53 protein-coding genes and 1 tRNA gene (2 of these 54 running past the window's edge) are annotated in these 57,671 nt (G+C 57.5%); 31 read left to right on the forward strand and 23 right to left on the reverse strand.

The annotated features are described in order from the left end of the window. The 20 genes from ccmI to KI787_02690 form a co-directional block, all read left to right on the forward strand. Positions 1 to 663 carry the 3' portion of a c-type cytochrome biogenesis protein CcmI gene (ccmI, locus tag KI787_02595; protein MBV6628819.1) on the forward strand. 534 nt of this gene lie to the left of the window's left edge, so 663 of the gene's 1,197 nt are visible here — the last part of the coding sequence; its start codon lies off the left edge, out of view; the stop codon is at positions 661 to 663. A gap of 39 nt (positions 664 to 702) precedes the next feature. Then, positions 703 to 1,563 carry a hypothetical protein gene (locus tag KI787_02600; protein MBV6628820.1) on the forward strand — a complete coding sequence of 287 codons (861 nt, stop codon included), beginning with the start codon at positions 703 to 705 and terminating at the stop codon, positions 1,561 to 1,563. A 35-nt stretch (positions 1,564 to 1,598) separates the two neighbouring features. Continuing rightward, complete coding sequence (galU, locus tag KI787_02605) at positions 1,599 to 2,477, forward strand: UTP--glucose-1-phosphate uridylyltransferase GalU (protein MBV6628821.1); 879 nt, start codon at positions 1,599 to 1,601, stop codon at positions 2,475 to 2,477. 71 nt (positions 2,478 to 2,548) lie between these two features. Beyond that, on the forward strand, positions 2,549 to 5,446 hold the full coding sequence (locus KI787_02610; GenBank protein MBV6628822.1) for a 2-oxoglutarate dehydrogenase E1 component: 2,898 nt from the start codon (positions 2,549 to 2,551) through the stop codon (positions 5,444 to 5,446). A gap of 39 nt (positions 5,447 to 5,485) precedes the next feature. Beyond that, positions 5,486 to 6,718, forward strand: coding sequence for a 2-oxoglutarate dehydrogenase complex dihydrolipoyllysine-residue succinyltransferase (odhB, locus tag KI787_02615; protein MBV6628823.1), 1,233 nt, complete (start codon positions 5,486 to 5,488; stop codon positions 6,716 to 6,718). A gap of 39 nt (positions 6,719 to 6,757) precedes the next feature. Further along, entirely contained in the window at positions 6,758 to 8,197 is a 1,440-nt protein-coding gene (gene lpdA, locus KI787_02620) for a dihydrolipoyl dehydrogenase (protein ID MBV6628824.1), read from the forward strand. A gap of 5 nt (positions 8,198 to 8,202) precedes the next feature. Beyond that, a complete protein-coding gene (locus KI787_02625; protein ID MBV6628825.1) occupies positions 8,203 to 8,787 on the forward strand; it encodes a hypothetical protein in 585 nt (194 codons plus the stop codon). A 21-nt stretch (positions 8,788 to 8,808) separates the two neighbouring features. Then, positions 8,809 to 9,537: a YebC/PmpR family DNA-binding transcriptional regulator gene (locus KI787_02630; protein MBV6628826.1), complete on the forward strand. Its 729-nt coding sequence runs from the start codon at positions 8,809 to 8,811 to the stop codon at positions 9,535 to 9,537. Positions 9,538 to 9,777: 240 nt separating this feature from the next. Continuing rightward, positions 9,778 to 10,275 carry a crossover junction endodeoxyribonuclease RuvC gene (ruvC, locus tag KI787_02635; GenBank protein ID MBV6628827.1) on the forward strand — a complete coding sequence of 166 codons (498 nt, stop codon included), beginning with the start codon at positions 9,778 to 9,780 and terminating at the stop codon, positions 10,273 to 10,275. Beyond that, positions 10,272 to 10,871, forward strand: a complete 600-nt coding sequence (gene ruvA / locus KI787_02640; protein ID MBV6628828.1) for a Holliday junction branch migration protein RuvA — start codon at positions 10,272 to 10,274, stop codon at positions 10,869 to 10,871. Before ruvC ends, ruvA begins: the two co-directional genes overlap by 4 nt. A gap of 3 nt (positions 10,872 to 10,874) precedes the next feature. Next, positions 10,875 to 11,927 carry a Holliday junction branch migration DNA helicase RuvB gene (gene ruvB, locus KI787_02645; GenBank protein ID MBV6628829.1) on the forward strand — a complete coding sequence of 351 codons (1,053 nt, stop codon included), beginning with the start codon at positions 10,875 to 10,877 and terminating at the stop codon, positions 11,925 to 11,927. Continuing rightward, entirely contained in the window at positions 11,917 to 12,333 is a 417-nt protein-coding gene (locus KI787_02650; GenBank protein MBV6628830.1) for a YbgC/FadM family acyl-CoA thioesterase, read from the forward strand. The genes ruvB and KI787_02650 overlap by 11 nt, the downstream gene beginning before the upstream one ends. Further along, a complete protein-coding gene (tolQ, locus tag KI787_02655; protein ID MBV6628831.1) occupies positions 12,330 to 13,001 on the forward strand; it encodes a protein TolQ in 672 nt (223 codons plus the stop codon). Before KI787_02650 ends, tolQ begins: the two co-directional genes overlap by 4 nt. Positions 13,002 to 13,060: 59 nt before the next feature. Further along, on the forward strand, positions 13,061 to 13,417 hold the full coding sequence (locus tag KI787_02660) for an ExbD/TolR family protein (protein ID MBV6628832.1): 357 nt from the start codon (positions 13,061 to 13,063) through the stop codon (positions 13,415 to 13,417). A gap of 6 nt (positions 13,418 to 13,423) precedes the next feature. After that, positions 13,424 to 14,341, forward strand: a complete 918-nt coding sequence (gene tolA / locus KI787_02665; protein ID MBV6628833.1) for a cell envelope integrity protein TolA — start codon at positions 13,424 to 13,426, stop codon at positions 14,339 to 14,341. Beyond that, positions 14,341 to 15,639 (forward strand): Tol-Pal system beta propeller repeat protein TolB, encoded by a 1,299-nt coding sequence (tolB, locus tag KI787_02670; protein ID MBV6628834.1) that lies wholly within the window; start codon positions 14,341 to 14,343, stop codon positions 15,637 to 15,639. Before tolA ends, tolB begins: the two co-directional genes overlap by 1 nt. Beyond that, positions 15,618 to 16,214, forward strand: a complete 597-nt coding sequence (pal, locus tag KI787_02675) for a peptidoglycan-associated lipoprotein Pal (protein MBV6628835.1) — start codon at positions 15,618 to 15,620, stop codon at positions 16,212 to 16,214. The genes tolB and pal overlap by 22 nt, the downstream gene beginning before the upstream one ends. A gap of 22 nt (positions 16,215 to 16,236) precedes the next feature. Further along, entirely contained in the window at positions 16,237 to 16,971 is a 735-nt protein-coding gene (ybgF, locus tag KI787_02680; GenBank protein ID MBV6628836.1) for a tol-pal system protein YbgF, read from the forward strand. Between the two features lie 142 nt (positions 16,972 to 17,113). Continuing rightward, positions 17,114 to 17,189 (forward strand) — tRNA-Lys (locus KI787_02685). 521 nt (positions 17,190 to 17,710) lie between these two features. Further along, positions 17,711 to 19,276: a hypothetical protein gene (locus KI787_02690; GenBank protein ID MBV6628837.1), complete on the forward strand. Its 1,566-nt coding sequence runs from the start codon at positions 17,711 to 17,713 to the stop codon at positions 19,274 to 19,276. A gap of 80 nt (positions 19,277 to 19,356) precedes the next feature. Here KI787_02690 and dinB read toward each other — a convergent pair whose 3' ends face one another. The 10 genes from dinB to KI787_02740 all read right to left on the reverse strand — a co-directional run bounded on the left by dinB (position 19,357) and on the right by KI787_02740 (position 37,161). After that, entirely contained in the window at positions 19,357 to 20,397 is a 1,041-nt protein-coding gene (dinB, locus tag KI787_02695; protein MBV6628838.1) for a DNA polymerase IV, read from the reverse strand. A gap of 104 nt (positions 20,398 to 20,501) precedes the next feature. Then, positions 20,502 to 22,253 carry a hypothetical protein gene (locus KI787_02700; GenBank protein MBV6628839.1) on the reverse strand — a complete coding sequence of 584 codons (1,752 nt, stop codon included), beginning with the start codon at positions 22,251 to 22,253 and terminating at the stop codon, positions 20,502 to 20,504. A 298-nt stretch (positions 22,254 to 22,551) separates the two neighbouring features. Beyond that, on the reverse strand, positions 22,552 to 23,004 hold the full coding sequence (locus KI787_02705) for a hypothetical protein (protein MBV6628840.1): 453 nt from the start codon (positions 23,002 to 23,004) through the stop codon (positions 22,552 to 22,554). Between the two features lie 39 nt (positions 23,005 to 23,043). Beyond that, entirely contained in the window at positions 23,044 to 24,882 is a 1,839-nt protein-coding gene (locus KI787_02710) for a CocE/NonD family hydrolase (protein ID MBV6628841.1), read from the reverse strand. Positions 24,883 to 24,999: 117 nt separating this feature from the next. Then, the gene (locus KI787_02715; protein ID MBV6628842.1) at positions 25,000 to 25,842 is read right to left on the reverse strand and encodes an alpha/beta hydrolase; all 843 of its coding nucleotides are present in this window, start codon (positions 25,840 to 25,842) and stop codon (positions 25,000 to 25,002) included. Between the two features lie 273 nt (positions 25,843 to 26,115). Further along, positions 26,116 to 26,856 carry a hypothetical protein gene (locus KI787_02720; GenBank protein ID MBV6628843.1) on the reverse strand — a complete coding sequence of 247 codons (741 nt, stop codon included), beginning with the start codon at positions 26,854 to 26,856 and terminating at the stop codon, positions 26,116 to 26,118. A gap of 278 nt (positions 26,857 to 27,134) precedes the next feature. Continuing rightward, positions 27,135 to 30,143, reverse strand: coding sequence for a right-handed parallel beta-helix repeat-containing protein (locus KI787_02725; GenBank protein MBV6628844.1), 3,009 nt, complete (start codon positions 30,141 to 30,143; stop codon positions 27,135 to 27,137). Positions 30,144 to 30,271: 128 nt separating this feature from the next. Further along, positions 30,272 to 33,004, reverse strand: a complete 2,733-nt coding sequence (locus KI787_02730) for a thrombospondin type 3 repeat-containing protein (protein ID MBV6628845.1) — start codon at positions 33,002 to 33,004, stop codon at positions 30,272 to 30,274. 409 nt (positions 33,005 to 33,413) lie between these two features. Further along, the gene (locus KI787_02735; protein MBV6628846.1) at positions 33,414 to 34,235 is read right to left on the reverse strand and encodes an SDR family NAD(P)-dependent oxidoreductase; all 822 of its coding nucleotides are present in this window, start codon (positions 34,233 to 34,235) and stop codon (positions 33,414 to 33,416) included. A 160-nt stretch (positions 34,236 to 34,395) separates the two neighbouring features. Then, a complete protein-coding gene (locus KI787_02740) occupies positions 34,396 to 37,161 on the reverse strand; it encodes a bifunctional aconitate hydratase 2/2-methylisocitrate dehydratase (protein ID MBV6628847.1) in 2,766 nt (921 codons plus the stop codon). A gap of 363 nt (positions 37,162 to 37,524) precedes the next feature. On the opposite strand from KI787_02740, the gene KI787_02745 reads away from it, so the two are divergent. Beyond that, positions 37,525 to 39,048: a hypothetical protein gene (locus KI787_02745; protein ID MBV6628848.1), complete on the forward strand. Its 1,524-nt coding sequence runs from the start codon at positions 37,525 to 37,527 to the stop codon at positions 39,046 to 39,048. Between the two features lie 34 nt (positions 39,049 to 39,082). Here KI787_02745 and KI787_02750 read toward each other — a convergent pair whose 3' ends face one another. Both KI787_02750 and KI787_02755 read right to left on the reverse strand, forming a co-directional pair. Then, positions 39,083 to 39,766, reverse strand: a complete 684-nt coding sequence (locus tag KI787_02750) for a cupin domain-containing protein (GenBank protein MBV6628849.1) — start codon at positions 39,764 to 39,766, stop codon at positions 39,083 to 39,085. A gap of 6 nt (positions 39,767 to 39,772) precedes the next feature. After that, the gene (locus KI787_02755) at positions 39,773 to 40,390 is read right to left on the reverse strand and encodes a trimeric intracellular cation channel family protein (GenBank protein MBV6628850.1); all 618 of its coding nucleotides are present in this window, start codon (positions 40,388 to 40,390) and stop codon (positions 39,773 to 39,775) included. An 87-nt stretch (positions 40,391 to 40,477) separates the two neighbouring features. On the opposite strand from KI787_02755, the gene KI787_02760 reads away from it, so the two are divergent. After that, positions 40,478 to 42,118 carry an NAD(P)/FAD-dependent oxidoreductase gene (locus KI787_02760; GenBank protein ID MBV6628851.1) on the forward strand — a complete coding sequence of 547 codons (1,641 nt, stop codon included), beginning with the start codon at positions 40,478 to 40,480 and terminating at the stop codon, positions 42,116 to 42,118. A gap of 11 nt (positions 42,119 to 42,129) precedes the next feature. Here KI787_02760 and KI787_02765 read toward each other — a convergent pair whose 3' ends face one another. The 11 genes from KI787_02765 to rrtA all read right to left on the reverse strand — a co-directional run bounded on the left by KI787_02765 (position 42,130) and on the right by rrtA (position 51,213). Next, positions 42,130 to 42,468, reverse strand: coding sequence for a PilZ domain-containing protein (locus KI787_02765; GenBank protein ID MBV6628852.1), 339 nt, complete (start codon positions 42,466 to 42,468; stop codon positions 42,130 to 42,132). Beyond that, complete coding sequence (locus tag KI787_02770) at positions 42,465 to 43,394, reverse strand: hypothetical protein (GenBank protein ID MBV6628853.1); 930 nt, start codon at positions 43,392 to 43,394, stop codon at positions 42,465 to 42,467. The genes KI787_02765 and KI787_02770 overlap by 4 nt, the downstream gene beginning before the upstream one ends. After that, entirely contained in the window at positions 43,387 to 44,007 is a 621-nt protein-coding gene (tmk, locus tag KI787_02775; protein MBV6628854.1) for a dTMP kinase, read from the reverse strand. The genes KI787_02770 and tmk overlap by 8 nt, the downstream gene beginning before the upstream one ends. A 5-nt stretch (positions 44,008 to 44,012) precedes the next feature. Continuing rightward, positions 44,013 to 45,038 carry an endolytic transglycosylase MltG gene (gene mltG, locus KI787_02780; protein ID MBV6628855.1) on the reverse strand — a complete coding sequence of 342 codons (1,026 nt, stop codon included), beginning with the start codon at positions 45,036 to 45,038 and terminating at the stop codon, positions 44,013 to 44,015. Further along, the gene (locus KI787_02785) at positions 45,035 to 45,874 is read right to left on the reverse strand and encodes an aminotransferase class IV (protein MBV6628856.1); all 840 of its coding nucleotides are present in this window, start codon (positions 45,872 to 45,874) and stop codon (positions 45,035 to 45,037) included. Before KI787_02785 ends, mltG begins: the two co-directional genes overlap by 4 nt. Further along, positions 45,871 to 47,094: a chorismate-binding protein gene (locus KI787_02790; GenBank protein MBV6628857.1), complete on the reverse strand. Its 1,224-nt coding sequence runs from the start codon at positions 47,092 to 47,094 to the stop codon at positions 45,871 to 45,873. Before KI787_02790 ends, KI787_02785 begins: the two co-directional genes overlap by 4 nt. A gap of 162 nt (positions 47,095 to 47,256) precedes the next feature. Then, complete coding sequence (fabF, locus tag KI787_02795; protein MBV6628858.1) at positions 47,257 to 48,507, reverse strand: beta-ketoacyl-ACP synthase II; 1,251 nt, start codon at positions 48,505 to 48,507, stop codon at positions 47,257 to 47,259. Between the two features lie 35 nt (positions 48,508 to 48,542). Further along, a complete protein-coding gene (gene acpP / locus KI787_02800) occupies positions 48,543 to 48,788 on the reverse strand; it encodes an acyl carrier protein (protein MBV6628859.1) in 246 nt (81 codons plus the stop codon). Positions 48,789 to 48,910: 122 nt separating this feature from the next. Next, complete coding sequence (fabG, locus tag KI787_02805) at positions 48,911 to 49,621, reverse strand: 3-oxoacyl-ACP reductase FabG (protein MBV6628860.1); 711 nt, start codon at positions 49,619 to 49,621, stop codon at positions 48,911 to 48,913. Positions 49,622 to 49,666: 45 nt separating this feature from the next. After that, positions 49,667 to 50,608, reverse strand: a complete 942-nt coding sequence (gene fabD, locus KI787_02810) for an ACP S-malonyltransferase (GenBank protein MBV6628861.1) — start codon at positions 50,606 to 50,608, stop codon at positions 49,667 to 49,669. Further along, entirely contained in the window at positions 50,605 to 51,213 is a 609-nt protein-coding gene (gene rrtA, locus KI787_02815; protein MBV6628862.1) for a rhombosortase, read from the reverse strand. Before rrtA ends, fabD begins: the two co-directional genes overlap by 4 nt. A gap of 22 nt (positions 51,214 to 51,235) precedes the next feature. On the opposite strand from rrtA, the gene gspG reads away from it, so the two are divergent. From gspG to mnmA, 9 genes are all read left to right on the forward strand, one after another. Then, positions 51,236 to 51,679, forward strand: a complete 444-nt coding sequence (gene gspG / locus KI787_02820; GenBank protein MBV6628863.1) for a type II secretion system major pseudopilin GspG — start codon at positions 51,236 to 51,238, stop codon at positions 51,677 to 51,679. Further along, positions 51,679 to 52,206, forward strand: a complete 528-nt coding sequence (gspH, locus tag KI787_02825; GenBank protein ID MBV6628864.1) for a type II secretion system minor pseudopilin GspH — start codon at positions 51,679 to 51,681, stop codon at positions 52,204 to 52,206. Before gspG ends, gspH begins: the two co-directional genes overlap by 1 nt. Next, a complete protein-coding gene (gene gspI / locus KI787_02830) occupies positions 52,203 to 52,664 on the forward strand; it encodes a type II secretion system minor pseudopilin GspI (protein ID MBV6628865.1) in 462 nt (153 codons plus the stop codon). Before gspH ends, gspI begins: the two co-directional genes overlap by 4 nt. After that, a complete protein-coding gene (gene gspJ / locus KI787_02835; GenBank protein ID MBV6628866.1) occupies positions 52,661 to 53,296 on the forward strand; it encodes a type II secretion system minor pseudopilin GspJ in 636 nt (211 codons plus the stop codon). Before gspI ends, gspJ begins: the two co-directional genes overlap by 4 nt. Beyond that, on the forward strand, positions 53,293 to 54,276 hold the full coding sequence (gene gspK / locus KI787_02840; protein MBV6628867.1) for a type II secretion system minor pseudopilin GspK: 984 nt from the start codon (positions 53,293 to 53,295) through the stop codon (positions 54,274 to 54,276). The genes gspJ and gspK overlap by 4 nt, the downstream gene beginning before the upstream one ends. A gap of 90 nt (positions 54,277 to 54,366) precedes the next feature. Continuing rightward, entirely contained in the window at positions 54,367 to 55,563 is a 1,197-nt protein-coding gene (locus KI787_02845) for a hypothetical protein (GenBank protein MBV6628868.1), read from the forward strand. Next, a complete protein-coding gene (locus KI787_02850; protein MBV6628869.1) occupies positions 55,563 to 56,039 on the forward strand; it encodes a type II secretion system protein M in 477 nt (158 codons plus the stop codon). Before KI787_02845 ends, KI787_02850 begins: the two co-directional genes overlap by 1 nt. Then, positions 56,039 to 56,827 carry a type II secretion system protein N gene (gene gspN, locus KI787_02855; GenBank protein ID MBV6628870.1) on the forward strand — a complete coding sequence of 263 codons (789 nt, stop codon included), beginning with the start codon at positions 56,039 to 56,041 and terminating at the stop codon, positions 56,825 to 56,827. Before KI787_02850 ends, gspN begins: the two co-directional genes overlap by 1 nt. Positions 56,828 to 56,834: 7 nt before the next feature. Further along, a protein-coding gene (gene mnmA / locus KI787_02860; protein ID MBV6628871.1) for a tRNA 2-thiouridine(34) synthase MnmA crosses the window boundary here: on the forward strand, positions 56,835 to 57,671 show its 5' portion. It continues 243 nt past the right edge of the window; only the first 837 of its 1,080 coding nucleotides appear in the window; the start codon lies at positions 56,835 to 56,837; its stop codon lies beyond the right edge, outside the window.

Genomic DNA, 57,671 nt, shown 5'->3' on the forward strand with positions numbered 1-57,671 from the left:
ACCAGAATGCAGCCGCCCATTACCGCTGCACAGCTTGCCGAAGCAGAAGCCCTTGCTCTTGCCGGCGATCCGGAGTTCGCACAGCGAGGCCGGGTGCTTCTGCAGCAAGTCCTCAATGCCGAGCCCAATAACGTACGCGCCCTGTGGTACGCCGGCTTGGCGGCGCAGGTTGCCGGAGATGATTCGGCCGCGCAAGGAGCTTTTGAGCGACTACGATCTCAGCCGGACTTACCACCGGAAGTGGCCAGAGCTTTAGACCAACTCGCCGCCAGCAAACCGGCGCAACCGGCATCACCCTCAGCGGCCAGCGTCGAAGAAGCACCAGAGATCACATTGCGCATTGAACTCGGCGACGACCTTCGAAACCAGCCCAGGCCAAGCCAGACTCTGTTTGTCGTGGCCAAACGTCCAAATGGTCCTCCCATGCCCTTAGCGGCGCGCAAGTTACAAACCCAGAACTTTCCGCTGCAGGTGAAGCTTGGTCCGGAGCATCTGTTGCGACCGGATAACAATTGGAGCGCACAAGACCGCCTCCTGATCACCGCCCGACTCTCCACTTCAGGCCAAGCAATTGCGCAAAGCGGGGATTGGCAGGGCCAAGAAATCTGGGCAGGGCAGGCCGACTCTGCACTGACCATCAAGCTCAACACCGTCCTGCCTTAGACTATCGTCAATCTGCAAACATCAAGACGCTTGGAACCCATGAACAACACTCTGCAGTTCGATCGCATTCCGCCAACGCTGCCTCTTTTTGCCAAACTTGCCGTCACTAAGGCGAAACCTGAAAAAATTCTTCCAGTTCCGCTGATCGCGCAGGCCAGCGGCATCCGGCCGAAGGCTGAGGATGTGGAGAAGTATTTAGAAGTATGTGGCGGACAGGCCAATGGTCGTCTGCCCATTTTGTACCCCCAGGTGATGTCCACGCCGCTCACCATGAGCTTATTGGTGCACCCACAGTTTCCACTAGCGGCCCTGGGCCTGGTGCATGTGGAGAACACCGTCGAGCAACAGCGCGCGCCTCGTGTGGATGAGGCATTGGATTTTCTGGTAACCATCCCCAACATCGAGCGAACCAGCCGCGGTTATGAGTTCGACATGCTCACGGAGGTCAGCGTAGAGGGGGAAAAGATTTGGCAATCCCGCGCCCGTATTTTGAGCCGAGCCAAAGATCCAAATGCCGCCAAAAAACCCCGAGAGCCGCGTCGCCCCCCCAGTGCTAGCGACTGGCCTCTGATTGAAACCTACTCCTTGGCCCCCAACTTGGGTCGTCGTTACGCGCGCGTCTCTGGCGACTTCAACCCGATTCACCTCTACGCGAATACCGCCAAACTTTTGGGCTTTAAGCGCGCCATCATTCATGGCATGTGGTCTGCTGCTGCAACTGCAGTGGCTTTGGATATCGGTCCAGGCCCTGGGGTTTTCGACTGCGAGTTCAAGACACCCCTATTTCTCCCCGGCAAGGCGAATCTCCACGCCAAAGCCAGCACCAAAGGGCGTGAGTTCCTGCTCCAGGACGCCAAGAGCTTTAAACCTATCTTGAGCGGTAGCTACAAACAGGGTTGACCGCAAACTACTACTAAAACGCTTGGAGAGCTCATATGCGCATCAGAAAAGCCGTCTTTCCCGTCGCGGGACTGGGAACTCGATTTTTACCTGCGACCAAGGCCAGCGCCAAAGAAATGCTGCCCATCGTGGACAAGCCCCTGATCCAATATGCGGTGATGGAAGCCGTAGCTGCGGGAGCCGAGCAGCTGGTTTTTATTACCAGCGAGAACAAGAATTCCATCCTCGATCACTTCGACCGTAGCTACGAGCTCGAGAAAACTCTGGAAGAGAAGGGCAAGGATGAAATCCTCAAGGTTGTTCGGGAAATTCTTCCAGCCGGTGTGAGCTGCATTTACATTCGACAAGCCGAAGCGCTGGGCTTAGGCCACGCCGTTTTGTGCTCAGAGCCTGCAGTTGGCAACGAAGACTTTTCCGTCATTTTGGCCGATGACCTCATCAACGGAGACATGCGCCCGTGCATGGCGCAAATGGCCAGAATCTACGATGAGCACGGCCTGAGTGTGTTGGCGGTACAACGGGTACCACCCGATCAAACGCATAAATACGGCATCGTGGAAGTCGAGGAGATTGAGCCTGGGCTGAGTAAGATCAAGGGCATTGTGGAGAAGCCCAAGCCCGAAGACGCACCTTCCAACTTGGCTGTCGTGGGGCGCTACATCCTGAGCTCACGTATTTTCAAGCTCATTGAACAAACCGGGCGCGGGGCTGGCAATGAAATTCAGCTCACCGACGCGATTGCCGATTTGCTCAAAGAGCAAACCGTATTGGCCTACGAATTCAAGGGTACGCGTTACGACTGTGGTAGCAAGTTGGGCTACTTGCAGGCCAACGTAGACTACGCTTTGCGCCATCCAGAATGTGGCGAGGACTTTGAAGAATGGCTACGTTCACGGGTGGCAGAGAAGTCTTAAGACGGTTGTGAAGAGTATTTTGACGATCCGTTTTATGCAGCGGAACACCATTTCAAGCAAGCCGCTTGGGAATGCTGTGCATACCCAAGTCGTACAACGGGAGACCCACCGTGCACGGTGACCTCATCAAAAAACAATGGGCAGGAACGCCGCTCTCTGGCTCCCATTCGGGTTATGTGGACGCACTCTACGAAGAGTTTCTGAAGAACCCGCAAAATGTGGAACCCAGCTGGCGGGAGTACTTTGAAGCCAACACCGATCTGGCTCAACCGGATGTGCCCCATGCGCCCATCCGTGAGTCCTTCGTGGCCCTGGCACAAGAGCGGGACCGCCGTGCGCGCCGCGGCGTGGGTATGGCCCCAGAGGCAGCCACCAAGCAGGCGGGTGTGCTCCGCCTGATCAACTACTATCGCGTCCGTGGTCATCAAGCCGCCAACCTGGACCCCTTAGGGTTGACCGAGAAGCCAATGCTGCGGGACCTGGACCCGGCTTTCCATGGGCTCAGCGATCAGGATCTGGACACGGAATTCAATACTGGCTCTTTGGTCGCCCCTGAACGGCTGCCGCTAAGGGACATCATTGCACTCTGCCAGGAGGTCTACACCGGCAGCATTGGCGCCGAGTACATGTACATCACCGAAACGGCAGAGAAACGGTGGATTCAGCAGCGTTTGGAAGGAGCGGCTTTTCAGCCCAAGCTGAGCCAGGACGAGCAGAAGAATTTGCTCATGCAGCTTACCGCAGCGGAAGGCATAGAACGCTACCTGCACACCAAATATGTGGGCCAGAAGCGGTTTTCCTTAGAAGGCGGCGAAAGCCTCATACCTGCGCTTGATACCGCCTTGCATACCGGCGTCAAAGCCGGGACGGAAGAAGCCGTGATAGGCATGGCGCACCGCGGCAGGCTGAATGTCTTGGTGAACATCCTGGGCAAGTCACCAGCCGACCTGTTTGCCGAGTTTGAGGGCAAACACATATCGGATGAGGATATTTGGGCATCGGGCGACGTGAAATATCACATGGGCTTTTCCACCGATGTGGAAATTGAAGACAAGCGCTGCCATCTGGTGCTGGCTTTCAACCCCTCGCACTTAGAAATCGTGAATCCCGTTGTTCAAGGTAGCGTTCGGGCTCGCCAGGACCGCCGCAATGATGAAGATGGCAGTGAGATTCTGCCCATTCTGATTCACGGTGATGCGGCTTTTGCCGGCCAAGGCGTGGTTATGGAGACCTTACAGCTCTCCAACTCTCAAGGCTACGGCACCGGCGGCACCTTGCACTTCATTGTTAACAACCAGATCGGCTTCACGACTCCCAACCCTATTGAGGCCCACCACGGCCGTGAAGCACGTACCTCTCTGTACTGCACCGACATTGCCAAAATGTTGGAGTCGCCGGTCTTCCACGTGAATGCCGATGATCCGGAGGCTGTGGTCTTCGTGACCAAACTGGCAGCGGACTACCGCGCCAAATTTGGCAAGGATGTATTCATCGACCTGATTTGCTATCGCCGTCATGGCCATAATGAAGCCGATGAACCAGCCGTCACGCAGCCGCAGATGTATGCGGTCATCCGCAAAATGGAGACCACGCGGGCGCTGTACGCTAAATCTTTGATCAACCGCAACGTTGTTAAAGAAGGCGCCGCTGAACAACTGGCCGAAGACTATCGCGCTGGTCTGGACCAAGGCGTCAACATCGCGCGCAAGACGCTCGGGATGGTGGGCAATGAGTACACCGTAGACTGGTCTAAGTACTCTCCGGATGATCAGAACACAGACTTCGAGAGTGGGGTGCCGCTAGATAAGCTGCGCGAACTCAGCGAAAAGATGCTGCAGTTGCCTGAAAACTTCAGCTTGCACAATCGGGTACAACGTATCTGGAAGGACCGCGCCAAAATGGCCGCAGGCGGTGCGCCATTGGATTGGGGCTTTGCCGAAACCATGGCTTACGCCAGCCTGCTTGATAGCGGACATAACGTACGGCTGACGGGACAGGATTCGGGTCGCGGAACGTTCTTCCATCGCCACGCCACCGTGCACAACCAAAACGAGCTCGGCGAATTCACGCCGCTCAGCCAAGTAGGGCCCGGCCATTTTGAGGTTCTGGAAACCCTACTTAGCGAAGAGGGTGTATTGGGCTTTGAGTATGGTTACAGCACCGCTTCACCTGATACTTTGGTGATTTGGGAGGCCCAATTTGGAGACTTTGGCAACGGCGCACAAGTGCTGGTTGACCAGTTCATCTCCTCGGGTTACGCCAAATGGGGCCGGCTCTGCGGTCTCACCATGTTCCTTCCTCATGGCTATGAGGGGCAGGGTCCGGAGCATAGTTCGGCGCGTCTGGAGCGTTTTCTACAGCTTTGCGCCCAACGGAATATGCAAGTCTGCGTGCCATCGACCCCGGCGCAGATGTTCCATATGCTGCGTCGTCAGCAGTTGCGCAGCATGCGCGCGCCGCTGGTGGTGATGACGCCCAAGAGCCTGCTGCGTCATCCATTGTCGGTATCGACCTTGGAAGATTTAACCGACGGCAGTTTCCAAAACATCATTGGTGAAATCGATGATTTACCGGTGAAGTCGGTCAAGCGGCTCGTGTTCTGCAGTGGCAAGGTGTATTACGACCTCTACAAGGCCCGCCAGGAACGCGAGATCACCGATGTGGCCCTCATTCGGATTGAACAGCTGTATCCCTTCCCTGAGGACGAGTTCGCAAAGATCTTGAAGAAATATCCACAGGCCAAGGATATTGTGTGGTGTCAGGAGGAGCCTGAAAATCAGGGAGCTTGGTACCAAATTAAACACCGGTTGCACCAACCACTGGATGATAATAAGCACACCTTGTTGTATGCCTCCCGGCCAGGGGCAGCATCTACAGCCACAGGTTATATGTCCTTGCACGTTCGCCAACAAGAACACCTTATTGAACAGGCCCTGAGCGGTGGATCGCCGCTCAAGGGTCTGTCTTGAATCACGCCCTAGCCACGCAATAGAAATTTCGGAGAAAAAATGAGCATCGAAATCAAGGTTCCCGCCTTGCCGGAGTCCGTCGCGGAAGCCACCATCGCCACTTGGCATAAGGCCGAAGGCGACGCGGTGGGTCGCGACGAAAATGTGGTGGACTTGGAAACCGACAAGGTTATGCTGGAGGTGCCAGCTACGGCGGCCGGCAAGCTAGTCAAGGTGTTGAAGGGCGAAGGCGATACCGTTGTTGCCGGCGATGTCCTAGCCGTCTTGGAAGAAGGCGAAGTCGCTGCGAGCACTGACAACAAAGCAGAAGAAAAGACCAGCGAAGAGCCGTCCAGTAGTAGCAGTAATGGTGACGCACCAGACCCGGGCCCAGCAGTGCGTAAATTGCTTGCAGAGAATGGTCTGCAGGCCTCAGATGTCAATGGCACGGGCAAGGGTGGCCGCGTTACGCGTAAAGACGTAGAAGCCCACCTGGCACAATCCAGCAAGGCCAATGCACCGACCCAGGCTGCGCCAGCGGCTCAACCCAGCTCCGAAGCCAAGGCGGACCTGCCCGATGTCACCAGCTCGGACCGGGTCGAGCAACGGGTGCCCATGACCCGTATCCGTGCACGCATTGCTGAGCGCTTGGTCGAAGCGCAGCAAACCGCAGCCATGCTCACCACCTTCAACGAAGTGGATCTGCTCGCGGTCGACAAGTTGCGCAAACAATATCGTGACTCTTTTGAGAAGAATCACGGCGTGCGCCTGGGATACATGAGCTTCTTCGTCAAAGCCACGATTGAAGCCCTCAAGCGCTACCCCATCCTCAATGCATCGGTCGATGGCAGCGATATCGTTTATCACGGCCACTATGACATTGGCGTCGCCGTTAGCTCGCCACGCGGCTTGGTTGTGCCAGTGCTGCGTGCCGCCGATAAGCTCAGTTTCGCTGAGATTGAATCTGGCATTGGTGACCTGGGTCGTAAAGCGCGCGACAACAAGCTGAGCTTGGATGATCTTAGCGGTGGGACCTTCTCCATCACCAATGGCGGGGTCTTCGGTTCCATGCTCTCCACGCCCATTCTCAACCCGCCGCAAAGCGGTATCTTGGGCATGCACGGCATCAACAAACGGCCGGTGGTCGTCGGGGATGAGATTGTCGTAAGGCCAATGATGTATCTGGCACTCACGTATGATCACCGCATCATTGACGGACGGGAGGCTGTCATGTTCCTGCGCACCATCAAGGAAGTGTTGGAAGATCCCGCCCGCATGTTGCTGGAAATCTAGCCCCGAAGCCTGCCTACAGAGATTGCGAGCGAGAGAACCATGAGCAAGGATTACGACGTTATTGTCATCGGCGGGGGTCCCGCCGGTTATGTGGCTGCCATTCGCGCCGCCCAACTGGGATTGAAAACTGCCTGTATTGACGCCTGGCTGAACCGCGACGACACCCCCGCCTTCGGTGGCACCTGCCTCAATGCTGGATGTATTCCATCCAAGGCCATGCTGGAGTCCAGTGAGCTATTCCACAAGGCGCAGCATGAGTTTGCGACCCACGGCATCGAGGTGGGGAAGGTCAAGCTGAATTTGGAGGCCATGCAAGAGCGTAAGGCCGGGATTACCAAACAGCTCACCAGTGGCATCCAAGGCCTATTCAAAGCCAATAAGGTGGATGGACTACACGGCAAGGGCTGCATCCAGGGTAGTGGTGAGGTGGAGTACACCGACCTTGAGGGTGAGAGCAAAACCCTCAGCTGCGAGCACATCATTGTGGCAAGCGGCTCCGCACCCACCCAGTTGCCTATGGCCAAATTCGACGGTAAGCACATACTGGACTCCTGGGACGCGCTCGATCTGGATGCGGTACCCAAGAAACTCGGAGTGATCGGTGCGGGCGTGATTGGCACCGAGCTGGGCTCCGTATGGTCCCGTCTAGGCTCGGAAGTGGTGCTGTTGGAGGCCATGGAAAGCTTCCTGGACGGTATTGCAGATTCCGCCATTGCCAAAGATGCTCTGCGTCAATTCGGCAAGCAGGGGCTGGATATTCGCCTGGGCGCTCGCGTGAAGGGTGCTGAGGTAAAACGCGGCAAGGTAGAAGTGGAGTTCACCTACAAGGGCGAAGACCACAAAGAAACCTTCGATAAGCTCATCGTTGCCGTGGGTCGCCGCCCTTACACCGAAGGCTTGTTCAAATCGGATGCTGCCCTGGAGCTGGACGAGAAGGGCTTCGTTGCGGTTGACGAGGAATATCGCACCAATCTGCCCAAGGTCTACGCCTGTGGCGACTGTATCGGCGGACTCATGCTGGCGCATAAAGCCATGGAAGAGGGCGTTGCCGTTGCCGAGATCATTGCTGGACATGCCGCGCAGGTGAACTACGCCACCGTACCTTCGATTATTTACACCTCACCGGAGGTGGCCTGGGTGGGGCAAACCGAAGATGCCCTGAAAGCCGCGGGTACCGACTACAAGTCCGGCAGCGTGTCCTTTGCAGGTAATGGCCGTGCCAAAGCCATGGAACAGGCCGTTGGCCAGGTCAAAATTTTGGCCGATGCCAAGACTGATCGCATCCTAGGGGTACATATGGTGGGGCCTATGGTGGGCGAACTGCTCTCAGAGGCCGTCGTGGCTATGGAGTTTGGCGCTAGCGCTGAAGACCTCCAGCTCACCATGCATGGCCATCCGACTCTATCGGAGACGGTCCATGAAGCGGCCTTATCGGTTGATGGGCGAGCGATCCACGCCATGAACAAGAAGAAGCGCTGATCGCAATGCGCAAGCTTCTGATGCGGGCCGCGTGTGCGGCCCTTTTCGCTTGTCCGCTCAATGCTCTGTCCTCCGAGCTGCGCATCAGCTTTGGCAACGACAGTTTGCGCGGAGAATTCCTGCAAGCCCTTGGCGAGCCTGTGGCGGATAGTGCCCCCACACTTCATGCTGGGGTTCTGTACCGCGAAGAAAGCGACAGCGACGGCACCTTGGGACACGCCGGCTTAGTCATCTATGGTGACGCCGGATCCGAAGAGGTTATTCTTCAAGCGGGTATTGGTGGGCGTCTCTACCTCTTGTCCACCGATCCAGACATCAACGGAGCTGCTCTGGCCATGGGCGGTGCTGTCCTCGGACGCCTACCCGGCGTCGATCGCTTGGGCGCTTTTGGCGGAGTCTGGTACGCGCCCAGGGTCAGCGCCTTTGGGGAGCTTGATCGCGCCCTGGAGATCAACCTTGGCGTTGAGTATCAATTGCTGCGGCAAGCCGCATTAAGCCTAGGCTGGCGACGCATTGAGTTTAAAACTCAGGATGGGCCTAGCTTCGACTTTGAAGATAGCGCATTTGTTGGCTTTAAGTTCCTTTTCTAAACCTCTAATTTAAAAAGATTTATGGCAGGTCATTCCAAGTGGGCGAATATCCAGCACCGAAAAGGAGCACAGGATAAAAAACGCGGCGCCCTGTTCACCAAGTTGGTTCGGGAAATAACCGTGGCAGCCCGCATGGGTGGTGCCGACCCAGACATGAATCCACGGCTACGTCTGGCAGTCGATAAGGCCAACGGGCAAAGCATGCCCAAAGACAATATCGAGCGCGCCATCAAAAAAGGCGCTGGCCTGCTCGAGGGCGAAACCTACGAGGAGGTTCGTTACGAGGGCTATGGGCCCCATGGAGTTGCCGTCATTGTTGATTGCGTCACCGATAACCGCAACCGCACCGTGGCTGAGGTTCGACATGCATTCAGCAAGGGTGGGGGCAACTTGGGTACCGAAGGATCAGTCGCCTTCCAATTCGAACACACGGGGCAACTTCTTTTCGCTCCCGGTGTAGATGGCGATCAGCTCATGGAAGTGGCCTTGGAGGCGGGTGCTAAAGATATGGAGCTGTTCGATGACGGCTCGGCCGAGGTACTCACAGAGCCGGCGGACTTCGATAGCGTACGCACAGCGATTACCGAGGCCGGGTTTGAGATTGCCGACGCTGAACTCACCATGCGTGCCATGACCCCTGCTGAAGTTCCCGCCGATGCGCGCGAGTCTATTGAGCGCTTGCTCGAGCGTTTGGATGACCTCGACGATACTCAAAAGGTTTACTCCAACTTAGCGGACGCTGAGGAGTAGTCTGCTTGGCGCCGCGCAGTCTTAGGCGAAACCCTGGGGCTGGTACTACCGGAACGAGCGGGCCATAGGGAGCCGCTGAAGAAGTCCGTGAGCGAAGCAAGGTGGTCCGCCGCCGGCGCGCAGTAAACGCAGCATATGAGACATATGTGAGGCTTTCGAGCACCGCCGGCGGGCTAGATTGTGAGCGCAACGATTTATTCAGCGGCTCCATAGGTTTGGCGGGGTCAGGTCGCCTACAATGTGCCAATGCGCATCTTGGGAATTGATCCAGGCTCGGTTTACACCGGCTACGCCGTCTTGGCTATCGAGGGCAATAAATTGCTCCCTTTGGCGAACGGGCGCTGGCACCTGCGCGGCAGCAGCATTGGTCAGCGCTTACTGCAGCTGCAAGAGAACCTGCAAGACTTAATCGAGGTGCAGCGCCCTAGCGTAGCAGCGGTGGAAACGGTCTTCGTACAAAAGAACCCCAACACCGCTATTAAGTTAGGGCAGGCAAGGGGCGTTATTTTGTGCACCTTGGCACGCTACGCTTTGGATACGCATGAGTACACACCGGCGACCATCAAGCAGACCCTGTGCGGCAATGGCCGCGCTGACAAAGAGCAAATTGGCTGGATGGTCGGGCGCTTGCTTGGTATGCGGCCCGCACCAGAAGCCGATGCCGCAGACGCTGCCGCCGTCGCCATTTGCCATCACCACCATGCGCCCTTACGGCGCTTAAAGGCGGCTCAACAATGATCGGACAATTGCGTGGAGAGGTGTGGAGCATCGCTCCGCCCACACTGGTACTTGGTGCTGGTGGTGTGGGCTATGAGCTGGACCTGCCTTTGTCTGCGTTTACGAGCCTACAAGTCGGACAAGCTGACGTCGCTCTCCACACCCACTTAGTGCAACGGGATGACGGCAGCTTTCTGTATGGCTTTTTGGAACTGGGTGAGCGTGAGCTTTTCCGGCGGCTACTGAAAATTTCCGGTGTGGGCCCCAAGCTCGCCTTGGTGTTGCTCTCCAGCCTCCCGCCAGAGAGCTTGGCGCGCTGCGTGCAGGAAGGCGATGTGGGCCCGCTAACGCGAGTTCCGGGCATTGGCAAGAAAACCGCGCAGCGACTGTTATTAGAGCTGCGCGGCAAACTCGACGGTCTGGTGTCCTACCCGGCGCATAACCAAGGGGGCGGTCAGCAACAGCTAGGTCCCCGCGCCGAGGCACAGGCTGCGTTACTCAGCCTGGGATATACGGCCAAAGATGCGGAGCGCATGCTCGATGCCAGTGGCGGCGAAACCCCTCCGGAAGACACCGCCCAATGGCTGAAATTGGCGCTACGCCAGGCGGCTCGCTAAACCATGGAAGTGATTCGCAACCCAGACCTACCGGATAACAGCGCCGAAGACCGTGCCATTCGTCCTCGTCGCCTTCAGGACTATATTGGCCAGAGCGCCGTCCGCGAGCAGATGGATCTCTTCATTGCCGCAGCGAAGAAACGGGGCGAGGCCATGGATCACACGCTCATCTTTGGCCCTCCTGGATTAGGCAAAACCACGCTGGCGTCCATCATCGCCCAGGAGCTTGGTGTGCACCTGCGTTCGACCTCCGGCCCCATCCTCGAAAAACCGGGGGACCTGGCTGCTCAGCTCACCAATTTAGAGCCACATGATGTGCTCTTTGTGGACGAAATTCACCGCTTAAGCCCAGTGGTAGAAGAGGTGCTCTATCCGGCGTTGGAAGACTTTCAGCTGGACATCATGATTGGGGAAGGGCCAGCGGCGCGCAGCGTCAAAATCGACTTGCCTCCTTTCACCTTGGTAGGGGCAACAACTCGGGCTGGCGCACTCACATCTCCACTACGAGACCGTTTCGGCATCGTGCAGCGCCTGCAATACTACAACGCGACGGATCTGGCGCAGATCGTCGAGCGCTCCGCCAATATTCTGCAAGTTCCCATCGAAGGAGATGGCGCTATGCAGATTGCCCGACGCTCCAGAGGCACCCCGCGTATTGCTAACCGGCTTCTGCGGCGAGTGCGGGATTACAGCGAGATTCGTGGGGAAGGGCGCATTACTGCCGATTTGGCCGATGCAGCGCTCAGCATGTTGGAGGTGGATCAGCAGGGCTTCGACAGCATGGATCGACGCCTGCTCACAGTGCTTTGCGAGCATTACAGTGGCGGGCCTACTGGCCTTGATGCCCTGGCTGCAGCAATTTCAGAGTCGCGGGACACCATCGAGGATGTGCTGGAGCCCTATCTGATTCAACAGGGCTATTTGATGCGCACACCGCGAGGTAGGGCTGCGACTCCTAAAACTTGGCTATACCTTGGATTGACGCCACCGCAGGGCAGTGTCGCCGCCCAACATAGCTTATTAGACGCGACGAATGAGGACCTTGATGCAAGTTGAGGCGCCCCCTTGGTTACTGCGTGTTTACTACGAGGATACCGACGCTTCGGGCGTGGTCTACCATGCACGCTACTTGGCATTTTTTGAGCGCGCGCGCACTGAAGCACTACGCGCCGCTGGGTTTTCTCAGCAACAACTCATTGATCAAGAGCAGGTTGCTTTCACCCTAGCGGGTATTGCTGTGCAGTACCGACGGCCGGCCCGCTTAGACGATTCGCTGCGTGTGCACACCACACTGCATTGCCGCCGCGCCCTGATAGAATTTGAGCAAGGTATATACCGGGTTGAGGACAACACTGAGCTCGCTAGCGCCCAAGTTCGCGCTGGTTGCGTCAGCTTGCCTTCCTTTAAGCCCACTCGCATTCCCGCTGCTATCTTGACTGCCCTTGAGGGCCTTCGTGCATGAACCTAAGCCTGTCCCAACTCCTGTTTGCTGCCAGTCCTGTCGTACAGGGCGTGATGCTGCTGCTACTGCTGGCCTCACTCAGCTCTTGGTTTGTGATCTTCCGCAAGCGCGCCATGCTCAGCCGGCAAACCAAATCGGCCGCGAAGTTTGAAGAAATGTTTTGGTCAGGCGGCCGCCTGGCAGACATCTACGAATCTCTGCGCCGGCGCAAGAATGGGGAAGAAGGCCTAGAGGCCTTGTTCCGGGCGGGTTACGAGGAAATCGGCCGGGCGCAGAGTGAGGAAGGTGCTGAAGCTGTGGCATCGGTGCAGCGTTCTTTGCGAGTCGCGCAAATGCGCGAAGTCGATGAGCTGGAAAGTGGACTAGCCTTCTTAGCAACTGTGGGCTCTACAGCACCCTATGTGGGGCTCTTCGGCACCGTCTGGGGCATCATGAACGCCTTTATTGGCTTGGGCAATGTGCAGCAAGCCACCTTGACCCAAGTGGCTCCCGGCATTGCCGAAGCACTTATTGCCACTGCCATTGGTCTGTTCGCTGCTATTCCTGCCGTCATCGCCTACAACACTTTTACTAGTCAACTGACCCGTTTAGAGTCGCGTTTTAATGCCTTTTCTGAAGAGTTTTTAGGCATCGTCGACCGGCATGTACGGGAAGGGCGGCAGCAGTGACCCCGAATCCTCGGCGGCGGCTCGCCCATGAAATCAATGTGGTGCCCTACATTGACGTCATGCTGGTACTGCTTGTCATTTTCATGGTGACCGCGCCATTACTCCAACAAGGGGTCGAAGTCGAGCTGCCACAAGCCAGCGCTGAGGCGCTACCAGCCGACAAAGATGCTGAGCCACTCATCGTGAGTGTAGACGCTCAGGGGCAGCGCTACCTCAATCGCGGTCAAACCCCCGAAGAGCCATTAGACGATGCCGAATTAATTCGGCTCATCCAAATTACGCTTAAGGCCCAACCGGGCTTGGCGGTGGTTGTGGAAGGGGATAGACGCGCCAGCTATGAACAAATTATGCAGGCGATGACCTTGCTGCAGGGGGCAGGAGTCCGCCAGGTCGGTCTCGCCACCCAGCCGGGATAAGCCAACATGCAGCGCACCTCGCAGCGTGGCTTCCAGCGCGCCGATCTGGGCCCATTGCTACTCAGCATTGGCCTCCATCTGGCATTGGCTGCCTTGCTGGTGTTTGGTCTACCGCAATTAACCAGGCCCTTACCCCCTCCTGGTCCCAAAATTGTGGGAACGGTGGTGGAATCACCCACAGCGCGAGCTCTGGAAGAAAAACGGCGCAAGGAAGCTGAACGCCGGGCGCGCGAAGAGGCTGAACGTAAGGCCAAGGCCGAAGCCGAACGTAAAGCGCGGGAGGAGGCCGAGCGCAAGGCCAAGGCCGAAGCCGAACGTAAAGCGCAGGAGGAGGCCGAGCGCAAGGCCAAGGCCGAAGCCGAGCGCAAAGCGCGGGAAGAGGCCGAACGTAAGGCCCAGGCCGAAGCCGAGCGCAAAGCGCGGGAAGAGGCCGAACGTAAGGCCAAGGCCGAAGCCGAGCGCAAAGCGCGGGAAGAGGCCGAGCGCAAGGCCAAGGCCGAAGCCGAGCGCAAAGCGCGCGAAGAGGCCGAACGTAAGGCTAAAGCCGAAGCCGAGCGCAAAGCCCGTGAAAAAGCCCAGCAGGCTAGAGAGGATGCCTTAGAAGCCGCGATGCGCGAGGAGGAACAGCGCATACAGCAAGCTCAAGACGCGCAAGATGCCAATCGTTGGGCAGAACAAATCGCCGATGAGATCCTGCGGGAATGGGTAAGGCCTTCAGGCGCACCGGCCGACTTCTCCTGCGAGGTGCGCGTCGAACTCTCGTTATATGGTGATGTCCTTCAACGTGAGATCATTCGATCCTGCGGTAACGAGTTTTTAGATAACTCCGTATTGCAAGCTGTGGATCAGGCGAGTCCCTTGCCATTGCCGCGCAATTCACGGGTATTTCAAACCACTATCAACATTACCTTTGAGCCTTTGTAATGGCCTTATTCGTTTTATCTCGCAGTGCTCCCCTCGCGTTACTGCTGACTATTCTCGGCTGTGGGCTGGCCCAGGCGGCGCTGGACGTCACCGTACGTGGCGGCCGCCAAGCTCCGGTTCCGGTGGCTGTAGTTCCCTTTGCCAACAATGGGGATCTGACCGACGTCGCAAAGGTCGTCGCGCAGGACCTACAGAGCTCAGGGCTATTCTCCCCATTAGACCCGAATGACATGTTGGCGCGGCCCAGCCAGCCCAAAGATGTGAAGTTCATCAACTGGCGAACCATCAGCGCGCAGCATCTGGTCATCGGCACCTTAGAGCCTCGCGATGCTAGCTCTAGCCTGATTCGCTTTTGGTTGCTCAATGTGACTCAAGAGCGAGAGTCTCTGGCCTATACGATCCCGGCGCGCAATAGCGACCTACGCTACGCGGCGCACCGAATTGCCGATCTGATTTACCAAGAGCTCACTGGCATCCGTGGCGTTTTCAATACGGACATCACCTACGTAGTTGCCCGTGGGCGAGGCGACCAACGCGAGTTTCAGCTCGTCATGGCGGACGCTGACGGCGCTAACGAGCGACTGCTGACTCGCTCAGACGAGCCGCTGCTGTCTCCGACCTTTTCCAAGCAACGTGACAAGGTGGCTTATGTGGCATTTCAGCAAGGGATGCCAGGAATTTTTGTGCAAACGCTCGCGACTGGTGCCATTACGCCGTTGCTGTCCAAGCCTGGCATCAATGGTGCTCCTGCCTTCGCTCCTGATGGGCAGCGGCTGGCGGTGACTTTGTCCTTTGAAGGCAACCCTGAAATCTACTGGGTCGATCTGCAAACACAACGGCTCACACGCTTAACCCGTAGCTCTGCCATCGACACCGAACCCGTGTGGTCGCCGGATGGGCGGAGTATTTACTTCACCTCTGACCGCGCTGGAAAAGCCCAGATCTACCGCATGGACTCTACGGGTGGCGGAGTTGAGCGGCTGACCTTCGAAGGGCTGAGCAATGCGCGGGCGGATGTGTCACCAGATGGGCGCAAATTGACTTACGTTCAGCAAACAGCCAATGGTTATCAGGTGGTCGTGCATGACCTACGGACGAACGATACACGTTTGCTCACACCTGGCCCCTTGGATGAGAGCCCGCGCTTTGCGCCCAACGGCGACGTGATAATCTATTCAACCAAGGGTCGAGGAAATCAGGCAGAGCTCGCCACCGTCACGATTAGCTCGGGGGTCCGCCGCGAGCTGCGTCAGGCAGGCGATGTGCGCGAGCCAGCATGGTCCCCATTTACAGATTGAAGAACAGCGGAGTCCGCATTCCCGTGAGAATTTTTTCTATTGCCATCGCTTTAAGCGGCACCGTGCTGTTAGGCGCCTGCGCCTCAACGGATGACAAGAATAGCCCTGTCTTTGATGCCCCAAGCTCCAGCGACGAGTCGGGTATTCAGGGTCGTGAGCTGCGCAATCGTCCAGACCTCAGCGCAGAACCTGCTGACCTCAGCGACTTGCGTGACGGAATAGAACCCGCGGACGCATTCGATGCACTAGCCACCGTGGTGTACTTCGAGTTCGACTCCGCCCAACTGAACCCCCAAGCTCTGCAGATCATTGAAGAGCACGCAAGACGCCTCCGTGGTCAGGCGGATGCACGCTTACGTTTAGAAGGCCACACCGACGAACGTGGCACCCGCGAATACAACATCGCACTGGGTGAGCGGCGCGCCGAGTCCGTCCGCCGAGCTTTGCTGCTACGCGGCGCATCTCGCGCTCAAGTTTCGGTAGTGAGTTATGGCGAAGAAAGCCCAGCCGCTTACGGTAGTACTGAACAAGCTTGGGTGAAGAACCGCCGAGTAGAGTTCCGTTACCTGCGATAAACCACGCTCTGGAGTCAGAAATATGTCAAGCATGCGCTTAATTCTGGTCTGTACCAGCGCCGTGATAGCGGGCTGCGCGAGTAGCCCCCAAGTCGACCCCGTGGCGCAAACCCTGGGCAGTCATGATCAACAACTCAGCGACCTACGCAAGGAAGTGAGTCAACTGCGAGCCTTGGTAGAGGGCATCAGTGCTGCCGGGCTCGGCACCAGTTTGGTCTCCATAGAAGAGGACATGCGCAACTTGCGCGGGCAAGTAGAAGCCTTGGAGTATGAGCTGCGCGATATGCAGCAAAGACGCCGCACTGTAATCGGTAGTGGCGAACGGCAAGTACCACCGCCACAGCCTAGCCAGGCACCGAGCGCGACAGCCACCGATCCCGACGATCAAAAAGCCTACCTGAGCGCCTTTAGCAAGCTGAAGTCGGGAAACTATGAAGCGGCCATCCAAAGTTTTGGTAGTTTCCTCCAGAACTTCCCTCAGAGCGCTTACGCACCCAATGCCCAGTACTGGATCGGCGAAGCCTACTACGTACAGCGGAATTTTGAGTCAGCATGGGCGGCCTTCGATAAGGTGAGTCAAAATTTCCCTCAAAGTCTCAAGGCTGCAGATGCGCGCCTCAAACAGGGTCTCATTCGCGTCGACCAAGGGCGTATGGGGGAAGCCCGCAAAATTCTGCAACAGGTCGCCTCTGAGCACGCTGGCAGCTCTGCGGGACGTCTCGCCGCCGAACGCCTGCAGCGCATGGGTGGGGGCTAAGCTCAGCGTGTGGGGTATGCGTGTGCAGCGCCTGCAAGGCACGCGCCAATGTCCACGGTCGCGCTTTGAGGTAGGCCATCAGAATTTGCGTCTAAAGGCTTGACCTTTTTCAGTTTTCAGGTACTATGCTGCGCTTCCTGGCGGGTCGTTAGCTCAGTTGGTAGAGCATCGGACTTTTAATCCGCTGGTCGCTGGTTCGAGCCCAGCACGACCCACCACCAGATCAAAGAATGAGGCCACCTTAGCGGGTGGCCTTTTTCTTTTGGTGCAAAGAAATGTCCAACACCGCTCCTAGAGTGCGACTGCTCTAAGGAAACAAATCGCTGCATCGAAAGAATGTATCGATGGCGCAAATCCCCGGCTAGTTGATCCCGTCTGCCTGCGCCTGAAGCCCGAGACAAGGGTTAGGGCTGGCCGATACCCCGACAACAACACAGCTTCCTTTGCCACGGGATTAGGTGGCAGCCACGAGTCCCGGCCTGAGGGTCACCAAAATTCTGTTGCCTCAAGCCGGTCTGCAAAGCGCGCGTGGTAGAGGTTCCGTCCCGCTACGCTAGTGCCCGGATCAGGCTTGGCCGCATAAACCATCGGCGGCTTTTGGCTCGGTCTCAAGCTCCAGCTACGCCTCAAGCCATGAGGTAATAAGCCTTAGCAGCTCTCAGAACATAGGTATGTGTACGGATAGGCCTGCCATGATCGCTGACGTATGTTGACCGTCTGCACAATGCGGAGTCTGGTCGTGGCATTGAAGAGTGAAACACATATCTGGGTGGGGTGTCTGCTAAGTATGGCGCTGGCACTGGCGGCCTGCGGCGGTGGGGGAGGGGACGGGAATAACGAGAGAGTTCCACGCAATACTGCTGAAGCGGTGCGCAAACAGCAGCAAGCGGCTGCGGATATACAAGGTCTGGTAGAGGAGCTAATTAGCGAAGAGAGCGCGGCCAGCCAGGCACTCGATGAGGAACGCTATGCCGACTTCGATGCCTACTGGTTGGAGCGCTATCCGGGGTGGGTGGATCGTTTGGATGCCGCCGCTGAGGAATTTGCCACAAGTGAAGAGTTTGTACGCGATCTGGCCCTGGACCAGCAAAGCAGTACCAAGGCCGTACCGGTACCCATTGTGCTGCTCGCCGCCGCGACCATCACCACCATTGCTGCGGCCGAAAAAGAACGTTTGGCCAGAATCAATGATGGCGTTGAAGGTAATGAACGCGAAGCTTTAATTGAGGCGCGCACCAGGGCTCTGCAACAACAGGGCCTGAATGAAACTCAGGCTCGCACCCGTGCCATCGCCGATGTCACCCAGGTTCTGGTGCTACAAGGCCTAAAGAATGGTATCGAGCACGCACGCCAGTTTGTGGTGGAACAGGTCCCCAACTTTTTTAGCGGCTACCTGCCCGAGCCCGTGTCAGGTGCATTGGATCTGGCTGAGACCTCTGGGCGCCTGGAGCAAATTCGGGACGGCGCTACAGTGCTCTTGAGCGATACAGACTGCGCAACCGACTCCCAACGCAAGCTTGAGCAGTTTCCGGTCTGCCGCTTGGTGATCTGCGATCCTGCCGATTTGAAGTGCAGTGGTGTGCCCCCTGGCGACTGGGCGGTTGGGGTGTTTGATAGCGAATTTGTGCGCGACGAAGTAGCGACCCCGGTTAGCTCGGGTGGTACCAGCACAGCGGATCTGTCCTTGTTTACTCCAACCGAGGCCGATGCCGCCAACCAGCCAGACAATGACAATGGCGGCGGCAGCTTTAATCCCATTGTCGAAGTGGATTTCTCGCTGAGCGTAACCGCCCAGGGCACCCGCTTTGGCGAACAGGACCCGCCTGGCGGTGTCACCCAAGCGAGGCTGGTGTCGGTCAACGTGACCATGCTGCAGCCCGAGGGTCCCTTTAGCTGCTTCTTTTTTGAGGGTACGCCCGAGCAAACTGGTTTCGCCTTCACACTCCAGCAGACTGGAAGCTCCGGAGGTACGGCTACCAATGTTCAAAGCCTCGCCGGGGGACTTATGCGGACCAGCGATTGCGCGCTGATGCCACAGTTCAGCCTGGTGCGCGAGGAAACCCTGCAATCGGACGCCAGCGTGGACATCTCAGACTTGGACGCCCTGTTCAACAACGTGCCCAGAGAGAGTATTAGCGGTGGCAGCAGCTTTAACGATGCCAGCCGCATTACTTTTGGCTTGAGCGGCAGTGCAGTCTGTGACGCCATCGGTGATTTTGATCTGCGGGAAGATGATGGCGAGTACATCGCTGAGTCGGCAACTTGCGATGGCAGCAGTCGCTTGGAGGTGATCTTCCGTCGCTGACGGGGCTAAGAGCCTGGCTTAAGCCCCGCAGGCGCAGTGATTAAGCGCTGAAACCGTTGCTTCAGCGGTAGACGCCGCGTTCACAGCATGGGCAATTGCGTTTGCAGGGGCGCGGATTGGTCCCGAGCAAAGGTTTGTAAGCCGAGCCCCAATAGGCGCGCCGGTTTTTGCCCCCGTTGCCAGGCCTTTGTCAAAAGCTCTTGAAAGTCTTTGTGCAAGGCCTCGCGATCCCATTCGTAGGCTGCCGTACAACTGGCTGTGGTGAGCTGAAAATCATGGAATTTGAGCTTGAGCACCAGCCCCTTAAACTGATACTGCGCCGCCGCCTTAGACCACCGCCGTTCCAACTCCAGGAGTAACTCTGGCAGGCGCTGACTCAGGCTCTGTAGATCTGCGAGGTCTCCAGAGAAAGTGCGTTCCACACTCAAGCTTTTGCGCTGGCGGTTCACCCGTACAGGCCGATCATCGATACCGCGGCATAACTCATACAAGCGCCGACCAAACTTCCCGAAGTGTTGGGTGAGGGTATGCTCTGGAAGGGCGCGCAAGTCCTGGCAAGTTTTGAGACCCATCTGATGAAGCTTGTCTTCGGTCACCTTACCGACGCCGAAAATCTTTCCCACTGGAAGATTGGCCACAAAGGCATCAACTTGGTGCGGTTTCACCACGTATTGCCCGTTGGGTTTGCGCCAATCACTAGCAACCTTTGCAACGAATTTATTCACCGAGATACCTGCAGAGGCCGTGAGCTCGCGTTCTCGCCATATGGTTTGGCGAATATCCGTAGCAATGCGCGTCGCTAATTGGCTAGCCGCCGTCACATCCAAAAAGGCTTCATCCAAGGACAGCGGCTCTATAAGGTCGGTATACCGCGCAAAGATCGCCTGAATATACTGTGACTCTTGTTTGTATTTGGCCATATCCACCGGCACCAGCCTAAGCTGTGGACAATGCCGTAGGGCAATGGCCGTAGGCATAGCCGAGCGACAGCCATACGCCCGCGCTTCATAGTTCGCTGTAGTGAGCACGCCCCGGCCACTCCTTGAGCCGCCTACCGCCAAGGGCTTACCGGCCAGCTCGGGCCGATCGCGCATCTCTACGGCCGCGTAGAAGCAGTCCATATCAATGTGAATGATTTTCCGTGACACGCTCGGCTAGACGGAGACAAGTCGCCAAGTGAGGAGTCTAGTCAGTAGTGGAGTAGAGTGCATGAGCACTCAAAGGCCTATTCCACGAGTGGAATCACGCCGCCTGGTATATCCATCTCTGTGGACTTGCTTTGCAGGCGAGGATCGTAGGCGAACTCCACACTCAGGAAGGGCTGCAAGGGATCCGTAGTGTCCCATTGGTAGGCGGCATAGTCATGCCGTGTCTCCAAAAGACGCCGGTCAAAGCTCGCCACAATTTCACACTGCTCACCGGGCTCAAGATGACCCAAGCAACCGTCACTGAGGGTGATGGAATCTCTAGCCTGCAAGCTACGCCGGTTACTCAGCCGAATGCTCTGGCTGCCAGTATTGAGAACCGGTACAACCAGCGCGCCACCCGATGCCGGAAAACGATAAAAGTAGCCTTGTGGCAGCGTGAGACTAGAGCCGCGAATACGCACGCGTGCGACACCGTTGGTCTGCCGGTCTACGTAGTCGATACGCAGACCACGGTGTTGGTCGACGTAGCTCTGCCCAACTTCCAGCTCGCCACTGAATAAGCTCCCGCGCGTGGGTGTGCTGCTGTGACGAATGCCAAAGATATCTCCATCGGCATCGAAGGACTCTCCCTTTGCGATGTAGAGCTGAAGCTTGCCAGAGCTGGAGATGTGTTCGGTAGAACTTTGCCCGATGAGGTAGCCAAAATCGCTGGGGTTACGAAGGTAGTAAGCCAGTGACTGGCCGTTCAAGCTATTGCCTAATTTAATCTGCAAGCTTTCGCTGCCAAATCGCTGCCGATCGGGGTTCAGTAAGAACTCCTGCGTAGCACCCGCTTGAGGGATGTTGATGCGCGTGATGTCACGCTCTGCCACCCAGCCCAAAGCATCGCGCTGGTGGACTGCCACGTCGCCATAGTTTGTCCCCATGATGGTGTTCACCGTGTATTCGTCATAAGGACGGCCGCTAAGGTTGCACTGCTCATAGAGCCCGCGGTTTTGACTCAATGTGGCCGATGCAATGCCATCTGGCGCATCCACACAATCATCCGTACCTACATGCCCCAAGCCCAGGTTATGGCCCAACTCATGGGCGATGACTCCGCCGCTATCGCAACGTGAGGTGACCAAGGCAATGGGTATGGATCGCTGGCCGGCGCTATCTCTCACCACAATACCCTTGCCAATACTCGCCATACACGGGATGCGCGGGGCTTGGTTACTGTAATCCAGAGCAATCATCAATCCATCTACACCGTCGAAGGATGCGGAACCGGCGATAGCCTGCATGGTAAGTGTTACCACCTCGGTCCAGAGGGGATCTGAGAACTGTCCGAACTCTTGATTACTCGCTCCCAAGATGTTCGCCAGCGCGACTGGCAAGGTCACTTTATTCGCCACCTCAAAACGGTAATCCAACCGGCCTCTTGAGGCCTCCTGAAAGAAGCTACGGACTGACTTAGGCCGGTCCACACTGCCATTGAGAATGCTGTTCCAATCCGCCGCAGAGGTGCCGCGGACTAGGCTGGACAAAAAGCGTACCGGCACCACCATGTAGTTCATCTGCTGCTGCAGCGGATATTCCGGCTGATAGTTCACATCCTCGGCATCCTTGATGCCATCTCCATCAACATCGGAGGCTTTGGCGACCTGCCCGACGGGCAAAGACGGACGTTGGGCGTTAGGCGCCGGGTCTGGAGTCGGGTCAGGACCAAGCAGCGCTTGTGGGTTTCCTGCCGCTGGGTCGCTAGCAGCCGTGGGCGCATCATCGCCACCCTGGCACGCTACTAAACAACAACTCATAGTCAACATGCACAGCGGTATGAGCCGCATGCCTTTACTCCTCGCCTCCCTGACGGAGGCCTCATTCTTGATGGGCCGGCCATTTGCAGCGCATCGACGAGTAGCTGGCGGCCGGATTCATCGAGTAGGGGCAAGGCCAATGCCACGCCGACTTGACCGCCGCAAGCTGGATGGCGGATCCACGTAGGTGGCGCTTTGAAGGGGCCTGGCGGTGCTACGCCATCTAGCCTTGGATGGATATGCCCGAAAGGGTTCGCCGACAAAAAACCGACGCAGGCGTCGGTTCTAAGGAGTCAGTGGGTGCTGGGAAGTCGCGCTGATTACCGCACTAATCTGTGGCTCGGCGACCTCGACCCTGTCGGGGGACCAAAGCTTCCGCCCCAAAGAAGTCACCCTGAGCCAGAAGAATAGGGCTGCGCCTTTCGCCTTCTCGGCGGTCTGGGAGATGCTTGTAACGACAATGGCACTCGGCCTGATCACAACTCGGCAAAGGCAACACCGGCGCTTCGCGAGCTAAGTAATTGTGACCACAAATGTCTTTGGCATCGGCGCAGCAGGTACTACCGCTGATGATTTTTACGCCAGCATAAGGGTTACTTTTGCGGCGGGTCGCCTGCGCTCTTTGCGAGCGTTGTGACTGAGCCTTTGGCGACAACACCCACACCTTCAAGAGTACCCAGATGACGGTGGCGCCAAGCAAACTGAGTAAGTACATATCCATGGGGTCGTCTACCAAGATTCCTGTTCGCTCAGAGTTCAGCACCGATTGCGTCAAGAGCATGTCAACCCGGCTGGCCGCTTCGCACAGACCCTAATCCAATCAATCTTCAGGCACGACGATGGAAAGCAGGCCGGCAGGAACGGCGTCAATGGAGTCACGGCAGGGTTGATTGAGCAGTTCCGCGCAGCTCAAAGCGGGCGGACGCGGCTGGGCGTCTGGCAGCATGCCAAGCACCAACTTGGAGTCATACGCTCCACCCTGCCAAACCGTATTGACCGCCGGCACAGGGTTAAACAGTCCGCCCCAATCGCCGGTGAGCGCCATGGGTGCGTCTACAATCATCCTCAACGCGCTTCCACTGCGGATACGATGCGCAAAAGGGAAGACCTCCACACGCATCAATGTGGGTTCCCCCGGCACCAAGTCCTGTACTGTTGCCTGACTGTGGTCGTGGAAAGGTCGCGTCGGTGTTGAGCGGCTCGGGACTAAGGCACGCTTAGAAGCCCGTAACCAACCTCGGGATAAATACACTTCTTGACCGTCTGCGCGGACTTCACTCAGGGTGACTTGCACGTCCGTATCCACAGCGGTGGAGCTCAGCCACAGGTCTGCACTGGCGGAGCCCAACAACTGGAGATCATCCGCCAAAGGTGGACTTGTCCATACCAGCCGACCAGCTGCCGGTGCCGGCAACCTCCACAAGGCATCCAGCGCTGCCGTACTCCCTGGAAGAGGATTCGTAGAAGAGGACAGCAGAGGATAAAGGTAATCGCGACGACCAATTGGCTGCTCAGTAGCGTCCATGCTGAGCTCGCCAGAGGAGGTCAGGTACAAGGCCACAGGCTGCGGCTTCGGCAGAGTGCGATGTTCGGTAATCCATTGAGGCTGCAGATCGCTTCGACTCACCTCGTGCAAGATCTGCAGCCGCGGCGTGTTCTCCCATCCGTTGTGAACACCGCGCAGGTAATGCTCGAAAAAGTCGATGAGCATCTGCGAATGCAAAGGGTGGTCCCAACTGAGGTCATGGTTGCCATTACTCATCACGCTCCAGCTGCGCTTCGCATCCAGAACTTGTAACAGCCCTCCGGCTTCGAGCAGGCCCCCTAAGCGCGAACCGGTTTGCTCGTCTTGCCAGTAATTCACATTCAGCACCGGCACATCAATCTGAGCCAATGTGGCCTGTGGGCTGCGTTGGGCCCAGCCAAAGGAGCCATCAATATGGGGGCTGAGTAGACCGTCCAGAATAAAGGCCTCATAGCTAGCCGCATTCTGGATTGCATTGTTTAAGCACTCAGGATCACCTTGGAGTGCAACCGCCGGTACAGCTAGGCGACCAGGAGCTTGTTGTTGTAGCGTGAAAAGCGTAGAAAAAGCGCCGTTGGGGATACCTCCAGGACTTCCAACATCTCGGTATAAGTCCACAAAAACGTTCGATGGAGCAATAGCCCGCAGATGAGCGGGCTTTTGAGCCGCAACGAATAACTGCGTGATGCCCGGATAGGAGTAGCCCATCATCCCAATCTCACCATTAGACCATGCCTGCTTTGCAGCCCACTCCACAGCCTGAGCACCATCAATGGCCCACTGAGGGTCGAACAAAGAGAAGGCGCCGCTGGAGCAGCCGGTGCCACGAACTGAGACACCCAGCATGGTGTATCCCCTACGCATCAATGTGGCTTTGACCGCCGGTATGTTGCTGAAATAACCACCGGTACCGGCATCGTAGCCATCGTATTGAATGAGCACAGGCCCAGGTGGAGCGGCATCTGCGCGTTCCATGTGGTAACGCAGTCGCACGCCATCCGCCAGGGAAATATATCCCTCTTCAATCTCACTCTCGCTGCCGTAATCCGGTACATCAACCCCGCTATGGGCTGCTGCGGCAACGTCAGTTGCACCGCCGCAGGCCTGGAGAAGCAGGGCGGCTAGCAGCAGCACAACCTGCCCTATGAGACCGGCGGGAGCGCAAGAGCAACGCCAGACTCCATGGTGATCAGTCCTGAACCAGCGATCTCCCCTCAACATTCAACCGACTCCCTAACTTAGGCTGTGCCCCTAGAGGATGTGTAGACGCTCAGCTTGATCCCCCATGGGCACTCGGCCCGATTGCATGGCCTGCAACATATGCTCGAACACCACCCCTGGCGCGCCGGCCTCGTTCTCAATGAAATAGCTGTGGCCCTTAGGCGGGTCATAACGCGTATTGAAATTGTCACAGTCCACCGCAAAAACATTGGACGGCGTTTTGGCCAAACTCTCCGGCCCGGTATGCCCAAGCCGTCGAGAGGCCACCTTATTTTTGAGGTTAGACACTTTACTGGCGCGTAAGGCCAAGTCATCCGACGCAAAGTAGACCACAACGTTGCGACTCGCCTGACTAATGAGGCGTCCGTCTTGGTTCTCTTCTAATGACTCATTGACGATGTCTGCTGCCATGAGGAAGGTGTTCCTGAACAACAAGGGCACACCATTGGCGAGGTCGTAGCGATTCCAACAGGCCAGCGTTTGCCTTAACACCCGATTCCCCATGGAATGGGCCAGAACGTTAATCCGCTTAGTACAGGGTTGATCCTCGGGCTGCGCATTGCGCCAGCGCATGAAGAACTCCAAGGCCCGCGCAAACGAAAAACCGCTCATATCCGCAGACTTTTGATCGTCCCAATAATCCTTGACGATTCCTGGGTCATCGTCACAAGGCCAAATCACAGGAATGACCTGCACGGTTTCGGGAGCGACAGCGTCGCAAAGCTGTTGTAGAGCCAAGGCCCGTGGAAAGATGGACGACTCTGGCAGGTTTGAAAAGCCGTGAATAAAAAACAGAACCTGTGCATAGGCACTGTTTTTCAATGCGCTAAGCCAAGCCTCTGAGCCCAACTCGGAGTACTCGTCTTGACCCATTCTTTGGCAACAATAAATCGAATTAGACGGTGCGTTCTTGCGTAAGTCGAAGTGAAATGACCGCCCTTTGCGAGTCCGTATCGACCCCCTAGGCTCGCGATTAGTGACAAACAGCATGGTCCCCTCCTGTTTCATCAGCCGTGCTTATTCAGCACCACTTCATACTGCGCTCAAGCGCCAGGCCACGCAAGTTGCCTAGAAAGGCAAGCAAGGGATAGGAAGCGACCTCCGATCGTGCGCTGGGGATATCAAGCCGCGCGAAGCCTCATTGGCTCAGCGATAGTAGCGGGTCCACTGCAATTGAACGCCAATATCGGCAGAGTCTGCCGTGCCTACAGCAATTGTCAGCGTTTGGTCCTGATGGTAGGGCAAGCCCAAAAAGATGCTGAATCGATCATCGGTCGAAGCGAACTCAGCACCTACAACGCGTTGCTCGCCCAAAGCCGTTGTGGCTCCCACAACCACTCCGGCATCAAAAAAGCCTTCGGCTCCGATAGAAGCACTGGCATATAAATCGGCTGCTCGCCCCCATTCTAGGCCCGATGCCTGGTAACGCAGATTCACATTGCCAAAAACATCAACCTTGTTGTCGTCGTCCTCGCTCAAATAGGCCACATTGAGGTTGGTGCTGGCCCACAGCCCGGGAATAAAGACAACGGGAGCACCGAGTTTCAAGCCGCTACGCAGATTGATCACCTGGTCGCTCTCCTCCAATGTGTCCTCATCAGAGATCAGCAAACCACCAAGAGCCGCCCAAAAGGCTCCATCCTCATCCGCACTGAGATGGTGAAAGGTACTCTCCCCTTGCAGACCCACGATGGCCTTATCGGTATCACGATCTGCAAGCGCCACCTCTCCACGCAATGCGGTGAGGGGCAGGGGGTGGTCCAACCCTGCACCCAGCGAAACCGGCAGTTTGGTGCGGAAAATACTGGCCTGCGCCGGTATACACACCACGCAGGCCAGAAGAACAAGCCACAAACGCTGGTCATCATTTCGATATCGAACCCACATGAGCTAGCCCCGCATAAAAGAGCTCCATCATTAACCATCTGTGGGAATGAGAAAAGCCCCCGGTCGTCCCTGCAAACGCTGCGACCGTATGTCTCAGGCGAATAGCTAGTAAAGCTCTCCTGAGCAGCACAGCTTATCGGCGGCGCGGTTCCATGACCGATTGCAGCGCAAGCGATGACGACTCATTCGAATCGTGAACACGCCAGTAATCTCGAGCCACATCACGCACAAAAAAGCCGGCGTTGAAGCGCCGGCTTTTCTCATTGCGGAATTGGGTGTTAATGCCCGGCGCCAAACCCGGACAGTGGGAGAAGGTCTCCGAGGCCGCCTAAACCACCACCGCCAGTACAGGCATCTGCGTTGGGGTAGCTTTCATCCACCACATCATTAATCCATCGAGTGACAAGCTCGAAAGCTTCCTCATGGACCACACTGCGTGCTAAAGGCGGCATACGCGCAGCCAATGTGTCCGCCTCCGGCCCCATGCGGTAGGGAAGAATGGACTCTGGTGCATCACCGGGTACGATATCGAACTCGCGCCCACCACGACCTTCAGTGCCACTTGCCGTAGGCCCTTTACAAATGCCGTAGGTGTCGTCCACCGGACGGAAGACATCTAAGTAAAAGCCCGTGTTCTGGGCCAGGCCACGGTTGTTATGGCAATGGGCACAGTTGATTTCCAAGTAGGCTCTAACCCGGGCTTCAATATCGGCATCAGAGTCGGCCGGGAAGCCGGAATCGCCAGGCTTATTGAACACTGGCACCCGTTCAGCACCAGCAGCGTATTGGGTCACGGGGTCCACAGCCAAGTTGCTGGGGCAGTTCCGTAAAAACCCATTCTGACACCACCAGGCCAACTGGTTGACCCCCGCCACCGGATGGCTGGCCTGCCCATTATCGAAGGGTGACTCAGACTGGTAGGGACGGTTGAGATTACGCGGCTTAGGCCCAATCGGCGCTGTTCCAGTTTCGGCGTCATCGTTGGCATGGCAGCTCATACACTGGTTGGCATTGGGGAACATGTAGGCATTGGTGGAGCCGCGATGGCGTACACCACTGTCTGCATCTTCGTAATCCCAGGACGCACTCGCAGTACCCCCTTGCTGGGTGAGCTTGGCCACTTTACGACCGTTTTGCTCTTCCCAGATGTACTCCAGACCAGACCAATACACGCTGCCATCACGGTTTTGCCGTTTGATCAGCAGTCGTGTTTCCATGGCCGTTTCCGTACCCGCAGTCTCGTCCGGATAGGAGAAGGTTTTGGCCACGATGGTTCCCACAGGGAACAAGATGGTGGCATTGACGTTGTCCTGACCATCACGCCAAGTCGCCTGTTTGCCTGGCGGCAAATAGGCCACGCGATACTTCACCGAAAAATCCGTGAAGAGCTTGCTGTTCAGCACAAAGGGAATACCGTCCCCATTTGGCAGACTGGTTGGGTCTTCGGGGTCAGCGAAGAGGTTGTACTGCGCCAAATCCGGACAATTCACGGTGAAGGCCTCATGGTTGACCTCACCAGTTGCCAAGGCGGCATTGCAGAGTTTGTCGATGGTGGCCTGAGTCGGTGCTGGATCCAAATTACCCGACCGCTCAAAGGGCGGAATCACCACCGGAGGTAGCAAGGGTAGGTTGGAGCCGTACTGCTCTACGCATTGATGCGGGCTCATATCCAGGTCGGCCGCGAAGTTGGGCAAGCTTTGAACCTGATCAATCAACACATCCGGCCCCACATTGGGGAAAGCCAGCAATAACTCTAAGCCTTCCAGACCATTGAAGTTGGCATAGGTGAGACTGTCATCGGAGAAAGTATTATTGGCATCGATGCAGGATGCCCACCATTTCGGTTTGATGCGCTCTCCGTTGTTATCGAACTTATAGGCGTTGTAGCGGCAATCCGGATTGGGGTACTGATTGCCTTGTATAGGCTTGCCATCCTCATCCTGAGGAATTGGCTGACCATCACCGTCAACAGGGTAGGGGCAGTCTTCATCGAGTTCGTCCAGATACCCGTCCCAAACGATGTGTCCGCCGCGATAACCGCCGAGTGCCGCAGCCACTTTAAGACCAACAATCATGGGGAAGGCAGAGGTCACCTGGCTGCCGCCGGTCGCCAGAATGGTAGCGAAATCTGGCTGGGGAAGGTCGTTACCATTGTCGCGGAAGGTATTGTTGAATACGTGCATACCTTCGGTATACATATCCAGTCGTTTGTCCCCAGGCTCACCCAAAACCACGTAGCTAGTGTGCACGATACCTGCTGTGCCGTGATTCTCGAAAATGTTGTCAAAAACATCGATCTGGTCGTAGGCGAGAGTGATCATCCCAACCCCACGCGGCACGTTAGACACAATGCTGCCAGGCTCTGCGAAGTTGTAGGTGTTGTTGTTACGCGCATGGTTGCGGTACATCCGCGTCTTACTGCCATAGCGTGTGAGACCATCCAGGTCATAGACCAAGAAACCGCCAGTGTTGCACTCCGCCAAGTTGTCTACATACTCACCGCCGCGCACGTTCTCAATCTCGAAGCCAAACACGTTAAACGCAGCGCGGCTGTTACGGATGATGGCGTTATCGGTCTGACCGACATAAATGCCCGCATCTGAGGCGCCAACCGACTCGGTAAACTCCACCAAAATATTGTTGGAGTTCACGGGATAAATACCGTACCGGCCCGAGGCCACACTCACGGTGTAATCCGGCGAGGTGGTGTCGGTTTCGGTGGGATTGGGGTTGGCAGGGTTGTGCCGTGCCGGGTCTGTACATGCCACATTCAACTTGTCTTTGAAGTTGCTTGCAGTCACGGTGTCTTCATCTGGCGTGTTACGGCCACTGGACCAAAAAGCCCGCACCCGTCGCAACGTGCCCCAATTCACGCCTTGAAGCTTAAAGGCATCGCCGGGGCTGTCGAGTACCGTTAGGTCCTCAACCGTGACTCCGCGAACATTCGTCGCCAAGAAGCCTTCTTGTGAACTGCTGTTTTTAAAGGAGAGGACGGTCTCATCCATCCCTTGACCTTTAACCAAGATGTCTTCGGTAGAAGATAGCTGCAGTCCGGACTCCAACTCGAAATAGCCCGCGCTGAATTCGATGACATCTCCAGGCCTGGCGTCGATGGCCGCCAGCACCATTTCGGTGGTGGCATTTGGCCCAGGCTCGATGAAGAAGGTCCGACCGGGCGAGTTATCGCCAGATTGTGCACCTCCACCAGAATCTTCACGGCCCGCACCTTGGCAAGCGACCAGTGCCGTACAAACAATTGCCCCTAACAAACCCAAGCTATTGCGCATGGGAATCTCCTCACGTCCCGTAATCGTCCCAGTATGCCCAAATACAGTGACTGAAAACATCGTAAAAACTCAGCAGAGCTTGTGAAATCTCGTTCACAAGCTCTGCCGCCGATAGCGTCAAGCCACCTTTACAAACCGCCGAAGCTCTCGCTCATCCACCCCAGGCCTGAGTTGGTCGGAGCTGGAGGCATCGGCTCGCCGCCATAAACCACACCTCCTTGCTCATTGGAATAGCTCATCCATGGAATGGTGCCCTGGAAAGACACACCGGGCTTGCTGTAATCACAGACCCCATCGGGGAAGATCTCGCTAAGACTCTCTAGCTGAGCTTCACTCAGCAAGGGTGGCGAACCCGGCACTGGAACTCCCTGAACATGAAGCACATAGTCCTGTGGATCTATCGCTTTGAGTTCACACTTGTTGGTATCGGTTGTAATCGCATCGCCGGCCACCATTCGCGGAGTTCCATAAACCGTCAGCAATGCCTCTGGACACAGCACTGGCGCATCGAGGTTACCCGTACCATCCCAACAAGCATCTGCGAGTGAACTCGGTTTGTTGGCGGTGAGTTTTTGCGCCAAGGGTAGGGCACTCGTATCGGCCTCTACCGCAGATAACCATTCGTCCATCGCGACCAAGCTGTTATAGGCGCATTGAGCATCACCAATAATTGGAACCGGGCCGCCCCAGATCACGTGGTTGTCGTGATGACCATGTTCACGATCCAAGCGTGCACGGATCGCGAAGGCGCGGTAAGCATCGTGGAATAAGCCGGGGTCTGGTCCGCGGCAATCAATGATCGCGGTTTGGTCCAGGTTGTTTCCCACGTTAATCATGCCGCTGCGGTAGGCATTTGCCAGCGCAGGCTGTGAGGCGGGAGTGCGCTCAGTGGTGGGGCGGGTATCAATATCCAAACCGCCAACATTGCGATTGAGGTCAATGAATTGATCCGGAGTGATCTGCCCTTGCTGCAAGGCAGCCAGCCCGTACTGAACACCGACGTTATCCAAGGGGAAACCTGCAAAGCCACGTCCTGCAGCCGTTTCTGCGGCAATCCAATCCTCTGGTGGACGAGGACCAAAAACGTTGATGGAGGCGTCCACGATGGAACAACGCACACCATTCGGATTGGTCTCCGGGTGGTAGAGCTGCTCATCACTCACACCACCACAACCACTACGGTCGTCGGGAACGGCTACATGGAACTGCGCCTGTTCACTCACCTGAGCATTGACGACAGTGACATGACCCATGACATCCGCCATCTGCGTAGGCAGCCATGGAATTCGCCCAGCGCTGAGGAAGTCGAAATAGTCGGGGGGAAACTCCTCAAAGTCGTGAATCCCAAAGTAGATCAGCAAGCCGTGATAATCCACGAACTGCGTAGCCGTACTCCATGTGTCTGGAAAGGAGCAGGTGGGCAGGATGCCCTGGTAGATGCCTGGATAGGCATTGGCCACCCACTGCGCAGCGAGCGCGCCGCCTGAGCAGCCCGTACCAATGGTGTACCGCAGTTCACCATACTGCTCAATTAGATGCTCTTTCGCCATCACCATAGACTCAGCCTGCAGAGGCAAATCGCAGTTGTGGCCGGAATTGTTGAGAGCCGTAGACATCACGGCATAACCTCGGCCTAAGGCATACACCGCACTATCCTCACTCAAAGGTGGCGGCCCGGAGCCCGTAATCGGATCTTCTAGTCCAGCGAAATCCAAGGGGTTGTACTTCAACACACTTGGGGCGCCACCTGTTTCGTAGTCCACGCCGCAACTGGCGCCATGGGTAATCAGTAGCTTCCCGTTGAACTGCGGCTGTGGTGCAGCGGCTGTCCAGCTCAAATTAGGCTGGTACAGCATGGCAATTTTGTATTGGTCCCGGTCCAAATAACCGATTTCGCGGCGGACAATGAAAGGCACCGTTTCGCCTGAGTCCGTCTGCGTCATTGCAACATCATCAGCTGGGTTCGCCGGGTCATAAGCCATCAGTGCATCTCCGCCTTCGGGCAGGTAATGCCAGCTAAACTCTGGGTCTTGGTTGCACTGGGCATCCACGGCCGCTGCGTTTCGACACCGCCAAGGTTGTAACTGCGGACCCGCAAACACGGGCCCACCCTGCGGGTGATTACGTATCGTCAGCTCAGAACTTACCCCGTTCACCGCAGCGCTAAGCGTGTTGTCCCCAACGATCAGCCCATCTAGTCGAGCAATGAAGCGACCATTACCCGTGCGCACAAAGGATGAGGTCGCGTCGTCTCCGTTTAATAAAATGTCTAGCGCTTCAGGCGCAATGCCGGCTGGGGGAACTGCTTCAACTAGCACATTCCCTCCGCTGATCAAATCGGCACGATTCGAGAGCACCTTCAGCGTCGGCGGAGCTGTGGGCTGATCACAAACATCTCCAATGCCGTCTTGATCTTCATCGGCCTGACCGGGGTTACTGAGAGTGGGGCAATTATCCGTGATATCCGGAACGCCATCCCCATCGGCATCTGTTGCGCAGGCATCACCGACCCCATCTGCGTCGGAGTCGGCCTGATTCGGATTTGCGACGCTAGGGCAGTTATCCACGCCATCAGCAACACCATCTAAATCGGCATCGCTCAGCGAAGAACTGTCGCACGCATCTCCAAGGCCATCTCCATCCGCATCTGACTGGTTGCTGTTGGATGTGTTTGGACAGTTATCGGCATCATCCGAGATGCCGTCATTATCACTGTCGGCTGTGGGTATTGGTGTTGGTGCTAGCGTAGGCGTAGCCGAGGGTTCCACTGCATTCGGCGGAGCATCATCAGTACTAGAACCACAGCCCACCACCAGGAGGGCGATTAGGACTACCGCAGCGCCACGCTCATTCATCATCATTAGGGTTTGTCTCCAAGGTTCTGGCGATAACCGCCATATCGCGCCGTTGGTCCAGGCGCGAAGTGGGCCACATACTAGCGATGTCTCCCTCACATGGCTACTCGCTCTAGCTGCCACGCTCTTGCGTTCAGGTCTTTGAGCGCGGCTCATTCACCCATTTCCGATACTTTACATAATATACATTCTGCGCAGTTCTGAATGTATGTCGAAATCGGCTACGAACAAAACCTGCAGCCATTTTTCGCAGGCAATAGAGCCTACCTTCGTGTAAGCCGACGCCTCATTGCGATGGCAATTGATGCTTTCTTAGCAACGCGCTCAGAGCCAAAGCTAAACAGGACGCGATCACACGCAATTTCAGGCTCACGACGTAAACCTGCAGATGCGTAGCTGCAGTTGAACACCAAACTCACTTCAGGAACGGGAGTTCACGCCGACTCAACTGGCCCAGCAGTCCTGGCACCAAGCGCTTCGCCCAATACATGCCCCAGGCCTCTGGGGATACGGGTTGCACCGCAACATTGCGGCGAACAGCTTTGAGTACTGCCTGAGCCACCTGCGCCGGGGTGTAATTGCGTTTCTGGTAGAACGCCACCACCTTGTCTTGAACATCTCCTTCACCCATGGCGCCTTCCATGATGGTGGTACGCACAATATCAGTATTGATGATTCCAGGACAAATCGCGCTCACGCCGATCTTGTGCTGAGCCATGTCCGCACGCAGGGATTCAGACAAACCCAGCACAGCAAATTTGCTAGCCGCATACACCGGCATATCCGGTGCAGCCAAAAAGGCCGCTGCGGAGGCTGTGTTGACCACATGACCCCCCTGCCCGCGCTGCACCATGGCGGGCAAAAAGGCTTGGCATCCGTGAACAACGCCCATGAGGTTGACGTCCATGACCTTTTTCCAGGTCTCTAAAGACGCATCCAGAAACCGTCCAGCACTGCCTATACCGGCGTTGTTAACCAAGATATCCAATGCGTCAATCTGAGCATGAACCTGCTCGGCGGCGGCCCTCACCGCATCGGCGTCGGCGACATCCATGATCAGCGTCTGCGCGCGGCCGCCTTGCTGGGCAATCTGCTGCGCAACCTCGTCTAACCCCTTTTGATTAAGGTCAGACAGCCACAAAACCGCACCCTGGCTGGCAAAGGCCAAGGCGGTTTCACGCCCAATGCCGCTCGCGGCGCCAGTGACCAAGACCTGTTTATTCTTAAATGACTTCATGTAGCTGACATCTGGAAACATTTGCAGTCACTTTACAACGAGTACCCGCATGGATGCACCCAAGCTGTGCTCACGAACATCTGAGACATAAAAAAAGGGGAACGGATATTCCGTTCCCCTTGTCACCCGACACAGCCAAAACGGCTGTCTTTTCAGCTGCCTACATCGTACCCGTGGGCATGAATTTGGTCAGGCTAATACCGGCCACGGCTTGCTTGTACTCCTCGACATTCGGCGTACGGCCGAGGATGGTGGAGAGCACCACCACCGGCGTGGATGCCAGCAAGGACTCACCCTTCTTGTCGTCGGCGTCTTCCACCACGCGGCCCTGGAACAAACGGGTGGAGGTCGCCATCACGGTATCGCCCTTCTCCGCCTTTTCCTGGTTACCCATGCACAAGTTACAGCCGGGACGCTCCAGATACATGATGTTTTCGTACTTGGTGCGGGCCTGGCTCTTGGGAGCCTTGTCGTCGAACTCGAAGCCGGCATGGCGTTGGAAGATTTCCCAGTCGCCTTCGGCCTTGAGCTCGTCGATGATGTTGTAGGTCGGCGGTGCAATCACCAAGGGCGCCTTGAACTCGATCTTGGAGCCGTCTTTTTCCAGGTTACGTAGCATTTGCGCGATGACCTTCATGTCGCCCTTGTGCACCATGCAGGAGCCCACAAAGCCCAGGTCCACCTTCTTTTCGCCCTTGTAATAAGACACGGGGCGAATGGTGTCGTGGGTGTAACGCTTGGACACGTCCTGGTTGTTCACATCCGGATCGGCAATCATGGGCTCGGAAATGTCGTCCAGGTCCACCGTGAACTCGGCGAAATACTTGGCATCGGCATCAGGCTTCAGCGCCGGAGCCTCACCCGAACGAATCTCGGCAATACGCTTGTCGGCGCGGTCAATCAGCCCCTGCAGGGTTTGCGCCGCGTTATCCATCCCCTTATCGATCATGATCTGAATCCGGCTCTTGGCCAGCTCCAGGGACTCGATCAGGGTGTCGTCATTGGAAATACACACTGCGGCCTTGGCCTTCATCTCGGCCGTCCAGTCGGTGAAGGTAAAGGCTTGGTCGGCCAGCAGCGTGCCGATATGAACTTCCACCACCCGGCCCTGGAAGACGTTATCACCGAACTTCTTGAGCATTTGCGCCTGGGTAGCGTGCACCACATCACGGAAGTCCATGTGGTCTTGCATACGGCCCTTGAAGGTCACCTTTACAGACTCGGGGATGGGCATATTGGCTTCGCCGGTGGCCAGGGCCAGAGCCACGGTGCCGGAGTCGGCGCCAAACGCCACACCCTTGGACATGCGCGTGTGCGAGTCGCCACCAATGATCACAGCGCGATCATCCACGGTGATGTCGTTCAACACCTTGTGGATCACGTCGGTCATGGCCGGGTACTGGTCTTTAGGATCACGCGCGGTAATCAAACCAAAACCGTTCATGAAGCCCATCAACTTGGGAATGTTCTTTTGGGCTTTGAGGTCCCACACCGAAGCGGTGTGGCAACCAGACTGATAGGCCCCATCCAGCTTGGGTGAGATCACCGTAGCAGCCATGGCTTCCAGTTCCTGCACGGTCATCAAACCCGTGGTGTCCTGCGAGCCGACGATGTTCACGTTCACACGCACATCCGAGCCGGCATGCAGCACGGTGCCTTTGGCCACACCGACGGCATTCCGGTTGAAGATCTTCTCAACAGCGGTCAGACCTTGGCCGGGGTTGGATACCACCTTGGACGGTGCAAAGACTTCTGGCGCCACGGTGCCCAGAGTCTGCGCAGCGAAGGTTTGCAGCTGCTTCCCAAAGACGATGGCGTAGGAGCTGCCAGCCTTGATGAACTCCAGCTTTTGCGGCGTGAAAGCCGAGGAGATATCGGCCAGCTCGGTGCTGCCGTCGGCGTCGTAGAGCGTCTTGGTCTTGGTATTGATCGTGAGCACGGTGCCGGTATCGACAGAGTACTTCTGCTCCAGCACGGGGTCGCCGTTTTCGTCCAAAACGGGCTTGCCCTGGTCGTCCAGTTTCTTGACCCAGTTCTTCAGGTCCAAACCAATACCGCCCGTCACACCCACGGTGGTCAGGAAGATGGGGGAGATGCCGTTGGTGCCGCCGACAATCGGCGCGTAGTTCACAAACGGCACGTAGGGGCTGGCTTGCTTACCGGTCCACAGCGCCACGTTGTTTACGCCGGACATCCGTGAGGAGCCCACACCCATGGTGCCCTTTTCTGCCACCAGCATCACCCGCTTGTCCGGATGCTGCTGCTTAAGTTCTTCAATCTCGGCCTGGGCTTGCGGCGAGATCATGCACTTGCCATGCAGCTCACGGTCGGAGCGCGAGTGAGCCTGGTTGCCCGGCGAGAGCAAATCGGTAGATACATCGCCAATGGCGGCCACGTAGGTGACAACCTTAATTTCTTCTTCCGGCTCCGGGAGTTTGGTGAAGAACTCGGCCTGCGCGTAGCTTTGCAGCAGCTCCTTGGCCACTGGATTGCCCTGCTCATAGGCGGCTTTCAGACGCTCGGTATCGGCTTCGTAGAGGAACACCTGGGTTTTCAAAACCTCAGCGGCATCTTTGGCAATGGCAGCGTCATCACCCAAGGCCAGGTCTAGAAGCGCGGCGACAGACGGCCCACCCTTCATATGGCCCAACAATTCGAAAGCGAATTCGGCAGAAATCTCCTCAACTTTAACCGTGCCAAGAATGATGTCCTTAAGGAACTGCGCCTTCACAGCGGCTGCACTCGTGGTTCCTGGCAAGGTGTTGTAAATCAAAAACTGTAAGGAGTCTTTGCGGTGCGCATTACCGCCGTCCTTGACTTGCGCAATGAGCTCCTCAACCAGCGCACCGTCTTCGATCGGCTTGGGGCTCAGGCCCTGCTCTTTTCGGGTGGCAATTTCTTCTAGATATTTTTGATATTCACTCATGCTTTATCTCGACGAGCCGTTGCAGGGCAACGCTGGTGTATGGAAATCGGCCCAGTACCTCAGGTCGTTTGCACGACGCGGCTCTGCGCTGCGAACCAGCGCGAGCCAAAGGCACACGAATCGGGTGCGCGAATTTTAGTGGTTCAGCGGCTTGGGGTCCATGCCGGGGGCCTGCGCACTTGGTCTAGCGAGGGTGTACCCACCATTCTGGTGCTTTATGCATGGCTCGTTTTGCTTCAGCAGGCCGGCTGAAATGCCATGACACAGCTGCGGTCATGACTTAACATCGAATATGCAGTGATTTGGCGCGCCGTTATTTGTAGTAGCCCGCCAAGCTGCCAGAGTCAACGAGGAGACAAAGTTATGCCTATCCCGGCGATGGTTTCGCGCCGTTCCCATGCGTGGAGTCGGCTTGGCCTGGCTGTGGTGCCCGCCTTGTTGGGCTCAATGGCTGCGTGCACCCAGGAGGCAGCCACTTTGCCATTGACCATGGATATCTCTGCGGCCACCGATTCCGATGATCGTCCCGCCGATTTACCAGACAATCGCCCGCAGCGCCCCAAGTTCCCCGGAGGTTTAGGCTGCGGATGGCAAGTCGCCTCAGACATCAACGTCACTAATGTGGCCTTCCCCGACGAATCGGCCAAGTACTGGGTTGCCATCCTGCCCCATGTCCCCGGTGCCCGGCTGCGAATTGATGGTCGCTTTGGCCATATGCGCTACTTCTCTTTCAACGTGTATGACCCCCTCTTACGCCCTGTGGACGCTTTGGCTGATGAGGAGCTGCTTGCAAATGACAACCTCGATAACCCGTTTATCAACCCCAAGGCACCCTTAGGCGGCGGCTACACCGCTTACTTGGAATTCACCGCCAAACCCGAGCAACCGGCGCCGAATACTCTGTATTCAGGAGCTATTCCTTCTGGAGATAACGCCCTACCAAACCCCGTAGGGACGGCTATTTTTTATCGTAGCTATGTCCCCGAAGCTGGCTTTGCGTTTGACGGTGGAGTCGGTCTGCCCGTACTGACTTTGGAGACCACGGATGGGGCGCAGGAGCTCGTGCCCTTTGCGGACTGCGATGAGCCGGCGGTTCCGACATTGGGCGGTAATGTTCCCGACCCAGGCCTCAATGGAGTATTACTGGGGCTGGACCTACCCGATGAACTGCTGGGACTCATCAACTTCCCTACCGCGGTCATGCCGCCACGCTCCCAGGTGTTCTACGGCCTGCCCACAACCTTGCTGAATATTGCCGGCAACCTTCTGGGCATTCCGTTAGGGGAACAGCCCAGCGGTTTACCGCTGAGTGGCGGCGGTGGATTCTTAAGCAATATCCATAATGCTTATATATCGGTGCCGTTCTCGCGCTACTTTGGCAGCCACTATATGGTGCGCGCCAGGGCTCCCAGCTGGCGCGGCGCCCCAGGCCTTACTTGGAACCAGGAGCAAATGCGCTATTGGTCGGTTTGCCAAAACGAGTTCGCAACCCAGCGATTTGTGGCCTGCGCCCGTGATGACCAAACCGCCATCGACGAACAGGGTTTCTTCACAGTCATGGTCACGGACCCGGCCGATCGTCCCCAGTGGGCGACTCGCGAGAACGGCATTACCTGGCTTCCTTGGGGCCCCTTCCCCGATGGCTTGATCATTTATCGCCATATGCTGCCAAACCCAGGCTTTGACCAAGCTATCCAGAATGTGCCCCAAGGCACAGCGATTGAAGAGGTTATGGCCGACTATCAGCCCGTGGGGGCATACTGCTATCCGGAGCAACTCGAGCAAGCTCCGGACAATGCGGCCGAGCTATTCCAGCGCTGCCTCGAAGCCACCTTGGAACAAGGAGAGCAAACGGGTCTTCTACCAGGGCTGCTGCCTGGCACCTAAACCGATAACGCGGCAAACAAGGCCAGCCGCACAACTAAGGCGGTGGCAGATGACCAACCTTCACGTAAATCAGGGCGGGGGCGTCTAGAGTAAAGGGCTGATGCACACTGCCATGAGGGCTGCGAATCCAGCTGCCAGCCGGATAAGCCCCATGCTCGTCATACCAAGTTCCCTCCAGCACCAAGATCTCTTCGCCGCCCCAGTGACGATGCTGGGAGAATTGGGTGTGCGGAGCCCAGCGAACCAAAGCCACATGCTCTGCCTTGAAGTCGTGCAGAGCCAGAACTTCCAAGCCTTCAACCAGCCCTGGTCGAAATTGCTGCTCGCGCGTGTTGATGTGAACAGGCGCCTGATCATCCTGCGAAAACTGGTGCAGCTTCACGAAGATCACCGCGCCCTCTTCGCCTATCTGCGGTTGATGTGCAGTGCCAATGGGGTTGCGCACGTAGCTCCCAGCGGGGTATCGCGCATGCTCATCGGCAAACACACCCTCGAGTACCAAAAACTCCTCGCCCCCTCCATGACGATGGGGGCTAAAAGTACTGTTTGGTGCGTATCGCACGATGGAGGTGGCCCTGGCCACTTCGTCGCCAATGCGATCCAACATCATTCTCTCAACGCCAGGCATAGGAGAGTCCACCCATTGGTAGTCTTCCGGCAGAACCACTTCTCGGCGATTGAAATCTGAACGCAGTCGCGTCACACCTTCGCTGGACATGCAGGCTTATCCTCGGCTGCGAAATCGGGGTAACTCCCAGCCGCGCCGCAGTGACACAGCCCGAAGACAAAATATGAGTAAACCGCAGATGGTTTCGGCATAACCAGGCGGCCAGGATAACTGCCGCAGCTGGGTATAGAGCAATGTTCCCACCAAGGCATTCGTCGCGTACAAGGGCCCCTGAAATACCAATGGCTCTTCGTTGCAAAGCACATCGCGGATCACGCCGCCCATCACCCCGGTAATTACGCCCATCATGGCCGCGATCAGAGGATCGACCCCAAGAAGTAAGGCGGTTCTAGTGCCCAGCACGCCAAACAAGGCTAAACCGAGGGCATCCGGCCAAACGAAGATGGCCGCCGGTAAGCGCCAAAGGCGTGCCGCAAAGAAGGTGCCCAAGGCTGCAATCACCGACACCCAGACATACACAACATCTGCGACCCAAAACACGGTGCGATCCAAGAGCAGGTCACGCACCGTCCCGCCCCCTAAGGCACCCGCCATGCCAATGACCACCATGCCGAACATGTCAAAAGACTTGCGTCCCGCTTCCAGAACAGCGGCGCCAGCCATGCTGGCAACGGCCACCATGCCTACGAGATAAATCGCCTCTGCGACGGTCATAGCCTCTCCGCGGGGGTGTGAAGGATTCAACGGCAGGGTTGCCAAGCCACTATAGTGTGCGCCATTGAGGAGATTAACGGAGCCGTTATGGCCACTGCACACACTGATTACGATCCCACGCATGCGACGAAGCGCCGAGTAAAAGCACAGCCTCCGGCACAAGTCGACGTCGCCATTATTGGAGCGGGATTGGGTGGCTTGATGGCCGGCGCCAAACTCAGTCAAGAAGGCATGAAGGTTGCAGTTTTCGACCAGCACTACGTGGCTGGCGGCTGCTGCACCATGTTTTCCCGGGGTGGTCCACGTAGCCGGCGCAACTTCGATATTGGCCTGCATTACATTGGCGACTGTCAGCCCGACGGAGCCATTCCTCAGATGCTGCAAAGCCTAGGCATTGAGGACATGGTGTACGAACCCCTGGACCCCGATGGCTTCGATACCTTGGTCTTCCCAGATTTAGAGTTTCGGATTCCGGTTGGCCGCGCGGCTTATCGTCAGCGTTTGCTCGATACTTTCCCCGAAGACAAACGCGGCATCGATCGCTACATCCGCTTCTTGGACGAAGTCGAGACCATGATGGGTCTGATGGCAGCCAAGCCCTCCCGCTGGCAAATGGCATGGACGGCCGTCACCCAAGGCCGGATGGTCAGCAGACATATGCAATCCACCCTGGCCGATGTCCTCGACCAGTGCACCCAAAATCCGGCTCTGCGCGCGGTCATTGCCGGGCAAAGCGGCGATTATGGCCTGCCCCCCAGTCAGGTCAGTGCTTTACTGCATGCTGGCTTGGTGAACCATTACTTCAGTGGCGCTTATTACCCGCGTGGTGGTGGTCAGGTCATCGCCGATAAACTGGCGCAGAAAATCGAAGCGGAAGGCGGCAGTGTGCATTTGCGCCGAGGCATCGAGTCTATCTTGGTCGAAGGCGGCCGCGCCGTCGGCGTGCGCACCGAAATGTACAAAGGCCAGCAATTTGAGGTTCGGGCAGAACAGGTCATCAGCAATGCCGACTTGCCGCGAACCCTCACCGAGCTGATGCCTCAGGATCAACAAACGGCCGTGCAAAGCTGGCCGCACGCCGCGAACGACATGAAGATGGCTGCAGCTTTGTTTATTTGCTGTTTGAACGTTAAAGGCGACATGCGCAGCCGAGGCATGCGTAATGCCAATTACTGGCAGTTTGATGGCTACGACATGGAAGGCTTCTACGCCGCCACCGACCTGCGCCCTCGCGGCTGCTACATCACCGCAGCAACGCTGAAGGACCCACACACGCCCCATCATGCCCCTGCAGGTGAAGACAGCGTGGAAGTGATGACGGTACTGCCAGGTGACCCCTCTTTATGGGGTGCCGAGGCTGACCAGATCGATAACTGGAAATACAAAAAAAGCGCGACATATCAGGCCCACAAAGAACGTATTCAGGATGACCTCATTGCGCGTTTGGACCGGCTCTTCCCAGGGTCCGCAGCCAATGTGAGCTTTGCAGAGTCTGCGACCCCTCTATCGCATGGTCGCTACACCAGGGCTACCGCAGGGACCGGATATGGCCTTGCTGCCACTCCCGACCAGTTTATGGGTGCCAGACCGGGTTACTCTGGTCCCATTCCTGGACTGTTTTTGGCGGGAGCCTCCACCCGTGCTGGCCATGGTGTTGTGGGCAGCATGCGCTCTGGCGAGGCCTGCGCCCGACGCGTGCTCAAAACGCGTGCTATGGCCGACGCTTAAGCGGCCAGCCCCTACATGGTGTGCGTGGGCCGCTCCGGGTCTTTCATGCCGGCCAAGGCCGTTTCAATGCGCTTTTGAGTCTCGCCGGAGTCTTGTGGGGAGAATTGCACGCCTATTCCTTGCTGGCGCTGATTCTGCGCGCCCCGAGGCGTAATCCACACCACCTTAGCTGCCACCGGCAAACGCTCTTTATCCTCCAGCAGGCTGAGCAAAATAAAGACCTCATCGCCTAGCTTGTAGTTTTTGGCGGTGGGAATAAATAGCCCCCCGTTCTGCACAAAGGGCATGTAAGCATGCTGCAAGGCCTGCTTCTCTTTAATGTGCAAAGTCAGAATGCCGGGTTGGCTCATGCTGCCGTCTCCATGGCAAAGGGCTGTTTTTGGTGGGCACGTCGCAGCAGGATAATCAGCGCTTCAATGCTCAACAAGCGATTCGTGGCGATGGCTTCGCCGCGTCTTTGACGCAGCATGGCCGTCCAGGCTTCCTCCAGCACGGCGGCGGCTCCGCTGCGCGCCCATTCCAAGGTGCGGCGCTGCAACCAGCGTAGCGCCAGCGGCCAATCATCTGCATCGAACATAGCCGCCGCCTCGAAGGTATCGCCCTGCTCTACACCGCGCCGCCACGCTTGCCGCCACCGAGCCAATGTCTCCTGCGTCTGCTCAGACAGCTGCGCTGCGGCCAAAGCATCACCTGGCGCCCATTCCAACGCATCTTGAATGCGTGTGCTCGACCAGCCCTGTTGCTGAGCCCAACCCACAAACACCTGCTTGCCAGGTGCCGGCACATCAATGCGTACACAGCGGCTACGAATGGTTTGCGGAAGGCGATGCCACTGGCGCGTGCTCAAGACGATACATAAACCCAAAGCCGGCTCTTCCAGGGTTTTCAGAAACGCATTCGCAGCGCTGCGGTTCAACTCATCAGCATGTTGAATGTAGAGAACGCGACGCCCAGCACGCGCCGTCTTCGTGGACCATTGCGAGGCCTGGCGGATCTGATCTACAACAATCTCGCGCTTGTCCTCAGGTCGTTGAAGGTGTTTAAGATCCGGATGGGTGCCGGCAGCAACCTCACGACAATCCCGGCACTGCCCACATGGGCGCTCAGTCACATCAGCAGTACATAAAATGGCCGACAACAAAGGTGTGGCCAAAGCATGGGCATCGCCATTTTGCGCGCTAGACAGCAACAATGCCGCTGGAGGCTTGGCGCTGAGCTGTTGTAGACGCTGCCAAACCGGCCTGAGCCAGGGGGGCAACTGCGCAAGGTCATACATGGCTAAGAATTGCTGTCAGACAAGCCGAGGCAACCTGCTCAGGCGAGGCTGCCGCATCAATGCGCACCAGCTTAGCGGGCTGTGCAGCAAACTGCTTGGCATAGGCCGTAGCAACCTGTTGCCAACGCACCTGACTGCTGGCGTCCATATGATTATTGTCGGTGCGCGCTTGTAATCTCGACCACGCCGTTTGCGCGTCCAACTCCAAAAACAGGCGTAGATCAGGCTGTGGCAAAGGAAGCTGGGCGTAAAGAGCCTCAATTTTGCTCAGGTTCAACCCACCCAAGCGCCCTTGGTAGACCATGGTGCTGTCGATGTAACGATCACAGAGCACAATCTCCCCCGCCTCCAGGCGTGGTTCAATCAGGGCACTAGCATGGTCCAAACGAGCCGCTGTCATCAGCATCAGCTGAGTCCACGCCCCAGCCTCGCTGAGGCCCTCACTCAGGCAAAGGTCTCGAATTTTCTCCGCTATAGGCGTCCCCCCCGGCTCTCGGGTTGTGGTGACGGTTTGGTGAGCCTGACGTAAGCCCTCGGCAACGGCAGCCAATGCGGTGCTCTTGCCGCTGCCGTCCGCCCCTTCAAAAACAACAAAAAGTCCGCGTCTCGCCATCTGAATTAGCTGCCTCGCTGGTAGCGGATGTAGGCGCGCACGGCACGCTGGTGCTCCTCGAGCGTGCGACTAAACACATGTCCACCGCGGCCATCCGCCACAAAATACAAGGCCTCTCCTGCAGCCGGCTGGGCAGCCGCCTGCAATGCCGCAGCACTGGGCATGCAGATGGGCGTGAGAGGTAGGCCGTGCCGGGTGTAGGTGTTCCAGGGCGTATCTGTGCGCAGGTGCTTACGCGTGATATTCCCGTCAAAAGAGTCCCCCAACCCGTAGATCACAGTCGGGTCTGTTTGCAGCCGCATACCCTTATTGAGCCGCCGCGCAAATACCCCAGCGACTTGGTCGCGTTCTGCCGCAACAGCTGTTTCTTTTTCGATGATCGACGCCAAGATAATCAGTTCCTGAACGCTGTCCAGCGGCAAGTCAGGATGACGCCCTGACCACGCTGCATAAGCGGCTTGGTCCAGAGCATCTGCCATGATTTGTAGTACCGCCAAACTGCCGGTGCCAACGGACACCTGATAGGTTTCCGGCAGAAAGGCGCCTTCAGCAGTGCGCTCGGGATAACCCACCGCCACCATCAGCTCTTTTGCACTGAGTTTGGAACTGGTGTCGCGCAGGTCTGGATGTTGTTCCAGCATTGCGCGAAGTTCCCTCAGGGTTTGGCCTTCAATCAGCGTCAAACGTGTGCGCGCAACCTCGCCTTGGCGGAAGTCCTGCGCTATCTCCAAGGGGCTCTGCCCCGGCGCGAGAGTGTAGACCCCAGCCTGCCACTGTGCCCATTCAGGCTGCCAACGCAGAGCCAGCTTCAGCAGCCAGTCACCTGTCTTCGGCCATTCCATCCAACCCTGACTCCGCCACTGCTGCAAGGTGCCTTGCAATGTGGAACCCGAGACCAATTCCCAACGATGCTCCTCAGAAATATTCAAGGGGTCACGCAGGACCTCAGAAAAACGCCAAAGTTGGTGTATGCCCCCGGCGAGGCCAAGACAGACGACCAGGGCTACACACAGAATCCCCGCACGCTTCATCGTCGCATTGCGCCTTGGTCCCCTAAGGGCTCAAAACCCAAGCCCTGTCGCCACTCCTGAACGCGCGAGTCCCGGCTGGTCCAGCTGCCGCATTGGCCCACATTCACCGGCCCCCACAGCGCATTCATCACTACCAATTCTTCGGCCTGGCTGAGAATATCGGCCATAGGCCAAGCCTCGAGGTGCACCTTGCTTCCTTGCTCCTCCAACCAACGCAGCAGACGAGCGCGGGTGTGTCCGCGCACGCCGCAATGGAGTAATGGATGGGTGTAAATGCGCCCCTGCGGCAAACGCCAGAACACGTTGGAGGAAATCCCACAGCTCAAACAGCCGTGAATATCCAGCATGAGGCCTTCGGGATAATGCACCGGGTCGTGCTCCGCGCGCGCCAAGGTTTGTTCTAAGCGGTTGAGATGTTTAACGCCAGCCAAACGGGGCTGCTCAGCCAAGGTTGTGCGGCAAACCCACGACTGGAACATCTGCGGCGGCTGGTACTCTTCCGGCATTGGCATAAGGGCGATTCGCACCCGCGGCTCTCCCGTGCGCACATAGCCTCCGGGCGCATCGCCGCCGCTAATCACCCACTTCAGACGCGCGCGAGCGTGGCCTCGAACCAAAGACTTGGTCACCTCGGCCAGATGTTCAGCCTCGGGCAGTGGTGTCAGCTCTAGGTGTCGGGCATCGTCCAACAAATGCAAAATCTGACTGACAAGGTCATGAACTTTGCCATCGCGCACGCTGGCGGTTCTGAACACCCCATCACCAAACTGCCAACTGCGATCTGTTTCCGGCCAGCTTGCGGGCTGTCCCTGCAAATCGAATAACAACATACTCATGGCGCGCCGCTCCTGGCCAAGGCTGCGATAACTCCTCGCGCCTTTGCGCGTGTTTCTTCCAGCTCAGCCTGTGCTTGTGAAGACACCACAATCCCACCGCCAGCGCTGAGGTGCAAGCGCTGCGGGGTTTTGAGCAGAGTCCGGATCAGGATATTGAAGTCAACCGCGCCCTTATCCATGCAATATCCCAAGCTACCGGTGTAGGCATGGCGGGGGGTGGCCTCCAGCTCAGTCAATATTTGCATGCAACGAATTTTGGGGCACCCAGTAATGGTTCCACCGGGGAAAACGGCCTGCAGAATGTCGGCCAAGGATGTCCCCGGCCGCAACGCGCCGCTAACATCACTCACCAAATGCTGCACGCTAGCGTAAGGCTCGACGGCAAGCAGACGCTCAACCTGAACACTACCCGCTTGGCATACCCGCCCCAGGTCGTTGCGCTCCAAGTCCACCAACATGATGTGCTCGGCCCGCTCTTTGGGGTGCGCATGAAGTTCTGACCGAAAGCGCGCATCCTCGGCCGGGGTTGCCCCGCGCGGACGCGTTCCTGCAATGGGTTGGGTGCGAATCCGCAGGCCGCGGGCTTCAAACAAGCGCTCGGGCGACGAAGAAATCACCTCAAAATCTGGAAAGATAGCGCGCGCCGCAAAGGGTGCGGCATTGGCGCTGAGAAGCTTCTGGTAAATGCGTTCACCCGCCATCGATGTCGTGGTGTTCCAGCGCCGGCTCAGGTTGACCTGGTAGACATCCCCGGCCCTGAGGTATGACTGAATGCGATCAAAACCCGACAAGAATTGCTGGGGATCTTCTTCGATCCAATGCTGTGTAGGCACCACATCTTCAGATACGTAAGGATCAGGTACGACTTCGCGCCGACGTTGGGCCAAGCGCACGCGCTGTAATACAGCCACAGGAAGGGGCGCTGTTGGCAGCATCTGTAGACGCCCCGCGGGCACGAAAGCTGCCGCTGCCTCATAGCTGAGATACACCAACCAACCTTCATCCCCAGGCTCTGGATGCAGCTGATTGTTTGGCTGCGCCCGCCATTGCAAGCGTTCAAGCGCCGCGCTTAACTCGGCCGCATCGGCACAGATGACTGGCGCATCCACGGCCGAAAACAGCAAGTGCTCTGCTGGCTGCCCAGGAGCCGCAGTGCTTAGCAGGGCCGGGAACTCTTCGGGGGCGCTTTGCTGCAACCGCAGCAAACTCGGCTGGTTCATCGGGGCTGTTGTTTGCGGGGCTGACGCGTCCCGAAACGGCCGCACCAGTCAGCGCCCCGCGCTGGAGCTTGGCGCACATCCCCAATGAGCGCGCTGAAGCTAACCAAATCGCGCACACGCATTCTTGCTAAGCACATGCAAGCAACAGCTTCGGTCCTCAGCCTAGGCTGAGTAACGCTTGAAGATTAGGGTGCCGTTGGTTCCGCCGAAACCAAAGGAATTAGAGAGCACATGTTCAATGGACATTGAACGAGCCTGATGCGGCACTAGATCCAGATCACAGGCTGGGTCTGGCTGGTCCAAGTTAATGGTGGGCGGTGCCACCTGATCACGCAGGCAGAGCACGCTGAGGACAGCCTCTAGGCCACCTGCAGCGCCTAATAAGTGCCCAGTCATGGACTTGGTAGAACTCACTGCCAAGGCCTGCGCTGCGGACCCGAACACCGTTTTGATGGCCGCAATTTCCGCCTTGTCGCCGGCCTGGGTCGATGTTCCGTGGGCGTTAATGTATTGCACATCAGAGGGGTCTAAAGCGGCGTCGCGCAAGGCATTACGCATGCATTGGGCCGCACCGCTGCCGTCCTCGCGCGGCGAGGTGATGTGATACGCATCGCCACTCATCCCAAAGCCCACTAGCTCTGCATGAATTGTGGCGCCGCGTGCCTGCGCGTGCTCCAAGGACTCCAAGACCATCACGCCAGCGCCATCACTGAGCACAAAGCCATCGCGATTCTGATCAAAAGGCCGAGACGCTGTTTGCGGCGAATCATTCTGCGTACTCAAAGCACGCGCCGCGCAAAAACCCGCCATACCGGCCGGGCTTGAGCCCCGTTCAGCACCACCTGCAATCATGACATCCGCATCGCCAGCAGCAATTAATCGGGCTGAGATGCCAATGGAATGAGCGCCGGTGGTACAGGCTGTCACCGTAGCCAAATTCGGACCACGAGCACCGGTAAGAATTGAGATGTTGCCCGAGATCATATTGATGATGCTCGAAGGAACAAAAAACGGCGACACCCGCTTCACAGAGCCCGTGCGCACCATATTGCGCACGGTGTCTTCGATAGTTCCGATCCCGCCAATACCGCTGCCCACGTGCACGCCGATACGGTCTGCATTGGCCTCGGTGATTTCCAGTCCTGCGTGCTTGAGAGCGTCTACAGACGCTGCCACGCCATAGTGGATGAAGGGATCACACTTACGGGCTTCTTTAGGGCTGCCAAAATAGGGCACCGGATCAAAGTCTCGGATTTCTCCGGCAATGGTCGTGGTGTAACCCTCTGGCTCCCAAGCTTGAATGGGGCCGATGCCGCTACGCCCAGCTAACAGTCCTTCCCAGGTTTGTTCAACAGTGTTGCCCAAAGGCGTAATCGCCCCTAGGCCTGTGACTACTACCCGCCGCTGCTGCATTGCCGGCCGCCTGCTTTACGCCCCAATTGAGGCGCTTAGGCCTCGTCGCTGGCGTTAGCTTGGATGTAATTCAGTACATCCTGGAAGGTCACGATCTTCTCGGCTTCCTCGTCCGGAATATCAATCTCGAACTCTTCTTCCAAAGCCATGACCAACTCGACTGTGTCCAAAGAGTCTGCCCCAAGATCATCGACGAACTTAGCGTCCGCGGTGATTTTGTCGATCTCGACGCTGAGTTGTTCGGCGATGATTTTCTTAACGCGTTCTGCAGTGTTGCTCATGACAGTTTTCAATCTCCCTGGGGACTCCCCCGACGCCCGGCATTGTATAGGACTTAGGCGAAGGTCTGGCGTAATTCCTTGGTCGCGGTGTGCTGCAGCCGACTCGGCTGCAAACAACCGTATTAACCCATGTACATGCCGCCGTTCACATGCAGCGTTTGGCCGGTAATGTATGCGGCCTCATCACTGCATAAAAATCTGACGGCGGCGGCAATATCCTCGGGCTGGCCCAAACGACCAAGGGGGATACTACCAAGCAAGCTTTGCCGCTGTTCCTCGGACAAACCACGGGTCATGTCCGTATCAATAAACCCTGGGGCAACCACGTTAGCTGTGATTTCCCTAGAGGCCACCTCACGCGCCAATGAGCGAGCAAAGCCCTCCAGGCCAGCCTTGCTAGCGGCATAGTTGGTTTGCCCGGCATTGCCGGCGGCCCCAACCACACTGCCCAAGCACACCACACGGCCAAACCGCTGTTTCATCATGCCGCGTAAGCAAGCCCGCGTGAGGGATATTGCCCCGATCAGGTTGGTGTGCAGCACCTCAGCAATGGCAGCGTCATCGAGGCGCAGTAGTAGGTTATCGCGGGTCACCCCAGCGTTATGAACTATGCATGCAAATGGCCCATGGGCCTTGACGAAGTCCGGGAAGCTTTGCGGCTGAGACACATCGAGCACCGCGCCTTTGAGGCCTCGCTCCGTGATGGCTTGGGCCCCGTGTGCTGAAGTCGCCGTCCCTACCACCATATAGCCAGCGTCCTGCAAGGCATTCGCAATGGCAGCGCCAATGCCACGCGTCGCGCCGGTTACTAGCGCTGATCTTTGTTCAGTCATCACTGATCCCCCTAAAAAGACCGGCCCGCCCTAGGGCCGGAATCATTACTGTCCCTGTACCCATTGCATGCTTTCCGCTAGCCCCTCTGGCGCCGGAAATGCCTGAACGGCCAGCTCTACGCCACTGCGACGCCCCAGGCCAGCCAACACATTGCCAGGGCCACATTCCAGGGCCCGAGCACAACCAAAGTCTGCCTGGATGCGCTGCTGAGTGCGTACCCACTGCACTGGTGAATGCACCTGATCCAACAACGCGGCCTGAACATTCGCGGTTCCCTGCCGCACCTGAGCGTCAACATTATGTAAGAGCGGGTAATGCGAATCGGACCAGCTCTCTTCGGCAAAGGCTGCCTCTAGCGGGCCTCGGGCGGTGCGCATCAGTCGACTATGGGCGGGCACGCTGACTGGCAGCCGCCGCGCCATTCGGGCACCCGCGTCTTTGGCTGCGCTGCACACGGCGTCCACAGCGGCAACCTCCCCGGCAATAACCACTTGCGTCGGCGCATTCATGTTCACCGCGTCCACGATCCCGGCACTGTGCGCGGCGCAGAGCTGCTCTACGCGGGCAGCGTCTAAGCCCACCACAGCGGCCATGGCGCCAGTGCCTTTGGGTACGGCCTCCTGCATGGCGCGGGCCCGGACGGCCACGATACGGAGCGCCGCGGCGAACTCCAGCACGCCCGCAGCGACTGCCGCCGCATACTCGCCCAAGGAGTGGCCTGCGACGACCGCAGGTTGTGCGCCGCCTTCTTCCAACCACACCCGCCACAAGGCCACATCCGCCAGCAACATCGCCGGCTGGGTGTTCTGGGTTTGATCCAACTCGCAGCTGGGACCCTGCCCCATCAAAGTGCTGAGGGGACGCCGCAAGATGCTATCTGCTTCTTCAATGAGCTCACGCACACATGTGTAGCGCTCAGCCCAATCTTTGAGCATGCCGACTCGTTGCGACCCCTGTCCGGGGAACAGCATGGCAAAGCCCGTCATGTCGATGAATCTCCCTGTATGCATGAATTCATAGCCGCCTGGACCAACAGCCAAATACCGGCGCCAATAGCGCCAAAGCTATGTGCCTGGGTTAATACCGGAACGCCTACCAAGTCCTCATCGCTGGTCAACGGCCCCTGAAAATGTTCCCAACCCAGCTTGAAGAGCAAGCCCAGCAGCAGCAGCAAGGCTAACCGATCTCCACTGCGCCACAACCACCACAGACCAAAGACGAAACTTCCATGCAGCACCCCGGACAAGCCCACGTACCAACCCAAACCCGGCAGGCTGAACATCGCCAGGCTGATAAATAGCGCCAACCATGCAAAGCGCAAAAACTGCTCAAGCAGCGTTCGAGGTTCCGGAAACAACCAAGCAATAAGCACTAGCCCCATAAGGTTCAAGCCCACGTGCGGCCAGCTGGCATGGATAAGGTGCCCCGTCCAGAGCCGCCACCAATCGAACTCTGCCAAAGCAGCGCGGTCCCAGCGCAGTAATTCCAAGGCGGCCTGCCCTCCACTTTGGGCCAAAACAATGACCAAGCCCATCAACAAACAAAACCGGCTGGTGCCGGAGAGTTGCAGTGTCGGTATCATTCGTCCCATGAAACTTTCGTCAGTCCTCAATATGTCGCACTCACAGCGTTCACAATCTGGCTTCACCTTGATCGAAATCATGGTGGTGGTCGTGATCTTGGCCATTCTGGCCGCAGCCGTCGTTCCGCGCATCATGGGTCGCCCCGATGAAGCGCGGATCACGAAAGCCAAACAGGATATCCGCGCCTTAGAAAGCGCGCTGGAGCTGTACCGGCTGGACAACTTCAACTACCCCAGCACCCAACAGGGTTTGGATGCGCTGGTGCGTCAACCATCCGGTGACCCACCCGCGCGGAATTGGAAAAGTGGTGGCTACGTCAAAACCTTGCCTAAAGACCCCTGGGGCAATGACTACCAATACCTGAGCCCTGGCGTACGCGGCGAAGTCGATATTTACTCGCTTGGCGCTGATGGCCGCCCAGGGGGAGTTGAAGCCGCAGCGGATATTGGCAACTGGGGCGAAAACCCGCGCTAATGCGGCCTGGACTCAAGGCGCGGCAGCGCGCCTTTACGCTTATTGAAGTCCTGGTTGTTGTTTTCATCATCGGGGTTATTTTGGGCTTTGCGTCCCTCTCTTTAGGAGGACGCTCCTTGGATGACCAACTTCAGCAAGAAGCGCGGCGACTACAACAGGTTCTGCAAATCGCCGGCGAAGACGCCATCTTCACCACGACGGAGATCGGTCTGCAGCTGCTACCAGAAGGTTATGTCTTCGTCGTCCCTGGCGACCCGAACTGGGTGCCTATCGAGCGCCAGCGCTCGCCCTTGCGTGCGCATCGCTTCGAAATCCCTGCCCGGCTGACTATTTCCCAAGCCAGTCTGGGCAATTTGGGACAAACAGCCGATGAAGATGAACAGCTTCCGGCAGTATTGTTCTTGTCCAGTGGTGAGGTCACTCCCTTTGAGTTGGAGCTGAGTGCGCCCGGCGCCGACGATCTATATCGCATCCAAGGCCGCATTGACGGTTTAATTCAAATGCGCCGGGAACGAGTCGACACATGAGGACTCGGGTTGGCGTCAATCAGGGCTTTACCCTTATCGAGGTGCTTGCCGCTTTGGCGGTGCTGGCCTTGGCTATGGGCGCATCATTGTCAGCCGCCAGTTTTTACAGCTCCAGCACACGCGGCCTGGAAGATCGCATGCTGGCAGGCTGGCTTGCCCACAACCGTATGGTGGAAACCTTCCTCGAGCCGACCTGGCCTGGAACCGGCCGCCGCGAGGACTTCGCGGTACTCGCCGAACAGGAATGGGAAGTGGAGCGTGAGGTGGAAGAAACGCCGGATCCCTTCATTCGGCGGGTGACCATTCGCGTCCGCCATCGTCGCGAGGAAGAAGGATGGCTAGTGACCCGGTCGGCCTTTCTTGCAGAGCCTGCGGCTCCTTTGGCCAATGTTCCGAACACGCCTGGGCAGAACTCACCCACACAAAACAACGGCTTACCTTCGAGGTTTGGGCCATGAAGCGGGACCAAGGCTTGCGCTCACAAACCGGCTTCACGCTCATTGAGCTAGTTGCGGCCCTATCCATCTTTGCCCTGCTCTCTGTTATGGCCTATGGCGGCCTGAACTCAATCATTCGCGTCCGCCAAGGGGTGGGCGCTGCGCAAGAGCGCATGACCCAGTGGCAAAAAGGGGTGTACCGCCTGCGCGCCGACTTGGAATCGGCGGTGAATCGCCCCGTACGCGATGACTTTGGAGATTTTCAGCCCTCGCTCTATCTCAACCCTCGTGGCGGACTGGAGTGGACCCGTGCCGGCCGTCGTAACCCATTGCAGCAGCCGCGCAGTGGTCTTGAGCGTGTGGAGTACATCCTGCAGGACGACGCATTGTTTCGGCGCGTCTGGACAAATACCGAACGCACTCAAGGGGATGAAGGCTTGGCCTATCCCGTCATCGAAGGGGTTCGCGAATGGGCCGTGCGGTTTTTGGGCACCCAAGGCAATGCAGGCAACGCTGATGCTTGGCAACCTCAGTGGCCGCCTCTCAGTATTCAGGATCCGTTGCAGGCTGGCCTGCCGCGCGCCGTAGAGGTGGTACTCATTACCGAGCATTACGGCGAGGTTCGGCTGCTGTTTGGACTGAGCGGAGCATGACGATGCTGCCTTCGACCCAGCGCCAGCAAGGCGTAGCCTTGCTCACGGCCGTCATGGTGGTTGCCTTGGCCAGCACCCTGGTGGCCGGGCTAATGGTCACCCAGAACTTAAGTATTCACCGCGCTGCCAACATGCGTAGCATCGACGCGGCATGGTGGTACTTGGTCGGCCTAGAGGAATGGGCCGGCACCATCCTACGGCGAGATGCCGAGGCTAATCAGGTCGATAATCTCAACGAGCCCTGGGCTCAGACCATTGATTTCTTGCCGGTGGATGAGGGGGTGCTTTCCGGGCAATTGGTGGACCTTAATGGCCGATTCAACCTCAACAGCCTGGGCAAGCCCCTGAACCAAAATCCTAATCAAGCGCCTGGCACTCCGGCCCCTGCCGAAGAGATGGAAATCTTTAACCGCCTGCTGCAGGCGATTCCTGAGCTACGCAACCAACCCATTGCGGACTTGGGCAGCAAAATCGCAGACTGGGTGGACGCGGACGCTAACCCACGCTTTCCAGGCGGGGCCGAAGACGAAACCTACATGGGCATGACGCCTCCGCGCCGGGCCGCCAACCAACTGCTGACCAGCGTCACCGAGCTGCGCGCAATCGCTGGAGTCACGCCTGAAATTTACGCGGCCTTGCTGCCCCATGTTGCAGTACTGCCCACCACCAATCTCAGTATTAATGTCAACACCGCAACCCCGGCGGTTTTGCAAAGCCTGGCCGCTGGGGTGTCTCCTGCCGAAATCGAAGGTTTACTGGTGCAGCGCCAAAACCAACCCTGGGAAGATGCGCAAGCTTTTTCCGCAGAACCTGCCTTCGCGGGTCGCGCACTGGCCAGTGGACTGAGTGTGACGTCGGAGTGGTTTGAGGCCCGCGGCACCGCCGACATAGATGGGGTTCGGTTAGAACTGGTGAGTCGTATCCAGCGCGGATCGGATAATAAAGCCCGCGTGGTTGCCCGCAGCCGGGCGCCCTTGTAGTGAGCGTAGCCAACCACACCTGTCACACAAGCAAAGGCGATAGAATGAAGGGCTTTACCTTGGTCGACCCTAGTTGGAGCGCCGAACACCGTGTCTGAGCTGTTTTTAGTCCGTCTGGGCGCAGACGAAAGTCATTGGTTCTGGAAGACGCTACAACCTGCACCAGAACAGCAAGCCAAGGTGCATAAAGGCACGCTGGACGATGCGCGTAACGCTCTCAAGGGCCAGCGCCTTATCGTCATGCTGCCCGGGCAAAATATTGCTCGCCATCCTCTTGAGCTTCCCTTGCGCGGCACTAAGCTTCTCGCCGCCGCGCCCTATGCTTTAGAAGACGCGCTGGCTGAAGACGTGGACACCCTGCACTTCGCCATGGCTCCACAAGTGCATGGGCGCTCAGGTGTGTATGTGGTGCGGCGGGACTGGCTGGCCCAGCAACTTGAGCGCATTCAACAACTAGAGCCAGCCGACATCGTCAGTGTTGTCCCCGAGCATGTGGGGCTGATGGTCGCTGAACAACAGTCTGGAGCCATCTTGTTGGCCACCCCAGAGCAGGCACATATTCAAACCGCACAGGGTTTGGTTGGCAGCCTGCCACCGGCAGCTGTTCACGCCAACCAGCTCCAAGAAGAGGCCCAGGACGGCGACGAAACTGATGTTGGCATCAGTTTCATTAGCATTGCTGGCGCATCCCCTCCGCAGGGGCTGAGCTTAGGGCGGCGCCTAGACGCAGCGGACATTCTGGACTTACCCCTCAAGCTGGATGTGCTGCGCAAAGCTAGTTTGCTGCAAGGAGCCTTTGCGCCCAAGAACAATCAGTTCGGCTGGCTCAAGGCCTGGCGTTGGCCGGCGGGTTTGGCTGCTGCGGCGCTGCTCATGCATTTGGCCACTGTGATTGGCGGTGCACAACAATTCGCCGAGCAAACCGACGCCGCCTATGCCGAGGCAGAGTCCATTTTTAGGCAACTTTTCCCCCAAGAGCAGCGCATCGTAGATATGCGCCTACAGGCCTCGCAATATTTAGCACAGGCTAGTGGATCAGGCGGCAGCCCGGTGCTGGAGCTCATGGATGCTAGCGCTACCGGGTTGGCCAGGGCTCCATCTCTAGAGCTGCAAACGGTGCAATATCGAGGTGGCGCGCTTTACTTGAGCCTGACTGGCAAAGACCTCCAAGCCCTGGAGAGCTTAAGAAACGCTCTGGAGTCGAATCCCTCACTACGGCTGGACGTGCAATCGGCTCAGGCGGGTAGCGATGGCGTGCAAATTCGCCTGAAGTTGGAGAAAGCCTGATGCTGGATTGGTGGTTACAGCGCGCGCCCAGAGAGCAGGCCATTCTTGCGGCCGGCGGCGGCGTCTTGCTGCTGTTGCTCGTCTATTTATTCGCCTGGGAGCCAGCCTACGCCAGCTTGCAGCGCAACTTGGCTGCCCGCAATGAAGCCCGTGAACTCGCCACATGGCTGCGCGAAATACAGCCTCGTGTTGCTAGCCTGCCCCGTAGCGGCGGCAGCCGATCTAGCAACCGTTCTATGTTGGCCACGGTGGATCAGAGTGCCAAGAGCAGCGGCCTGGGCTCGCGGGTCAACCGCATTCAGCCAGAGGGAGACAAAACGGTGCAGGTCTGGATTGAGAATGCGCCACTGAGCAGCATCTTGCAGTGGATCCAAACCTTGCATGACCAACATGGGATTCGAGTGAGTAATTTCAGCTTGGACCGTGGCAAAGCCTCGGGTACTGGTGATGCGCGTATGACTTTGGAGCGTTCCTAATGCGTATCGCTCTCGGGTGCCTGATCGTTTTCTTGGGCTTCATCTCCGGTTTGGTGCTCTTCGCACCCGCAAACAAAGTGTTCGGATTAGTACAAAACGCCATTCCGAACAACGTTGAAGTGGTTTCACCGCAGGGCCGTTTGCTCAGCGGCAAAGCAGAAAGTCTTGCCATAAATAATCAGGTGATGCTGCAACCTGTTTTTTGGCAACTGGATCCATTAGGCCTACTCCTTGGCAGAGGAAGTTTGCGTTTTAATGGAGAGCTGCTCGGCTTGCGACGCGCTCATGGCAAAGTCAATGCCTCCCTGCTCGGCACAGGCAAAGTGCGGTTCCAGGACCTTCATCTGAGCTGTGGCATTAGTGACTGCATGAAGCTCACAAAGCTCCGCTTCAGTCCAGTCAACGGAGAGGTGCTGTTAGATATTGACACTGCGCAGTTGGATATCGCCGACCCTCGACCACAGCTCAAACAACTGCAGGGCACAGTGCGCCTTAGGAACATGCAATGGACCCTGCTGAAACCTGCACTCGACCTCGGTGAGTTTGTAGCAGACCTATCCACTGACGACGCGGGCGTTTTACGTGGCGCCATTCGCGATCAGGACGCCACGGTCAAAGCCCAAGGCAATGTCAGCCTCGACCCACAAGGGCAGTACAACTTGGAGCTGAGCGTACAGCCCACACCGGATACGCCCGCGATGATTACTAACGGAATTAAGACCATGGGCCGGCCGAACAGTCAGGGTCAGTATCAGCTGAGTTATAAAGGCCGAGTCCCCGGCTGGTAGCCCACGAATGTCGTCAGCGCATGTCATTGTAGGGTTGTCCGGGGGAGTGGACTCTGCCGTGAGCGCCGCGTTATTGCTGGAGCAAGGCCATCATGTTGAAGGCCTGTTCATGCGTAACTGGAGTGAAGATGATGCCTATTGCAGCGCCGCGGAGGACTATGCCAGCGCGCAATCGGTTGCAGACCAACTTGGCATCGTGTTGCACAAAGCCGACTTCTCAGCGGCCTACAGAGAGCGAGTCTTCGCGCATTTTCTCGCCGAGTACAAGGCTGGACGCACGCCCTCACCTGACCTGCTCTGTAACCGAGAAATAAAGTTTGGCGATTTTGCCCAGCATGCCCGTGCCCTGGGTGCCCAGCATATTGCCACCGGACACTACGCCCGCATAGAACATCTGGCGGACAAAAGCCTGCTCTGCCAGGCCGCCGACCCCAACAAGGATCAGACCTATTTCTTGGCTGCGACTCCTGGGTCGGCACTGCGTGATGTGCTTTTCCCGCTGGGCGATTACACCAAGCCCCAAGTGCGCGATATGGCGGCCGAGCGCGGGCTGCATAATCATCAGCGCAAGGATTCCACCGGCGTATGCTTCATCGGTGAGCGGCCCATGCGCGGCTTCCTACAACAGTACATTGCCAGCCAGCCTGGCCCTATTGTGGATGACAATGGCCGCCGCATAGCCTCCCATGATGGCGTGGCCTATTACACCCTGGGCCAGCGCTCTGGGCTAGGTATAGGCGGCGTCGCCGGCGCCCGCGAAGCGCCTTGGTACGTGGTTGAAAGACGCACCAGTTCCAACACCTTGGTCGTCAGCCAGGACCGCGAAGACCCCAGGCTCACCCAC

It is taken from the genome of Oceanococcus sp. HetDA_MAG_MS8 (assembly GCA_019192445.1).
GTDB lineage: Bacteria > Pseudomonadota > Gammaproteobacteria > Nevskiales > Oceanococcaceae > MS8.

Coding starts and splice junctions, on each gene's coding strand:
- KI787_02765 (MBV6628852.1), bottom strand. CDS start 42,468: ATGAGCCAACCCGGCATTCTGACTTTGCACATTAAAGAGAAGCAGGCC.
- KI787_02625 (MBV6628825.1), top strand. CDS start 8,203: ATGCGCAAGCTTCTGATGCGGGCCGCGTGTGCGGCCCTTTTCGCTTGT.
- pal (MBV6628835.1), top strand. CDS start 15,618: ATGGTCCCCATTTACAGATTGAAGAACAGCGGAGTCCGCATTCCCGTG.
- KI787_02715 (MBV6628842.1), bottom strand. CDS start 25,842: ATGGGTCAAGACGAGTACTCCGAGTTGGGCTCAGAGGCTTGGCTTAGC.
- KI787_02745 (MBV6628848.1), top strand. CDS start 37,525: ATGCCTATCCCGGCGATGGTTTCGCGCCGTTCCCATGCGTGGAGTCGG.
- galU (MBV6628821.1), top strand. CDS start 1,599: ATGCGCATCAGAAAAGCCGTCTTTCCCGTCGCGGGACTGGGAACTCGA.
- gspI (MBV6628865.1), top strand. CDS start 52,203: ATGAGGACTCGGGTTGGCGTCAATCAGGGCTTTACCCTTATCGAGGTG.
- KI787_02760 (MBV6628851.1), top strand. CDS start 40,478: ATGGCCACTGCACACACTGATTACGATCCCACGCATGCGACGAAGCGC.
- odhB (MBV6628823.1), top strand. CDS start 5,486: ATGAGCATCGAAATCAAGGTTCCCGCCTTGCCGGAGTCCGTCGCGGAA.
- KI787_02700 (MBV6628839.1), bottom strand. CDS start 22,253: ATGCGGCTCATACCGCTGTGCATGTTGACTATGAGTTGTTGTTTAGTA.
- KI787_02600 (MBV6628820.1), top strand. CDS start 703: ATGAACAACACTCTGCAGTTCGATCGCATTCCGCCAACGCTGCCTCTT.
- tolQ (MBV6628831.1), top strand. CDS start 12,330: ATGAACCTAAGCCTGTCCCAACTCCTGTTTGCTGCCAGTCCTGTCGTA.
- KI787_02630 (MBV6628826.1), top strand. CDS start 8,809: ATGGCAGGTCATTCCAAGTGGGCGAATATCCAGCACCGAAAAGGAGCA.
- gspK (MBV6628867.1), top strand. CDS start 53,293: ATGACGATGCTGCCTTCGACCCAGCGCCAGCAAGGCGTAGCCTTGCTC.
- acpP (MBV6628859.1), bottom strand. CDS start 48,788: ATGAGCAACACTGCAGAACGCGTTAAGAAAATCATCGCCGAACAACTC.
- KI787_02770 (MBV6628853.1), bottom strand. CDS start 43,394: ATGTATGACCTTGCGCAGTTGCCCCCCTGGCTCAGGCCGGTTTGGCAG.
- KI787_02850 (MBV6628869.1), top strand. CDS start 55,563: ATGCTGGATTGGTGGTTACAGCGCGCGCCCAGAGAGCAGGCCATTCTT.
- KI787_02660 (MBV6628832.1), top strand. CDS start 13,061: ATGCTGGTACTGCTTGTCATTTTCATGGTGACCGCGCCATTACTCCAA.
- KI787_02720 (MBV6628843.1), bottom strand. CDS start 26,856: ATGTGGGTTCGATATCGAAATGATGACCAGCGTTTGTGGCTTGTTCTT.
- rrtA (MBV6628862.1), bottom strand. CDS start 51,213: ATGGGACGAATGATACCGACACTGCAACTCTCCGGCACCAGCCGGTTT.
- ybgF (MBV6628836.1), top strand. CDS start 16,237: ATGTCAAGCATGCGCTTAATTCTGGTCTGTACCAGCGCCGTGATAGCG.
- tolA (MBV6628833.1), top strand. CDS start 13,424: ATGCAGCGCACCTCGCAGCGTGGCTTCCAGCGCGCCGATCTGGGCCCA.
- KI787_02755 (MBV6628850.1), bottom strand. CDS start 40,390: ATGACCGTCGCAGAGGCGATTTATCTCGTAGGCATGGTGGCCGTTGCC.
- tolB (MBV6628834.1), top strand. CDS start 14,341: ATGGCCTTATTCGTTTTATCTCGCAGTGCTCCCCTCGCGTTACTGCTG.
- KI787_02790 (MBV6628857.1), bottom strand. CDS start 47,094: ATGAACCAGCCGAGTTTGCTGCGGTTGCAGCAAAGCGCCCCCGAAGAG.
- gspG (MBV6628863.1), top strand. CDS start 51,236: ATGTCGCACTCACAGCGTTCACAATCTGGCTTCACCTTGATCGAAATC.
- ruvB (MBV6628829.1), top strand. CDS start 10,875: ATGGAAGTGATTCGCAACCCAGACCTACCGGATAACAGCGCCGAAGAC.
- ruvA (MBV6628828.1), top strand. CDS start 10,272: ATGATCGGACAATTGCGTGGAGAGGTGTGGAGCATCGCTCCGCCCACA.
- KI787_02730 (MBV6628845.1), bottom strand. CDS start 33,004: ATGATGATGAATGAGCGTGGCGCTGCGGTAGTCCTAATCGCCCTCCTG.
- gspN (MBV6628870.1), top strand. CDS start 56,039: ATGCGTATCGCTCTCGGGTGCCTGATCGTTTTCTTGGGCTTCATCTCC.
- KI787_02735 (MBV6628846.1), bottom strand. CDS start 34,235: ATGAAGTCATTTAAGAATAAACAGGTCTTGGTCACTGGCGCCGCGAGC.
- KI787_02750 (MBV6628849.1), bottom strand. CDS start 39,766: ATGTCCAGCGAAGGTGTGACGCGACTGCGTTCAGATTTCAATCGCCGA.
- fabF (MBV6628858.1), bottom strand. CDS start 48,507: ATGCAGCAGCGGCGGGTAGTAGTCACAGGCCTAGGGGCGATTACGCCT.
- KI787_02650 (MBV6628830.1), top strand. CDS start 11,917: ATGCAAGTTGAGGCGCCCCCTTGGTTACTGCGTGTTTACTACGAGGAT.
- KI787_02740 (MBV6628847.1), bottom strand. CDS start 37,161: ATGAGTGAATATCAAAAATATCTAGAAGAAATTGCCACCCGAAAAGAG.
- gspH (MBV6628864.1), top strand. CDS start 51,679: ATGCGGCCTGGACTCAAGGCGCGGCAGCGCGCCTTTACGCTTATTGAA.
- fabG (MBV6628860.1), bottom strand. CDS start 49,621: ATGACTGAACAAAGATCAGCGCTAGTAACCGGCGCGACGCGTGGCATT.
- KI787_02610 (MBV6628822.1), top strand. CDS start 2,549: ATGCTGTGCATACCCAAGTCGTACAACGGGAGACCCACCGTGCACGGT.
- gspJ (MBV6628866.1), top strand. CDS start 52,661: ATGAAGCGGGACCAAGGCTTGCGCTCACAAACCGGCTTCACGCTCATT.
- KI787_02705 (MBV6628840.1), bottom strand. CDS start 23,004: ATGCTCTTGACGCAATCGGTGCTGAACTCTGAGCGAACAGGAATCTTG.
- fabD (MBV6628861.1), bottom strand. CDS start 50,608: ATGACGGGCTTTGCCATGCTGTTCCCCGGACAGGGGTCGCAACGAGTC.
- KI787_02785 (MBV6628856.1), bottom strand. CDS start 45,874: ATGAGTATGTTGTTATTCGATTTGCAGGGACAGCCCGCAAGCTGGCCG.
- mltG (MBV6628855.1), bottom strand. CDS start 45,038: ATGAAGCGTGCGGGGATTCTGTGTGTAGCCCTGGTCGTCTGTCTTGGC.
- lpdA (MBV6628824.1), top strand. CDS start 6,758: ATGAGCAAGGATTACGACGTTATTGTCATCGGCGGGGGTCCCGCCGGT.
- KI787_02725 (MBV6628844.1), bottom strand. CDS start 30,143: ATGCGCAATAGCTTGGGTTTGTTAGGGGCAATTGTTTGTACGGCACTG.
- dinB (MBV6628838.1), bottom strand. CDS start 20,397: ATGGACTGCTTCTACGCGGCCGTAGAGATGCGCGATCGGCCCGAGCTG.
- tmk (MBV6628854.1), bottom strand. CDS start 44,007: ATGGCGAGACGCGGACTTTTTGTTGTTTTTGAAGGGGCGGACGGCAGC.